General features: G+C 61.5%; 55 protein-coding genes and 3 tRNA genes (2 of these 58 running past the window's edge). 8 read left to right on the forward strand and 50 right to left on the reverse strand.

Features of this window, described 5'->3' with window-relative positions; translation table 11 throughout:
• Positions 1-585 carry the 5' portion of a UMP kinase gene (gene pyrH / locus DMP07_RS05410; protein ID WP_123198133.1) on the reverse strand. 135 nt of this gene lie to the left of the window's left edge, so only the first 585 of its 720 coding nucleotides appear in the window; its start codon is at positions 583-585; its stop codon lies off the left edge, out of view.
• A gap of 153 nt (positions 586-738) precedes the next feature.
• Entirely contained in the window at positions 739-2,202 is a 1,464-nt protein-coding gene (locus DMP07_RS05415) for a S1C family serine protease (RefSeq protein WP_123198134.1), read from the reverse strand.
• 568 nt (positions 2,203-2,770) lie between these two features.
• Between DMP07_RS05415 and DMP07_RS05420 the strand changes: the two genes are divergently transcribed.
• Entirely contained in the window at positions 2,771-3,448 is a 678-nt protein-coding gene (locus DMP07_RS05420) for a GNAT family N-acetyltransferase (RefSeq protein ID WP_211324519.1), read from the forward strand.
• Positions 3,449-3,814: 366 nt separating this feature from the next.
• On the opposite strand, the gene dxr is transcribed toward DMP07_RS05420, so the two are convergent.
• The 19 genes from dxr to rplB form a co-directional block, all read right to left on the reverse strand.
• The gene (dxr, locus tag DMP07_RS05425) at positions 3,815-5,044 is read right to left on the reverse strand and encodes a 1-deoxy-D-xylulose-5-phosphate reductoisomerase (RefSeq protein WP_123198135.1); all 1,230 of its coding nucleotides are present in this window, start codon (positions 5,042-5,044) and stop codon (positions 3,815-3,817) included.
• 170 nt (positions 5,045-5,214) lie between these two features.
• Complete coding sequence (gene secY, locus DMP07_RS05430; protein ID WP_123198136.1) at positions 5,215-6,495, reverse strand: preprotein translocase subunit SecY; 1,281 nt, start codon at positions 6,493-6,495, stop codon at positions 5,215-5,217.
• Positions 6,489-6,938, reverse strand: coding sequence for a 50S ribosomal protein L15 (rplO, locus tag DMP07_RS05435; protein ID WP_123198137.1), 450 nt, complete (start codon positions 6,936-6,938; stop codon positions 6,489-6,491). The genes secY and rplO overlap by 7 nt, the downstream gene beginning before the upstream one ends.
• 227 nt (positions 6,939-7,165) lie before the next feature.
• Complete coding sequence (gene rpmD / locus DMP07_RS05440; RefSeq protein ID WP_123198138.1) at positions 7,166-7,357, reverse strand: 50S ribosomal protein L30; 192 nt, start codon at positions 7,355-7,357, stop codon at positions 7,166-7,168.
• Positions 7,358-7,360: 3 nt separating this feature from the next.
• A complete protein-coding gene (rpsE, locus tag DMP07_RS05445; protein ID WP_123198139.1) occupies positions 7,361-7,900 on the reverse strand; it encodes a 30S ribosomal protein S5 in 540 nt (179 codons plus the stop codon).
• Positions 7,901-7,915: 15 nt separating this feature from the next.
• Positions 7,916-8,284: a 50S ribosomal protein L18 gene (rplR, locus tag DMP07_RS05450; protein ID WP_123198140.1), complete on the reverse strand. Its 369-nt coding sequence runs from the start codon at positions 8,282-8,284 to the stop codon at positions 7,916-7,918.
• 26 nt (positions 8,285-8,310) lie between these two features.
• Positions 8,311-8,856 (reverse strand): 50S ribosomal protein L6, encoded by a 546-nt coding sequence (gene rplF, locus DMP07_RS05455; protein WP_123198141.1) that lies wholly within the window; start codon positions 8,854-8,856, stop codon positions 8,311-8,313.
• A gap of 19 nt (positions 8,857-8,875) precedes the next feature.
• A complete protein-coding gene (rpsH, locus tag DMP07_RS05460; protein ID WP_123198142.1) occupies positions 8,876-9,274 on the reverse strand; it encodes a 30S ribosomal protein S8 in 399 nt (132 codons plus the stop codon).
• 98 nt (positions 9,275-9,372) lie between these two features.
• Positions 9,373-9,558, reverse strand: coding sequence for a type Z 30S ribosomal protein S14 (locus DMP07_RS05465; RefSeq protein WP_123198143.1), 186 nt, complete (start codon positions 9,556-9,558; stop codon positions 9,373-9,375).
• Between the two features lie 53 nt (positions 9,559-9,611).
• Complete coding sequence (gene rplE / locus DMP07_RS05470; RefSeq protein WP_123198144.1) at positions 9,612-10,160, reverse strand: 50S ribosomal protein L5; 549 nt, start codon at positions 10,158-10,160, stop codon at positions 9,612-9,614.
• Positions 10,161-10,295: 135 nt separating this feature from the next.
• Positions 10,296-10,619: a 50S ribosomal protein L24 gene (rplX, locus tag DMP07_RS05475; RefSeq protein ID WP_425303984.1), complete on the reverse strand. Its 324-nt coding sequence runs from the start codon at positions 10,617-10,619 to the stop codon at positions 10,296-10,298.
• A 14-nt stretch (positions 10,620-10,633) separates the two neighbouring features.
• Positions 10,634-11,002, reverse strand: a complete 369-nt coding sequence (gene rplN / locus DMP07_RS05480) for a 50S ribosomal protein L14 (RefSeq protein WP_123198145.1) — start codon at positions 11,000-11,002, stop codon at positions 10,634-10,636.
• Positions 11,003-11,042: 40 nt separating this feature from the next.
• Positions 11,043-11,306, reverse strand: a complete 264-nt coding sequence (rpsQ, locus tag DMP07_RS05485; protein WP_123198146.1) for a 30S ribosomal protein S17 — start codon at positions 11,304-11,306, stop codon at positions 11,043-11,045.
• A gap of 16 nt (positions 11,307-11,322) precedes the next feature.
• Entirely contained in the window at positions 11,323-11,532 is a 210-nt protein-coding gene (rpmC, locus tag DMP07_RS05490) for a 50S ribosomal protein L29 (protein WP_009138463.1), read from the reverse strand.
• The gene (gene rplP, locus DMP07_RS05495; RefSeq protein ID WP_123198147.1) at positions 11,532-11,954 is read right to left on the reverse strand and encodes a 50S ribosomal protein L16; all 423 of its coding nucleotides are present in this window, start codon (positions 11,952-11,954) and stop codon (positions 11,532-11,534) included. The genes rpmC and rplP overlap by 1 nt, the downstream gene beginning before the upstream one ends.
• Entirely contained in the window at positions 11,954-12,676 is a 723-nt protein-coding gene (gene rpsC, locus DMP07_RS05500; RefSeq protein WP_123198148.1) for a 30S ribosomal protein S3, read from the reverse strand. Before rpsC ends, rplP begins: the two co-directional genes overlap by 1 nt.
• Before the next feature lie 2 nt (positions 12,677-12,678).
• Positions 12,679-13,020: a 50S ribosomal protein L22 gene (gene rplV / locus DMP07_RS05505; RefSeq protein WP_123198149.1), complete on the reverse strand. Its 342-nt coding sequence runs from the start codon at positions 13,018-13,020 to the stop codon at positions 12,679-12,681.
• A gap of 14 nt (positions 13,021-13,034) precedes the next feature.
• Positions 13,035-13,304 (reverse strand): 30S ribosomal protein S19, encoded by a 270-nt coding sequence (gene rpsS / locus DMP07_RS05510; RefSeq protein ID WP_009138459.1) that lies wholly within the window; start codon positions 13,302-13,304, stop codon positions 13,035-13,037.
• 24 nt (positions 13,305-13,328) lie between these two features.
• Complete coding sequence (gene rplB / locus DMP07_RS05515) at positions 13,329-14,159, reverse strand: 50S ribosomal protein L2 (protein ID WP_123198150.1); 831 nt, start codon at positions 14,157-14,159, stop codon at positions 13,329-13,331.
• A 347-nt stretch (positions 14,160-14,506) separates the two neighbouring features.
• Between rplB and DMP07_RS05520 the strand changes: the two genes are divergently transcribed.
• On the forward strand, positions 14,507-15,217 hold the full coding sequence (locus DMP07_RS05520) for an aspartate/glutamate racemase family protein (RefSeq protein ID WP_123198151.1): 711 nt from the start codon (positions 14,507-14,509) through the stop codon (positions 15,215-15,217).
• A 60-nt stretch (positions 15,218-15,277) separates the two neighbouring features.
• Here DMP07_RS05520 and DMP07_RS05525 read toward each other — a convergent pair whose 3' ends face one another.
• From DMP07_RS05525 to DMP07_RS05535, 3 genes are all read right to left on the reverse strand, one after another.
• Positions 15,278-17,839, reverse strand: a complete 2,562-nt coding sequence (locus DMP07_RS05525; protein WP_123198152.1) for a DNA topoisomerase I — start codon at positions 17,837-17,839, stop codon at positions 15,278-15,280.
• Positions 17,840-18,117: 278 nt separating this feature from the next.
• Positions 18,118-19,299 carry an MFS transporter gene (locus DMP07_RS05530; protein ID WP_123198267.1) on the reverse strand — a complete coding sequence of 394 codons (1,182 nt, stop codon included), beginning with the start codon at positions 19,297-19,299 and terminating at the stop codon, positions 18,118-18,120.
• A gap of 208 nt (positions 19,300-19,507) precedes the next feature.
• Complete coding sequence (locus tag DMP07_RS05535) at positions 19,508-20,047, reverse strand: TetR/AcrR family transcriptional regulator (RefSeq protein WP_123198153.1); 540 nt, start codon at positions 20,045-20,047, stop codon at positions 19,508-19,510.
• Positions 20,048-20,201: 154 nt separating this feature from the next.
• On the opposite strand from DMP07_RS05535, the gene DMP07_RS05540 reads away from it, so the two are divergent.
• On the forward strand, positions 20,202-21,053 hold the full coding sequence (locus DMP07_RS05540) for a DegV family protein (RefSeq protein ID WP_161957037.1): 852 nt from the start codon (positions 20,202-20,204) through the stop codon (positions 21,051-21,053).
• A 164-nt stretch (positions 21,054-21,217) separates the two neighbouring features.
• On the opposite strand, the gene DMP07_RS05545 is transcribed toward DMP07_RS05540, so the two are convergent.
• The 10 genes from DMP07_RS05545 to DMP07_RS05590 form a co-directional block, all read right to left on the reverse strand.
• Entirely contained in the window at positions 21,218-21,514 is a 297-nt protein-coding gene (locus DMP07_RS05545; protein ID WP_123198155.1) for a CDP-alcohol phosphatidyltransferase, read from the reverse strand.
• A gap of 198 nt (positions 21,515-21,712) precedes the next feature.
• Complete coding sequence (locus tag DMP07_RS05550; RefSeq protein ID WP_123198156.1) at positions 21,713-24,178, reverse strand: homocysteine S-methyltransferase family protein; 2,466 nt, start codon at positions 24,176-24,178, stop codon at positions 21,713-21,715.
• Positions 24,166-24,843, reverse strand: coding sequence for a vitamin B12 dependent methionine synthase (locus DMP07_RS05555; RefSeq protein ID WP_123198157.1), 678 nt, complete (start codon positions 24,841-24,843; stop codon positions 24,166-24,168). The genes DMP07_RS05550 and DMP07_RS05555 overlap by 13 nt, the downstream gene beginning before the upstream one ends.
• Positions 24,843-25,706 carry a methylenetetrahydrofolate reductase gene (locus DMP07_RS05560; RefSeq protein ID WP_123198158.1) on the reverse strand — a complete coding sequence of 288 codons (864 nt, stop codon included), beginning with the start codon at positions 25,704-25,706 and terminating at the stop codon, positions 24,843-24,845. The genes DMP07_RS05555 and DMP07_RS05560 overlap by 1 nt, the downstream gene beginning before the upstream one ends.
• Positions 25,707-26,175: 469 nt before the next feature.
• The gene (locus DMP07_RS05565; protein ID WP_123198159.1) at positions 26,176-29,559 is read right to left on the reverse strand and encodes a DEAD/DEAH box helicase family protein; all 3,384 of its coding nucleotides are present in this window, start codon (positions 29,557-29,559) and stop codon (positions 26,176-26,178) included.
• A gap of 13 nt (positions 29,560-29,572) precedes the next feature.
• A complete protein-coding gene (locus DMP07_RS05570; RefSeq protein ID WP_280176192.1) occupies positions 29,573-30,727 on the reverse strand; it encodes a restriction endonuclease subunit S in 1,155 nt (384 codons plus the stop codon).
• Positions 30,728-30,763: 36 nt separating this feature from the next.
• Entirely contained in the window at positions 30,764-31,735 is a 972-nt protein-coding gene (gene xerA, locus DMP07_RS05575) for a site-specific tyrosine recombinase/integron integrase (RefSeq protein WP_123198161.1), read from the reverse strand.
• 58 nt (positions 31,736-31,793) lie between these two features.
• On the reverse strand, positions 31,794-32,957 hold the full coding sequence (locus DMP07_RS05580; RefSeq protein ID WP_123198162.1) for a restriction endonuclease subunit S: 1,164 nt from the start codon (positions 32,955-32,957) through the stop codon (positions 31,794-31,796).
• Positions 32,957-34,477, reverse strand: a complete 1,521-nt coding sequence (locus DMP07_RS05585; RefSeq protein ID WP_123198163.1) for a class I SAM-dependent DNA methyltransferase — start codon at positions 34,475-34,477, stop codon at positions 32,957-32,959. The genes DMP07_RS05580 and DMP07_RS05585 overlap by 1 nt, the downstream gene beginning before the upstream one ends.
• A 143-nt stretch (positions 34,478-34,620) precedes the next feature.
• Complete coding sequence (locus DMP07_RS05590; RefSeq protein WP_244594882.1) at positions 34,621-36,000, reverse strand: peptidase U32 family protein; 1,380 nt, start codon at positions 35,998-36,000, stop codon at positions 34,621-34,623.
• A gap of 202 nt (positions 36,001-36,202) precedes the next feature.
• On the opposite strand from DMP07_RS05590, the gene DMP07_RS05595 reads away from it, so the two are divergent.
• Positions 36,203-36,703 carry a YbhB/YbcL family Raf kinase inhibitor-like protein gene (locus DMP07_RS05595; protein WP_123198164.1) on the forward strand — a complete coding sequence of 167 codons (501 nt, stop codon included), beginning with the start codon at positions 36,203-36,205 and terminating at the stop codon, positions 36,701-36,703.
• A gap of 191 nt (positions 36,704-36,894) precedes the next feature.
• Here DMP07_RS05595 and DMP07_RS05600 read toward each other — a convergent pair whose 3' ends face one another.
• The 3 genes from DMP07_RS05600 to DMP07_RS05610 all read right to left on the reverse strand — a co-directional run bounded on the left by DMP07_RS05600 (position 36,895) and on the right by DMP07_RS05610 (position 41,250).
• Positions 36,895-38,610: a proline--tRNA ligase gene (locus tag DMP07_RS05600; protein WP_123198165.1), complete on the reverse strand. Its 1,716-nt coding sequence runs from the start codon at positions 38,608-38,610 to the stop codon at positions 36,895-36,897.
• Between the two features lie 6 nt (positions 38,611-38,616).
• Positions 38,617-39,690 carry a flavodoxin-dependent (E)-4-hydroxy-3-methylbut-2-enyl-diphosphate synthase gene (gene ispG, locus DMP07_RS05605; protein ID WP_123198166.1) on the reverse strand — a complete coding sequence of 358 codons (1,074 nt, stop codon included), beginning with the start codon at positions 39,688-39,690 and terminating at the stop codon, positions 38,617-38,619.
• 282 nt (positions 39,691-39,972) lie between these two features.
• On the reverse strand, positions 39,973-41,250 hold the full coding sequence (locus tag DMP07_RS05610) for a glycosyltransferase family 4 protein (protein ID WP_123198167.1): 1,278 nt from the start codon (positions 41,248-41,250) through the stop codon (positions 39,973-39,975).
• Between the two features lie 217 nt (positions 41,251-41,467).
• Here DMP07_RS05610 and selA point away from each other — a divergent pair, with 217 nt between their 5' ends.
• The 3 genes from selA (at position 41,468) to DMP07_RS08725 (ending at position 45,090) form a co-directional block, all read left to right on the forward strand.
• A complete protein-coding gene (gene selA, locus DMP07_RS05615; protein WP_123198168.1) occupies positions 41,468-42,922 on the forward strand; it encodes an L-seryl-tRNA(Sec) selenium transferase in 1,455 nt (484 codons plus the stop codon).
• Positions 42,919-44,871 carry a selenocysteine-specific translation elongation factor gene (selB, locus tag DMP07_RS05620; RefSeq protein ID WP_244594883.1) on the forward strand — a complete coding sequence of 651 codons (1,953 nt, stop codon included), beginning with the start codon at positions 42,919-42,921 and terminating at the stop codon, positions 44,869-44,871. Before selA ends, selB begins: the two co-directional genes overlap by 4 nt.
• A gap of 122 nt (positions 44,872-44,993) precedes the next feature.
• Positions 44,994-45,090 (forward strand) — tRNA-Sec (locus DMP07_RS08725).
• Between the two features lie 329 nt (positions 45,091-45,419).
• On the opposite strand, the gene DMP07_RS05625 is transcribed toward DMP07_RS08725, so the two are convergent.
• The 7 genes from DMP07_RS05625 to DMP07_RS05655 all read right to left on the reverse strand — a co-directional run bounded on the left by DMP07_RS05625 (position 45,420) and on the right by DMP07_RS05655 (position 52,205).
• A complete protein-coding gene (locus tag DMP07_RS05625; RefSeq protein ID WP_123198169.1) occupies positions 45,420-45,749 on the reverse strand; it encodes a DUF1292 domain-containing protein in 330 nt (109 codons plus the stop codon).
• A 2-nt stretch (positions 45,750-45,751) separates the two neighbouring features.
• A complete protein-coding gene (gene secD, locus DMP07_RS05630; protein WP_123198170.1) occupies positions 45,752-48,304 on the reverse strand; it encodes a protein translocase subunit SecD in 2,553 nt (850 codons plus the stop codon).
• A 320-nt stretch (positions 48,305-48,624) separates the two neighbouring features.
• Positions 48,625-48,701, reverse strand: a tRNA-Glu gene (locus tag DMP07_RS05635).
• 22 nt (positions 48,702-48,723) lie between these two features.
• Positions 48,724-48,797, reverse strand: a tRNA-Gln gene (locus tag DMP07_RS05640).
• Positions 48,798-48,895: 98 nt separating this feature from the next.
• Positions 48,896-50,044 carry a tRNA guanosine(34) transglycosylase Tgt gene (gene tgt / locus DMP07_RS05645; protein ID WP_123198171.1) on the reverse strand — a complete coding sequence of 383 codons (1,149 nt, stop codon included), beginning with the start codon at positions 50,042-50,044 and terminating at the stop codon, positions 48,896-48,898.
• Between the two features lie 198 nt (positions 50,045-50,242).
• Entirely contained in the window at positions 50,243-51,328 is a 1,086-nt protein-coding gene (gene queA / locus DMP07_RS05650; RefSeq protein ID WP_123198172.1) for a tRNA preQ1(34) S-adenosylmethionine ribosyltransferase-isomerase QueA, read from the reverse strand.
• Positions 51,329-51,470: 142 nt separating this feature from the next.
• The gene (locus tag DMP07_RS05655) at positions 51,471-52,205 is read right to left on the reverse strand and encodes an epoxyqueuosine reductase QueH (protein ID WP_123198173.1); all 735 of its coding nucleotides are present in this window, start codon (positions 52,203-52,205) and stop codon (positions 51,471-51,473) included.
• Between the two features lie 247 nt (positions 52,206-52,452).
• Between DMP07_RS05655 and DMP07_RS05660 the strand changes: the two genes are divergently transcribed.
• The gene (locus tag DMP07_RS05660) at positions 52,453-53,187 is read left to right on the forward strand and encodes an HAD family hydrolase (RefSeq protein WP_161957038.1); all 735 of its coding nucleotides are present in this window, start codon (positions 52,453-52,455) and stop codon (positions 53,185-53,187) included.
• Between the two features lie 157 nt (positions 53,188-53,344).
• Here DMP07_RS05660 and DMP07_RS05665 read toward each other — a convergent pair whose 3' ends face one another.
• From DMP07_RS05665 to DMP07_RS05690, 6 genes are all read right to left on the reverse strand, one after another.
• Entirely contained in the window at positions 53,345-53,548 is a 204-nt protein-coding gene (locus DMP07_RS05665; protein WP_009138431.1) for a cold-shock protein, read from the reverse strand.
• A 222-nt stretch (positions 53,549-53,770) separates the two neighbouring features.
• A complete protein-coding gene (locus tag DMP07_RS05670; protein ID WP_123198174.1) occupies positions 53,771-54,193 on the reverse strand; it encodes a hypothetical protein in 423 nt (140 codons plus the stop codon).
• Positions 54,193-55,248: a Holliday junction branch migration DNA helicase RuvB gene (gene ruvB / locus DMP07_RS05675; protein ID WP_123198175.1), complete on the reverse strand. Its 1,056-nt coding sequence runs from the start codon at positions 55,246-55,248 to the stop codon at positions 54,193-54,195. The genes DMP07_RS05670 and ruvB overlap by 1 nt, the downstream gene beginning before the upstream one ends.
• A gap of 137 nt (positions 55,249-55,385) precedes the next feature.
• A complete protein-coding gene (ruvA, locus tag DMP07_RS05680; RefSeq protein WP_123198176.1) occupies positions 55,386-55,979 on the reverse strand; it encodes a Holliday junction branch migration protein RuvA in 594 nt (197 codons plus the stop codon).
• 13 nt (positions 55,980-55,992) lie between these two features.
• The gene (gene ruvC, locus DMP07_RS05685) at positions 55,993-56,487 is read right to left on the reverse strand and encodes a crossover junction endodeoxyribonuclease RuvC (RefSeq protein ID WP_123198177.1); all 495 of its coding nucleotides are present in this window, start codon (positions 56,485-56,487) and stop codon (positions 55,993-55,995) included.
• Between the two features lie 196 nt (positions 56,488-56,683).
• On the reverse strand, positions 56,684-57,438 hold the 3' portion of the coding sequence (locus DMP07_RS05690; RefSeq protein WP_244594884.1) for a lysylphosphatidylglycerol synthase transmembrane domain-containing protein. The gene runs 424 nt beyond the window's last position; the window shows 755 of its 1,179 coding nt (coding positions 425-1,179); its start codon lies off the right edge, out of view; it ends in the stop codon at positions 56,684-56,686.

The raw sequence follows: 57,438 nt of genomic DNA on the forward strand, positions 1-57,438 counted from the left end.
CTCTTTGGTGAGCACGTCGAGGTAGCTGATCTTGTCGAACTTCTTGGCATCGGGATTGGTCTTGGGATCGCTGTCGTAGATGCCGTCGACCTTGGTGGCCTTCATCATGCAGTCGGCGTCGATTTCGCACGCGCGCAGGGCGGCCGTGGTGTCGGTGGTGAAGTACGGATTGCCCGTGCCCGCGGCGAAGATGACGACGCGGCCCTTCTCCATGTGACGGATGGCGCGCAGGCGGATGTAGGTCTCGGCGACCTGGTGCATCTCGATCGCAGACTGGACGCGCGAAGAAACGCCGTGGCGCTCGAGGCCGTCCTGCAGCGCCAGCGCGTTCATCACGGTGGCGAGCATGCCGATGTAGTCTGCCTGGGCGCGATCCATGCCGTCGGCGCTGCCGGCGACGCCGCGGAAGATGTTGCCGCCGCCCACGGTGATGGCCACCTGGACGCCGTCTTCGACGATCGCCTTGATCTGCTCGGCCAGATCGTCGATCACCTTCGGGTCGATGCCATAGCCGGCATCGCCCATCAGGGCCTCGCCGGAAAGCTTCAGCAGCACGCGGTTGTATTTGTAACCTTCTGCAGGCATGAAATCCCCTTTCGAAAGAATCATGGTATCCGCGCTATTGTACGATAACAAAAAGGGCCGCACCCACCAAAGGCGCGACCCTTTTTCCACGTTCATCGAAATTGCCGAACGCCGCGCGGCGCGCGCCGTCGGATGCCCGCGACGGGCGGGCGGCTAGTAGCCGTAGCCGAACATGCCGCCGCCGTTGCCGTAGCCATGGCCGTCGTAGCCGTAGCCGTTGCCGTAGCCGTACTGGCCGCCCTGCGAGGAAGCCGCCAGGGCATTCTCGTCGGAGCCGAGCGTCACCGAAAGCGTCTGCTCCTCGCCGCCGCGGTTCACGACCACATCCACCGTATCGCCCGGGTTCTTCTGGCGCACCATCAGCTGCAGGTCGGAAGGCGACGTGACGCTCTGGCCGTCGAAGCCGGTGATGATGTCGCCGCGCTGCAGGCCCGCGTCGGCCGCGCCCGTGCCCTCGTAGACGTTGGCCACGTAGACGCCCGTGTCGGTCGGAAGGCCGTAGTAGCGCGCCATCTGCGCATCGATCTGCGCCATAGACACGCCGAGCTGCGCATGCGTGGGGGCCTTGCCCTCGATGATCTGCTGCGCCAGGTTCATGGCGTAATCCACGGGAATCGCGAAGCCCACGCCCGAGCTGGAGCCGGAGGCCGACTGGATCATGGAGTTGATGCCGATCAGCTTGCCGTCGGCATCGACCAGCGCGCCGCCCGAGTTTCCGGGATTGATCGTGGCGTCGGTCTGAATCATGTTGGGATAGATCACCGTTTCGCCGGTGGCTTCGTCCTGCATGGTGGTAGAACGCTGCAGGGCGCTCACGATGCCTTCGGACACGGAGTTCTCAAGGCCGAACGGGCTGCCAAGGCTCATGACCCACTCGCCCACCTGCAGGTCGGACGAAGAACCGATTTCGATCGGGGTCAGATCGGGGGCGTCCACCTTGATCACCGCGATATCGCTCGAAGCGTCGCTGCCCACGAACTGCGCGTCGTATTCCTGACCGTTGATCGTGGCCTTGATGGCATCGGCGCCTTCCACCACGTGATTGTTCGTGATGATGTAGCCGTCCTTGGAAATAACCACGCCGGAACCGAGCGATGCCTGCGTGAGAGCGCCGTCGGCGCCCGCGCCCGGCACCTCGAAGCCGAAGCCCGACTGCGAAGAGGCGCCGGTCTTCTGGTAGATGTCGATGCTCACCACGGAAGGCAGGGCCTTGGCCGCCACCGCTTCGGCCAAAGTGGCCTCGGTATCGGATGCGGTCACGTCGGTGTTCGTGGACGCGCCGAGCGTGGTGGAGCCGCCCTGGTCGCTCAAGGCGCTGAAGCCCACGAAGCCGCCCAGGCCGAGCACCACGGCCAGCGCCGCGCCGGCGAAGCTCACGCCGAAGGTCTTCATGAGGCTTTTCTTGGCGGGGTCTTTCTCGGTCTTGACATGCTGCGCGCCGTTTTGGGCGGCATACGCCTGATAGACCTGCTGCTGATAAGCGGCCTGCTGCTGGGCGTAGGCGCTCGCCTGCGACTGCGCGGCATGGCGCGGATGCGGCTGGGCCTGGAAGGTGGGATCTACGGCCTGGGGCTGCTCGGCGCCGGGCTCGAACGTGTTCTTGGTCTCTTCGCTCATGTCTGTATCTCGCTTTCCCTATATGAAGGCATGTGCTCTTTTCGCTGTGAACTCTAAACGCCGTTCGCCGTCTTGAAAAGGGGGACGGGGCCCATCGTCATCGCCGCGTTGCCCTTTATACGTCCATGGACGTAGGCGCGACACATTGCGCACACATTCGGGGCCGCAAAGAAGAAGACACGGCATGCAAGACGGGCCGGAGCGCATCCGCGGCAACAGGGAGGCGGGCGGCTCGCATGCACGGGCGGCGCAGCGGCAGACGGCGGACAGAGGCGGGCAGGCCTGGGCGACATCAAACGACGGCAGGCGACGGATGAAGGCGAGCGGACCCGAGCGACGTCAAACGGCGGGCGGCATACGACGGCCGGCAAGGGCGGGCGGCAGAAAGCGGCGGTCCAGGCAGGCGCGCAGCCGCAGGAAATGCACGCGGCGCCGCTCGGAACGCGCGAATCGGCGCCGTTTGACAGCCCGGGAACGTCTGCACGATGTGCGCGGCGCAGGCGCAGGGCGCGTGCTAGCATCGAATGCGAGGACATAAGCGAAACGAAACATGAGAGGAATGGTAGCAATGAACCTCGCAGGACTGACCACCGTGAAACCGGAAGACCGCGAGCTCGCGCAGCGCGCCGCGAATCTGCTCGGCGACAGCTTCATGGAAGAGATGTGGTTCGTCACCTGGCTCGAAGCCCTCGACGAAATCGGCGCCGACGACGCGCGCAAGCGCGAACTGCTGCGCGCCGTGTTCCTGGACGATGTCGAGGCGTTCGCCCCGTACGGATCCGTCTATATGCTCGACGACATGACGGCAGCCGTGGGCGGCTACCTGTATAGCGAACTCGGCGGCGAGACCATCACCTCGGTGGAGGGCGCGCAGGCGGGCAAGCGTTTCCTCGAGATCGCCACGCCGCAGGAAGTCGAGCTGCTCGAGCGCAGGGAGCGGGCCATGGACGCCATCTCCTCGTTCGACTGGGCGCGCGAGCATGCGGGCGATGAGGACCACATCAACTTCTTCGCCTGGGCGGTCGACCCGGCGGCGCGCGGCAAGGGCTCGCTGCGCAGGGCGCTCACCCCGTTTTTCGCCTTCGCCGACGAACACGGCCTGAGCTGCTACCTGGAGTGCTATTCCGACAGGCTGCAGAGCATGTACGAGCACCTGGGCTTCGAAATGGTGGACGAGCTGCACTCCCCCGATTTCGACGTGTACGAGCGCCGCATGGTGCGCTACCCTCGCCCGCTCGCGGCATAACGCGGACTCAGCCGTAAGCAGCAAGCGACCGCGATCCACGTACGGCCCTCGCATCGCGCATGCGACGCCGCGCACGCCGCGCAACGCGGACCCGGCCGCCGAGGCCGCACATGCGCTCAGCACGGACTGCGCATCTCGCAACGAATGCCACACGAGCCCGCAAGACTCGAGGCGCGGATGCAAACGTCGCCGCGAAACGCCCTGCGGCCGCACGCGGAATAGAAACGGCTCGCCTGCATTATTTCCCACACATACGCGAATCGCCCCCGTTTTCCGAACCTCAACCATCGAGGACAGAAACGGGGGCGATTTCGTTCGAGCGCCGAAACAAAGGCGATCGCGCTCAGGCTTCGAAACGGGCGCGGACTACTTCGCCGCGATGAATTCGCGGGAGACGCCGCGGGCCCAGGCGTCCACCTCGTCGAGCTGGTCGAGGCTTTCGACGCGCTGGACGCCCTGCTTCTCATGCAGCTCCATAGCGTGCTCGACGCACGCATCGATATCGAGATAGCCGCAGGCGTCGTCGAGAAACGCCGCCACAGCCACTTCGTTCGCCGCGTTCATGACGCACGGAAGCGTGCCGCCCGTGCTGCCGGCATGGCGCGCCAAGGCCAGGCAGCGAAACGTTTCGGTATCGGCGGGATAGAACTCGAGCGAGCCCAAACGCGTGAAATCGAGCGGCTCGACCGGCGCTTCCCAGCGATCGGGATAGCTCAGCGCGAACTGGATGGGAATGCGCATGTCGGTGGTGCCCAGATGCGCCTTCACGCTACCGTCGGAGAATTCGACCATCGAATGGATCGCGCTTTGCGGCTGCACCACCACTTTGATCTTGTCGTAATCCATGGCGAACAGATGATGCGCCTCGATCACCTCGAGGCCTTTGTTCATGAGCGTCGAAGAGTCGATCGTGATCTTCGGGCCCATCTTCCACGTAGGATGCGCGAGGGCCTGCTTGGCCGTCATGCCTGCAAGATCGGCGCGCGTCATGCCGCGAAACGGGCCGCCCGACGCCGTGACCCACAGGGCCGACACCTCTTCGTGACGCTCGCCCAACAGGCACTGATAGATGGCGCCATGCTCGGAATCGATCGGCATGAGCGCGCCTGCAGGACCCACCTGCGGAGCGATGCCGCGCTCGACGCGGGCAGCATCAACCCGGGCAGCCAACGGCATGATCAGATCGCCCGCCACCACGAGGCTTTCCTTGTTGGCCAGCGCGAGCTGCTTGCCGCATGCGAGCGTCTCATACGATGCGCGCATGCCGGCGGCGCCGACGAGGGCGTTCACCACCACGTCCACTTCGTCCAGACGCACCAGGTCCAAAAGACCCTGCTGGCCGAAGCCGACCGACACGCCGCCGTGGGCCTGCGCGAGCATCGGGTTCTCCCTCAGGCTCTCGTCGCCGAACGCGATGTTGCTCACTTTGAACTCATGCGCCTGACCGACCACCTTGGCCACGCTCGTGTTGGCGGCAAGGGCCACGATTTCAAGCTCGTCGGAATGGCGGCGCACCACATCGAGCGTCTGCAGGCCGATAGACCCCGTGGAACCCAGAACCGCGATGCGCTTGCGCGCGCGACCTTCTGTCGACATAGAAACCCTCTTCTCTCGATCGAATGCATTTCCCGGCCATTGTACCGCCCGCGGTCGCAACCGCGCGGGATGCGGCCCAACGAGCGTCAAACTTGCGGATACGCCGGCGATACAAAAAATCCCCTCGCAGATGCGAGGGGATTTCTAAGCTTGCGAGGCAGCTACGCGGCTTACTTGAAGAAGCCCTCGTAGTTGTGCATCTTGAGCTGCGACTCGATCTTGGACATGGTGTCCAAGGCGACGCCGATCATAATGAGGATCGACGTGCCGCCGAATGCCTGGATCAGCTGATTACCCGTGAAGTAGAACAGAATCGAGGGCACGACGGCGATCAGAGCGATGAACAGACCGCCGGGCAACGTGATGCGATTGATCACGCGCTTGATGTAGTCGGTCGTCGCCGAACCCGGACGGACGCCCGGAATGAAGCCGCCCTGCTTGCGCAGGTTGTCGCTGGTCTCTTCGGGGTTGAACACCATGGAGGTGTAGAAGTACGCGAAGAAAACGACCAGGCCCAGCGTGAGCAGCCAGTTGATCCAACCGGTGCTCATCGCGTTCGCAGCAGCCGTCAGCCAACCGACGTTGAACAGAGCGGCAAGCTGCGCCGGGAAGTAAATCAGGCAGCTGGCGAAGATGATGGGGATAACGCCCGCCGCATTCACCTTCAAGGGAATGTAGGTGGACTGGCCGCCCATCATGCGACGACCCTGGACGCGCTTGGCATAATTGACCGGAATACGGCGCTGAGCACGCTCCACGAAGATGATCGCGGGGATGCACAGGAGCACGATCGCGACGATGATCACGGTGATCACGATACCCATGCCCATGTCGGCCTGCAGGTTGACGCTGCTGAAGATGGCCGACGGAACGCGGGAGATGATCGAGGTGAAGATGATCAGCGACATGCCGTTGCCGATACCGCGCTGAGTGATCAGCTCGCCCATCCACATGATGAAGGCAGTGCCTGCCACCAGGGTGAACACGACGATGATATCGGTCACGATCTCGGGCACTTCGCTCGAGAACACCACGCCGTACTGGCTGCTCTTGAACAAGAAGAGGTAGCCGATAGCATTAATCAGGCCCAGACCGAGCGTCAGGAAACGGGTGACCTGGGTGATCTTCTTGCGGCCGGTCTCGCCCTCCTTCGACCAGCGGCCCACGGCGGGAATAACGCCCTGCATAAGCTGCATGATGATGGACGCGGTGATGTAAGGCATGATACCCAACGAGAACACCGAGAAGTGCGACAGAGCACCGCCGGTGAACAGGTCGAGCATGGTCATGCTCACGCCGCTCGACGCGAATGCATTCGCGAATTCGTTGAAGGGGATGCCGGGCACCGGCACGTACGCGCCGAAGCGGTACAGTGCCAGGATGCCCAAGGTGAACAGAATCTTATTCCTAAGTTCCGGCACCTTGAACGCATCGATGATGGTTCTTAGCAAGACTGCTCGACCTTTCCTCCGGCTGCCTCGATCTTGGCAACAGCGCTCGCGGAAACCTTGTCGACCTTGACGGTCAGAGCCTTGGTCAGCTCGCCATTGCCGAGGACCTTGACCAGAGCGTCGACGCTCTTGATGATGCCCTTCTGAACCAGAGCCTCGTGATCGACGACATCGCCGGCCTCGAACTTGAGCTCGAGACGGTCGACGTTGACGGGCACGTACTCGACGCGGTTGAAGTTACGGAAGCCGGGGAGCTTCGGCAGGCGCATAGCCAGAGGAGTCTGGCCGCCCTCGAAGCCGGGGCGCTTGCCGCCGCCGGAGCGGGACTTCTGGCCGTTCATACCACGGCCGGAGGTCTTACCATGACCGGACGCGGGACCGCGACCGACGCGCTTGCGGTTTTTGGTAGAGCCCTCTGCGGGGCGCAGGTCTTTGAGTTCCATGTTCATTCCTTTCGCTTTTTTCGGACGGGAGCTATCCCGTTCTCAGCCGACAGCTCGCTCGCCGGCCAACTATGATTACCTGCTTGTGCGGGCATGCGAGCCCCTAGAAACACAAGCCTTTCAAGAATACACCGAAACCCCTAGGAAAGCCAGATAAATATCCGACTTGACCGGGGGTTTCTTATAAAGGCGACAAAAAGGCCGCCCTTGCGAGCGGCCTTTCGTTGTTAGTCTTCGACGACCTCGACGAGGTGCTTGATCTTGAAGATCATGCCACGGATGGTCGGGTTGTCGGCATGGTCGACCGTGCGGCCGATCTTGCCCAGGCCCAAAGCCTTCAGGGTAGCGCCCTGGTCGGCCTTGCGTCCGATAGCGGAACGGGTCTGGGTGATGTGGAGGGTCTTCTGAGCCTCGGCCATGATTTATGCCTCCTTCTTCTCAGACCAACCGTAGATGTGAGCGACGCTCACGTTACGGCGGGCGGCAACCTCATTGACGTTGGAGAGCTCTTTGAGGCCCTCGGCAGCTGCCTTGACGATGTTCATAGCATTGTCGGAACCGAGAGACTTGCCGAACACGTTCTTGACGCCAGCGAGCTCCATGAGAGCACGAACCGGGCCGCCGGCGATAACACCGGTACCAGGGGTAGCAGGCTTGAGAAGCACGCGGCCTGCACCGAACTCGCCCATGATCTCGTGGGGAATGGTGCCAGCCTCGGTCAGCGGGATGCTGAACATGTTCTTCTTGGCATCCTCGATGCCCTTCTTGATGGCGACAGGCACTTCCTGGCTCTTGCCCATGCCCACGCCGACGCGGCCATTGCCGTCACCGACGACGACCAGCGCGGTCAGAGCGAAACGACGGCCGCCCTTGACAACCTTGGAAACGCGGTTGATGTAAACCACGCGCTCCTGAAGCTCAGGAACGGCAGACTGGTTCTTTTCTTCTTTACGAGGAGTCATTTACCCTACCCTTTCCTAGAACTTCAGGCCGGCTTCGCGAGCAGCATCGGCCAGAGCCTTGACGCGGCCGTGGTACAGGTTACCACCGCGGTCGAAGACGATTTCGGTGATGCCGGCTTCGACGGCCTTCTTGCCCGCGATCTCGCCGAGGGCGGCAGCGCCTTCGACGTTGGCACCGGACTTGCCGGTGGCCTTGAAGTCGGGGCCCAGGGTGCTCACGCCGAGCAGGGTCTTGCCGGCGACGTCGTCGACGAACTGGACATACACGTTGGAGTTAGAGCGGGTGACGCAAAGCCTCGGACGAGCGGCGGTGCCGGAGATCTTACCGCGCACGCGACGATGGCGACGAGCCAGCGCAGCTTGTTTCTTCTGAAGTTTCTTCATCTTAAAATCCCTTCACACCTGAGTCGCTATTTGTCGCCCTTGGCGGCCTTGCCCAGCTTGCGGCGGACCTGCTCGCCGGCGTAGCGGATGCCCTTGCCCTTGTAAGGCTCGGGTTTACGCCACTTGCGCACGATAGCCGCGGTCTCGCCGACCAGCTGCTTGTCTGCGCCCTTGACGGTGATGTGCGTCTGATCGGGAACCTCGAAGGTGATGCCTTCGGGAGCCTCAACCATGACAGGGTGAGAGTAACCGAGCTGCAGCTCCAGGTCGGTGCCCTTGAGAGCGGCACGGTAGCCGACGCCCACCAGCTCGAGCTTCTTCTCGAAGCCGGCGGAAACGCCCTCAACCATGTTGGCGATAAGGGTGCGGGTCAGGCCGTGGAAGCTGCGGGCTTCACGGGAATCGTCGGGACGGGTGACGATGATCTCGTCGCCCTCATGAGCGACGCCCATGATGGGGTTGAAATCGTAAGAGAGTTCGCCCTTACCGCCCTTGACGGTGATGTTGTTGTCGTTGATAGCGACTTCGACTCCGGCAGGAACCGGAATAGGCTGCTTACCGATACGAGACATATCTAGCTCCTTCCTTTCCTTACCAGATGTACGCGATCACTTCGCCGCCGACGCCGGCCTTGCGGGCGTCGCGGTCGGTCATAACACCCTTAGAGGTGGACACGACAGCCGTGCCCAGGCCGCCCAAAACGCGGGGCAGCTCATCCTTGCCGGCGTAGATACGCAGACCAGGCTTGGAAATACGCTTAATACCGCGAATGACCTTTTCCTTCTTGTCACCGTACTTGAGGGTGATCTCGAGGATGTCGCGCGGGGTGGCCGGGGTGATTTCATAACCCTGGACATAGCCCTCTTCGGTCATGATGCGGGCAATCTCGACGAGCTTCTTCGAGGACGGCATAGAAACCGTAGCCTTGCCAGCAGAGTTTGCGTTACGCACACGCGTAAGCATATCTGCGATGGGATCGTTCATGCTCATGTTTTCTCCTTTGGTTCGTGATGAGCGGGGTCGGAGGTACGTAATGGCGCCCGTAGCGCGTACGCCTTACCGACCGGCACACGCCGATGTGCGAAGTCTTACCAGGAAGCCTTGGTCACACCGGGCAGTTCGCCTTTGTGAGCGAGTTCACGCAGGCACACGCGGCAGAGACCGAACTTGCGATACACAGAGTGCGGACGGCCACAGCGGGTGCAGCGGGAATACTTACGAGTCGAGAACTTCGGCTCGCGCGCAGCCTTGGCGATCATCGATTTTTTTGCCATGCTTTTCCTTCTTTCCTATTTCTTCACTCAACAGATGTCGAGTAGAAACCCAGTTAGTTCTTCTTGAACGGGAAGCCCAGGGCATCCAGAAGGGCCTTGGCGTCCGTGTTGTTTTCGGCGGTGGTGACGAAGGTGATGTCCATACCGCGGGTACGGTCGACCTTGTCGTACTCGATCTCGGGGAAGATCAGCTGCTCGGTAATACCGAGGGTATAGTTGCCGCGGCCGTCAAAAGAGGTCGCGGGGATGCCGCGGAAGTCACGCACGCGAGGAAGAGCCATGGACAGCAGACGGTCCAGGAACTCCCACATGCGGTTACCGCGCAGGGTGACCTTGCAGCCGATGGCCATGCCCTGGCGAATGTGGAAGCCTGCGATGGACTTCTTGGCATGGGTGACGCAGGGCTGCTGGCCCGTGATGATGCGCAGGTCGGCCATAGCGGCATCGAGCTGCTTGGAGTCGGACGCAGCGGCGCCGACGCCCATGTTCACGACGATCTTCTCAAGGCGGGGAACCTTGTTGATGTTGTCGATGTTGAGCTCGCGCTCGAGCTGCGCGACGATTTCGTTGGTGTACTTTTCCTTCAGACGAGGAGTAGCCATCTTGAAATTTCTCCTTTTCGATGATTTAAACGCAGGATTTCCGACCCTACGTCCCTATCCCCACGCTAAACACGCAGGGAGGGTCATTGTACCAAGCAAGCGGGGATTATAAAACCCCCGCTCACAAAAATTTATTTATTTAGCTTCGACGATGTCAGCGCCGCACTTCTTGCAGACGCGGACTTTCTTGCCGTCGACGCGCTTGTTGGCAACGCGGGTCGGCTTGCCGCAGGTGGGGCAAACGAGCATCACGTTGGAGACGTGGATGGGAGCCTCCTTGGTGATGATGCCGCCCTGAGGGTTCTGCTGCGTGGGGCGCATGGCCTTCTTGACCATGTTCACACCCTCGACGAGAACGCGCTCCTCCTGGGGGATGCCGCGCAGGACCACGCCCTGCTTGCCCTTGTCTTTGCCGGTGATGACTTCGACCTTGTCGCCTTTGCGGATGTTCATTTTCATGCTTCTGACCTCCTTTACAGCGTTTCAGGTGCCAGAGACACGATCTTCATGTACTTCTTATCGCGCAGTTCGCGAGCCACGGGTCCGAAGATACGGGTGCCCTTGGGAGCGCCGTCGTTGTTGATCAGCACGGCGGCGTTCTGGTCGAAGCGGATATAAGAACCGTCGTTGCGACGGACTTCCTTCTTCACACGCACGACAACGCAGCGCACGACATCGCCCTTTTTGACGTTGCCGTTAGGAGCCGCCTCCTTGACGCTGCAGATGATGACGTCGCCAAGGCCCGCGTAACGGCGCTTAGAGCCGCCGAGAACCTTGATGCACTGCACCTTGCGTGCGCCGGAGTTGTCGGCAACGTTCAGCATGGTTTGCATCTGAATCATTGTGCAATCCTTCCGATACTAGCTTACGCAGAAGCGTAGACTATTTGGCCTTCTCGATGATCTCGACGAGGCGCCAGCGCTTCGTCTTGGACAGCGGACGCGTCTCCATGATGGAAACGGTATCGCCGACGCCGCACTCGTTGTTCTCGTCATGAGCGTGGAACTTCTTGGTGCTCGTCATCATCTTGCCGTACACGGGGTGCGGCTTGCGTTCTTTGATCTGAACCACAATGGTCTTGTTGCCGGGGGCGCTGACGACGATACCCTGGCGGACCTTGCGGGAGTTACGGATTTCTTCAGTCATCTGTTTCCCCGAATCCTTACTTCAGTGCGCCGGCAGCGGCGATCTCGCGAGCGCGCATCTCGGTCTGCAGACGCGCGATGTCCTTTTTGACCTGCTTCACACGAGCGGTGTTGTCCAACTGGCTGGTAGCCATCTGGAAACGCAGGTTGAACAGCTCGGCGCGAGCCTCTTTCAGCTTGACGTTCAGGTCGTCGGAAGAGAGTTCACGAATCTCTACGGGCTTCATTATTCAGCCACCTCCGTTTCCTTGGAAACGATCTTGCACTTGATGGGCAGCTTGTTGATGGCGAGACGGAGAGCCTCTTTAGCAGTGGCCTCGTCGACGCCGTCGATCTCGAACATAATGCGGCCCGGCTTAACGACGGCCACCCAAGCCTCAGGGTTACCCTTACCGGAACCCATTCGGGTCTCAGCGGGCTTCTGGGTGATCGGCTTGTCGGGGAAGATCGTGATCCAAACCTTACCGCCACGCTTCATGTAACGAGTCATAGCGATACGGGCGGCCTCGATCTGACGGTTGGTAATCCAGTGGGCCTCGAGAGCCTGGATGCCATAGCTGCCGTGGTTGAGGGTGGTATGGCCCTTGGCCTTGCCCTTCATGGAACCACGCTGCACCTTGCGGTGACGGATGCGCTTAGGAGCGAGCATTATTTAGCACCCCTTTCGTTGCGATCGTTGCGGTCGTTGCGACGGCCGCGAGACGGACGGGAGCTGCCCTCGAGAGCAGGCTGGGGAACCTTACCGCCGGGAAGCTTTTCACCGTGGTAGACCCAAACCTTGATACCGATGGAACCCATGGTGGTAGCAGCGGTGGCGAAGCCGTAGTCGATCTTCGCACGCAGGGTGTGCAGAGGCACGCGACCCTCGCGGTACCACTCGCGGCGGCTCATCTCGGCACCGCCGAGACGACCGGAGCACTGGATACGGATACCCAGGGCGCCGGACTTGCGGGCGGACTGGACGGCCTTGCGCATGGCGCGACGGAACGCGACGCGACCCTCGAGCTGCTCGGCCACGGACTGAGCGATCAGGTTGGCATCGAGCTCGGGGCGCTTGACCTCGACGACCTCGATGTTGACCGGAGCACCGACGATCTTAGCGAGCTGCTTGCGCAGGCTCTCGATCTCAGCGCCCTTCTTGCCGATGACGACGCCCGGACGAGCGGTGGTGATGATGATCTTCACCTTGTCGCCGGCACGCTCGATCTCGATCTTGGAGACAGCGGCCTTGGCCAGGTACTTGTCCAGGAAACGACGGATAGCGAGGTCGTTTTCCAGATTCTTGGCGTAATCCTTGTCGGAATACCAGCGGCTACGCCAGTCTTCGGTGATGCCGAGACGGAAGCCGGTGGGCATGATTTTCTGACCCATGCTTATGCCTCCTCTCGCGGCGCAACGATGACGGTGATGTGGCTGGTGCGCTTGCGGATGCGCGAAGCGGAGCCCTTAGCACGCGGACGAATGCGCTTGAGAGTGGGACCCTCGTCGACATAGGCAGCCTTGACGACGAGATTGGCGGAACGCATGTTGTGGTTGTTCTCCGCGTTCGCGACGGCGGAGTTCAGGACCTTCTCCACGACCTCGGCGATAGCGCGCTCAGAGAAGCGGAGGATTTCGCGGGCGGCGACGACGTCTTTGCCGCGAACCTGGTCGATGACGAGACGTGCTTTGCGGGGGGTCACACGCACGTACTTAGCGGTTGCTTTTGCTTCCATGTGTGTTTACCTCCTTACTTCTTGCCCTTGTTGGCATGGCCCTTGAACGTACGGGTGGGAGCGAACTCACCCAGTTTGTGGCCGACCATGGACTCGGTGACATAAACGGGCACGTGCTTGCGGCCATCATGAACGGCGATGGTGTGGCCCACCATTTCCGGGAAGATGGTCGAAGAGCGAGACCACGTCTTGATGACGTTCTTTTCGCCGGCAGCGTTCATCGCATTGATGCGACCGAGAAGACGCGGCTCAACGAAAGGACCTTTCTTCAAACTTCTGCTCACAGTTTCTCCTTAACGTTTAGTCGCTTACTTCTTGCGGCGACGAATGATCAGGCGGCTCGAAGCCTTCTTCGGGTTGCGGGTGCGATGGCCCTTGGTGGGAACGCCCCACGGGCTGACAGGATGACGACCCGAAGACTTGTTCTTGCCCTCGCCACCACCGTGCGGGTGGTCGACGGGGTTCATGACGGTACCGCGGACGGTAGGACGAACGCCCTTCCAGCGGTTACGGCCGGCCTTACCGATCTTGATGTTGGCATGCTCGGCATTGCCCACCTCGCCGATGGTGGCACGGCAGGTCAGGAGCACGCGGCGCATCTCAGAGGAGGGCATACGCAGGATGGCGTACTTGCCCTCTTTACCCATGAGCTGGATAGAGGTGCCGGCGGAACGGGCGATTGCAGCGCCCTTGCCGGGCTGAAGCTCGACGGCATGAATCAGCGTACCGACGGGAATCTCGGACAGCGGCATGGCGTTACCGGGCTTGATGTCGGCACCGGCGCCGGAAAGAACCATATCGCCGACCTGCAGGCCCTTGGGGTGCAGGATGTAGCGCTTCTCGCCGTCTACGTAGTGCAGAAGGGCGATGCGGGCGGAACGGTTGGGGTCGTACTCGATCGTAGCAACCTTGGCGGGCACGCCGTCCTTGTTGCGCTTGAAGTCGATGATACGATAACGACGCTTGGTGCCACCGCCCTGATGACGAGTGGTGATGCGACCGTTGTTGTTGCGACCGGCCTTCTTAGGCAGCGGTGCAAGCAGCGACTTTTCCGGCGTGCTGCAGGTGATTTCGGCGAAGTCCGAAACCGTCTGGAAGCGGCGGCCGGGGCTAGTCGGCTTGTATTGCTTGATTCCCATCAAACAACCTTTCTTCCTTGGAGCCCTGCTCGCGTGCCACTCCTTGCACGTACCAGGCGCTCCCCTTGCATTGGTGGGAAACGATTGCCGAATGAGCCGCAAAAGGGAGTGCGCAGCCTCGACTCCGTTTCCACGCGCCCGGGTGTATCCATTCACCTTCAGACGCAATTGCTGAATTATAAGGGCTTACACGATCTATCGCAAGATTCTTTTTTCGCAATGTGGAGATACGTTGAAGCGATGCCGTTCCTCCCCCGACCGAGCACCGTACGAAGGACGACGGGGCGCGCGAACCCGCACGCTACAATGCCGTGTATCTGGAAAAACCGAGCCTGAAAGGGGCCGCCATGTTCGATATCGGCTTGATACGCGTCCTTACCTCGTCTGACGAAACGTTGCTGAATGCGCACGGCGCCCTGCTCGAGAAGGCCTACCCCGGCCTGCGCGTGGAAAGCCGCTGCATTCCCGACCAACCCGAGGGAATCCACTCCCCCGCCATGGAGGCGCATGCCGTGCCGAAGATCGTCGAACTGGCGCGCACGGCCTTCGCGCATAAAGACATGATCATGGTGAGCTGCGCCGAAGACCCCGGCGTGCCGCAGGTCCGCGCCGCCTTGCCCGGCATGCCCGTGATCGGCGCAGGGGAAGCGGCGGCGGCCCTCGCCCTTAAGCACAGCGAACGGATCGGCATTGTGGGAATCACCGACAAGGCGCCGAAAGCCTATATACGTATGTTCGGCGCGCCCCTCTACGACGCGCAAGGCGAACGCAACGCCGACGCTAGCGATGCGGGCCCTTGCACGCTGGTAGCGAACCTGCGCCCCCATGGCGTGCATTCCACCCTTGACCTCATGGACGACGAGGGGCACGCGGCATGCCTCGCAAGCGCGCGGGCTCTGCGCGACAAGGGCGCGGGCGTGATCGCCTTGGGATGCACGGGCATGGCGACCATCGGCATCGCCTCGGCCATGGAGCGGGCAAGCGGCCTTCCGGTGGTCGACCCCGTGCTGGCCATGGGCGCGTTCGCCTGCTTCGAGGCGGCGAAAAGGCGCCTGTGATCCGTGCCCGACCGGCGCGAAAACGCAGAGAAGGGACGCCGCGGCGTCCCTTCTTCGTATCTATTCTTCGGTCGCGGCCTTTTTCGCCGGGGCCTTTTTCGCAGGCGCCTTCTTGGCCGGCGCCTTCTTCGCGGCGGTCTTGCTCTTCGACGCAGCCGCTTTCTTCTTCTCTGCAGCCTTGGCCTCTTTCTCGGCCGCTTCCTTCTCTTTGCCGGGGCAGCTGAAGTTCGGGCAGAGCTTCCAGGGGCCGCGGGCGGTCTTGACGATCACCATGGGCGCGCCGCAATGCTCGCACACCTCGTCGGTGGCCGTGAGCTCGCCGTACTGGGGCAGCGGATAGCTGGTCTCGCATTCGTCGTAGTTCTCGCAGCGGATGAAGCGCTTGAGGGTGCGCGGATTCTTGGTGGCGATCAGCTTCTTCTGCAGGCCCTTCTCGGCGCAGGCGGGGCAGGCGCCCACCACCACGTCGGGCTCTTGGTTGGTCGGACAGTTCGGATCGATGCACAGCACGCGCGGCTTCGAACGAAACGCCGTCACCTTGATCTGCGGCATGCCGCAGGTGGGGCATTTCTCCTCGAGCGCCTCCACCTTGCCCTTCGGCAGCGGATAGGTGACGTCGCAGTCGGGCCAGCCGGCGCAGCCGATGAACATGGAACGGGTCTTGGACGAGGCGCGCAGCTGCAGGTCTTTGCCGCACTTCGGGCACGGACCGACGTAGGCGTCGGCGGCCACGGCGTCGGCCAGGGCATCCTTGATTTCCTCCTGGTGCGGAAGCAGCTCGTCGAGCACGTCGTGCAAAATATCGCGCGACAGGTCCACGACGTCTTTGCGCGATTTCTCGCCCGCCGCGATCTTGTTCATGTCCTCTTCGAGCGTGGCCGTCATATCGGGGCTCGTGATCTGCGGGGCGAACTTGCCCAACGCGTCGCACACGGCGATGCCCAGCTGGCTGGGCTCGATCGGGTCGTTCTGCACGTACTTCACCGTGTAGAGGCGCTCGATGATCGCATGGCGCGTTGCCTTGGTGCCAAGGCCCAGCTTCTCCATTTCCTGGATCAACTTGCCCTGCGAATAGCGCGCAGGCGGCTCGGTCTGCTTCTTCGTGCAGGTGGCGCCGCCGAAATCGACCGTCTGGCCTTCTTCGAGCGCGGGAAGCTGCTCGTCTTTCTTCAGGCCGTACGGATAGATCGCGCGAAAGCCCAGCTTCACCAGCACGTCGCCCTTCACGGCAAACGGCTCCTCGTTGACCGCGATGGTCACCTTGGTGCCCTCGACCACCGCCGCCTCGGACAACGTGGCCAAGAAGCGCCTGGCGATGAGGTTGTAGAGCTTCCACTCGGGGGCACCAAGCTTATCGGGATCGGCCGCCGCCGTGGGATGGATCGGCGGGTGGTCGGTGGTCTCTTTTTTGCCGCGCGTGGCGACGAGCTTGCCCTTGGCCAGCAGCTCCTGGCAATACGGGCGATACACCGCCACGTCGGACAGCTTCTTGACCGTGCCCTCCAAATCGAGCGATTCGGGATAGACCGTGTTGTCGACGCGGGGGTAGCTGATGTAGCCGTCCATATAGAGGCTTTCCGCGATACGCATGGTGCGCGCCGGCGACAGGCCCTCGGCGGCCGCGGCGGCCATGAGGCTCGTGGTATTGAACGGAACGGGGGCGGCCACCGTGCGCTTCTTCTTCTCGATCGCGGTCACAGCGCCGTGCGCCGCGCCGTCAACGTGAGCCATGACGGCCTGCGCCTCGGCCTCAACCTTGAAGCGGGCCGTGGCATGCGGAGCCTCGAAGCTGTCAGCGCCATGGGAGAACGCGCCCTTGATGACCCAGTAATCCTCGGGAACGAACGCCATGCGCTCGCGTTCGCGCGCCACGATCAATGCCAACGTGGGCGTCTGCACGCGGCCGGACGAGCGCACGTTGCCGTAGCCCGCGAACTTCACGATAGTGAGGTAGCGCGTGAGCACCGCGCCCCAGATCAGATCGATATCCTGACGGCTCTCGCCCGCCTGGGCCAGGTCGTTATCAAGCTCGACCAGATTGGTGAAGGCGTGGTTGATTTCGTCTTTCGTAATGGCCGAATAGCGTGCACGGTACACCGGCGCGGTATCGTTGACCTCTTTCATGCAGCCCAGCGCGTCGGAGCCGATCAGCTCGCCTTCACGGTCGAAGTCGGTGGCGATGATGATTTCATCGGCTTTCTTCGCCAGGTTCTTCAGGCTGCGAATGATGTCTTTCTCCTTCGGGCGCTTCTCGATCGGAGCGTATGCCAGATACGGCAGCGCGTCCATCTTCCACGCGCCCATCTCGACGCCGTCGGCCTTGAAGGGCTTGCGCTTCGTCTTGAACGGCGGCTTCGGAAGGAAGTCGGGGATATCGGCCGCGACGACTTCGCCGTCGGCGGTCACGCCTTGCCATCCTGCGGACTTGCTGTAGACGATCGAAGGCATGAAATCGGGCTCGAGGATATGGCCGCGCAGGCCGATGGTCACCCATTCTTCGCCGTCGATCTGGAAGCGATAGACGGGCGTGTTGTAGACCTTATCGGCCGTAGGCTTGCCGATGCCGAGCAGGTCGGCGATCTTCTGGGCGGCGATATTCTTCTCTGTGACGACCAGCTTCACGGTGTTTCCTCCGATACGGGTCAATATTTCCGACTGTGGAATGCGCAGTCCGAGCGACTGAAAAACGATTTAACGGGCCGATAGCATACACGATTTCACGGCTAAGCTGAAAAACCCTTTGCCAACCTTTCGTCAGAAGATCCCTCGAACGGCATATGCACGACGATACCGGCAGCCCCCGGCCGGAACGCGGCGCAAACCCTTCCGCACGCATCCCATCTATATATTAGAAAGCCGAGCAAGCCGAATCGGAATCGGGCCCTTTCGCGCAGCAGCTCCTACCGCGAGCTTGCATTCTTCTTGCGCATGGCCGGAACCAGCAGCATCACGCACGCCACGACTCCGCCGACTGCGACGAGCGTCCCCGCCACACCGACGAAGGCCACCGATATCGCCGACCCCACGGCTCCGCCGATCGCCGATCCGCCGCCGATGCCCAAATTGAAAATGCCCGAGAAGATCGACATAGCCACAGCGGCCGACCCCGCAGGCGCATACCTGAGTATTTCGGCCTGAAGCGACACATTGAACGCCGTGCCGCAGGCGCCCCAAAGCACGCAGATCCCAACGACGCCCGCAGCGCCCTCGGCCGCAGGCAGCATGAACGCAAGCGAGGCGGCGATACCCGAGAGCACCGCGACAAGGAACGCGTGTCGGCGGCGTTCGCCTTCGTAGAGGCGCGCGAACAAGAGGCTGCCCGCGATGCCCGTCACGCCGAAGAGAGAAAGCGCAGCCGTGATGAAGCCGTCCGAAAATCCCCCGACCTGCTGCAAGAACGGCTCGATATAGCTGTAGCCGGTGTAATAGCCCGTGGCAACGAGCGCCGTGACCAGGTAGATCGCAAGCAGCACGCGGTTTTTCAACAGGTCCGGCAGCTCGCGCAGCGAAAAACGTTCGCCCGCCCCCATCTTCGGGAACACGACGAACAGATACGTCAGCACGAGAAACGATACGACCGCGATGCAGACGAAGGTCATGCGCCACCCGAGCGCCAGGCCGACGACGCGACCCAGCGGCAGCCCGCAGATCATGGCGACCGACGACCCCGCGACGATGGTCGAAAGCGCGCGGGAACGGTACTCGGGACGAACGGCTTGCACGGCAGCAGGCGAGGCGACCGACCAGAACACGGCATGCGCGCACGCTACGCCGACACGCGCGGCCATAAGGCTCCAATATCCGGGAGCTAACGCGGAAAATACCTGGCACACGCCGAAAAACGCCGCCAAGAACAGCAAGATCTTCCTGAAATCGAACCGAGATGCGAACACCATGAGCGGCAGAGAGAGCAAACAGACCGCCCACGCATACACCGAGATCAGCAACCCCGCGCGAGCTTCCGTGACGCCGAAATCGGCCGCGATGTCGACGAGCAGCGCGATCGGCATGAACTCGGAGGTATTGAACACGAACGCCGCAACGGCGATGCCTATCAGGGGAAGCCATTCCTTCGCCGTCATAAACCGCTTCGCACCATCCTTCTTTACGATGTAAACATATATGAGAAACGCGCGCGGAACCAGGCGCATCCCCTTTTGCGGACGGCGATTATAAACCGGGCCTACGCTCGACGGAGCGCAGGCCCCGATAAGACCCGGATGCATCGCATAAAACCCGCCTTCAAGGCGGCGATGCGCCGGCGATATCGATCATGCGCGCACGCGGCTTCTAACGGCTTTCTCCGAACGCACTTGCCGCCATCGCGCAGAACATGCGGGCCATGTCTTCGGGCGATTCCTCCATTCCCCCTTCAAGCCACGCTACATATACGCTGAACAGCGCGCCGGAGAAAAAAGAAGCCCGGTAACGCGCCGAGGGATCCGTATCGTTTTTGCGCGCCTCGTCTTCTATATAGTTCTGAAACAGCCCTTCGTAAATGCCCGTGCACCCCGTACGATGAAACGACAGAAGCGGTTCGCGATACGAAAGAAAGTAGCGAAACGTCTTCACGACGCCATCGTAGCTGCAGCATCCCCCCTCGATGCCTTGCATGTTTTTCTTGAAGTCGTCGATGATCATGCGCCCGGCGTCGAGCAGCACGTCTTCTTTCGAATCGAAGTTGCGGTAATACGACGCGCGGGCCACGCCCGCCTCCTCCACGATATCGGTAACCGAAACGTCAGAGAGCTTTTTCTCGCCGAGCAGCCGCACTGTTGCGCGGATGATCCGCAACCTGGTATTCCTATTCGCCTCAATACGCTTATCCATATTTCTCTCCTATTCGCCGATTCATTCGTTGACTTTTTGTAATACGCCCCGTATTGCCGTCCGCGCGCCTTCTTTTTAAGATAGGAATGATATGAGCCATTTTGTATCATGGCACTTCGCTTCTACGGCAACCGGACAAAGGATAAAAACCATCATGATGATCGTCACCGATACCGCGTCGGACCTCCTTGAGGACGAGGCCGCCGAACTCGGCGTCAAACTCGCTCCGCTCGACATCGCATTCGGAGACATCCATTGCACACGCAACATCCCCGAGAAGTTCGACGAGTTCTACCGCCTTCTCGAGACCTCGGAAGAGTTCCCGAAAACGAGCCAGCCCTCCCCCGACACCTACCTGGGCTTCATCCGCGAAGCGCAGGAAAACGACGAGGAGGTCCTGATTCTTTGCATGACTTCCGACATTTCGGGAACGTACGAATCGGCCCGCATGACCGCAAACCTTTCAGGCTATGACCGCATCGCGGTAATCGACACGAGGCAAGCCATCGTGAGCCAAGGCATCGTAGTGCGCTATGCCGTCAAACTGCGCGACGAGGGAAAGACCCTTGCCGAAATGGTGCCGCTCATCGAGGAATTCAGCAGCCGCGTGCATGTGTGCGGAATCATGGGCACGCTGACATATCTGCGCAAGGGCGGCAGGATTCCCGCATCGCTTGCCGTGATCGGCAATCTGCTGAAAATCAAGCCGACCATCGCAGTCGAAAACGGAGAGCTGGTCAGCCCCGCGAAGGCCAAGGGAACCGCCGCTGCGAAGAAGATCATCTGGAAACAGTTCGCCGAGGCCGATATCGACCCCGAATGGCCAGTCTACTTCCCTTACACAAGCGACCGCGAGCTCGCTGAAAAACTGCGCGAAGAAACCGTCGAGCGCTTCGGGCTCGATATCGAGAACACCTGTTTCCAGCAGGTAGGCGGCACGATCGGCGCCCACCTGGGACCGGGGGCTTTTGGATTCGCTTACGTGGAGAAAAAGCACGAGGACTAACGCGACGGACAACGTGAAATGAAACGAAAAGCGGCCCGACGAATATTAGTCGGGCCGCTTCGCATTCACCCGCAACGGCATCGCCCTGCTAGCGCAGAAAGAGCACAGCGGGCAATCCGCTTTCGAAAGCAATCGAGCCGCCCTTACGAGCGGCTCGATTTTCGTTACTCCTGAATGCTCTTGTAGAACTTCGCGTCGGCGAACACGTCTTCGATCGTCTTGCCGTCAAGCCATGCCAGACCGAAGAACTCATTGAGCGTAGCGACCAGATCGGAACAATCGAGGAAATGGCCTTTGTCGTTGAGCTCGGCGCAATCCTGCGCGCGCCAGTATTCATCGGTGTGGGTGAGATAGTACGTCTTCTCGCCGAGCTCCATGAACACACGCGTATTCGCGCGAAGGTAATTCGCGAACTCGTCGAACGAGGCCAGTTCGAGCGCCTCCTCGGCTTGGACTCCCATGATGCTCTCCTTCCGACTCGATGGAACGGCGCCGCGGTGCGCCGTCGGCTTCATACCAAGCATCTTACTATAACGTTACGCGAGGTCGGCCAGCGATTCTAAGACCCCCGCCCCACGCACCCGCGCGAAGCCGGAGCCGCACGGGAGCATGAAAGAACGAAGATGGGAAACGCAGGAGAACGGCACGGACCGCACTCCCTACCCCAGTACCTCCGCGCAGATACGCGCGCCTTCCGCGGCGTCTTTGGCGTAATAGTCGGCACCGACCATCTGAGCGTATTCGGGCGTAAGCACCGCGCCGCCCACGAACACCTTCGTATCGGGCGCCTGCTCGCGCAGAAGCGCGATGGTGTCTTCCATGCCGCGCACCGTGGTGGTCATAAGCGCCGAAAGCCCCACCAGCTTGATGCCGTGTTCTTTCACGCAATCGATCACGGCCTGGGGCTCGACGTCGCGACCCAGGTCGTACACCGTGTAACCGTAGTTCTCAAGCAGCATGCGCACGATGTTCTTCCCGATGTCGTGGATGTCGCCTTTCACCGTGGCCACGGCCACCGAGCCTTTATCGGCCACGGCCTCGCCCGTGCTGCGGCTCCTGATCACGTCGAAGCCCGCCTTGGCCGCTTCGGCCGATGCCATCAGCTGCGGCAAGAAGAAGGTGCCGGCCTCGAAACGCTTGCCCACCTCGTCCAGCGCGGGAATCAGATGCCCGTCGATTACGGCCATGGCGCTCTCGCCCGCATCGAGCATGCGCTCCACTTCGGCGCCCGCGGCGGCACGGCGGCCGGTGATCACGAAATGACGCAGGCCGTCCTCGCACGCAGTCGGCGCTCCCCCTTCGCCCGCAGGCGCGCCGGACGCGGCCTTCGCCGTGGCCGAGGCGATCTTTTTATCGGCGTAGCCTTCGATGTAGCGCATGGCGCCGACATCTTGGCCGCACAACACGCGCCACGAATCCACCACTTCGCGATAGCGCTCGGACAGCGGGTTGAGGATGGGCATGTCCAGGCCCGCGGCGAACGCCGACGCCAGAAACGTGGCGTTGACCACCTCGCGCAGCGGCAGGCCGAAGCTCACGTTAGACACGCCGAGCACCGTGCGCACGCCCAGGCGCTCTTTCACCAGCGTAATCGCACGCAGGATCTCGACCACTTCGCTCTGATTGGTGGACGCGGCCATGACCAGGCAGTCGATCAGCACGTCCTGGCGCGGAATGCCCGCCTCCTCGGCCGCCTGCACGATGCGCTCGGCGATCGCGAAGCGCTCTTCAGCCGTGGGCGGAATGCCGCCTTCGTCGAGGGTCAGGCCGACCACCGCGCAGCCGTAATGCTTCGCAATCGGCAACACGGTCTGCAGGCTTTCCTGCTTGCCGTTCACGGAGTTGATGATTGGCTTGCCCGCATACGCGCGCACGGCCGCCTCGACGGCCACGGGGTCGGACGAATCGATCTGCAGCGGCAGCCCCGAAACGCCCTGGATCTTTCCCACCAGATCGACCAGCACGGCGGCCTCGTCTATTTCGGGCAGGCCGGCGTTCACGTCCAGGATATCGGCGCCCGCCTCGGTCTGGGCGATCGCCTCGTTGATGATGTAATCGGAATCGCCCGAGCGCAGGGCCTCCTTGAGGCGCTTCTTGCCCGTGGGGTTGATGCGCTCGCCGATCGTGGCCACATGGCGGCCTTCGAGCACCACGGCCTCCTGGGCGCTCGTCACGCTGCACAGCGGCCGGGCGAACGACCTGACAGGACGCTTATCGCGCACGATATCCGCCACGTTGGCGATATAGGCGGGGTTCGTGCCGCAGCAGCCGCCCACGATGCGCACGCCCGCCTCCACCATGCCCGCGACGCTTTCCGCATACGCATCGGCCGATACGGAAAACACCGTGCGGCCGCCTTCGACGTGCGGAAGGCCGGCGTTGGCCTGCACCATCACGGGACACGTGGCCACCTCGAGCATCTCGTCCACCAGCGGACGCAGGTCGTCGGGGCCCAACGAACAGTTCACGCCAAGCGCCTGCACGCCCAGCGACGACAGCGTGAGCGCCGCGATGCGCGGGCTCGTTCCCAAAAACGTGCGGCCGTCTTCGCCGAAAGTCATGGTGGCGAACACGGGCAGGCGGCTGTTTTCCTTCGCCGCCAGCACCGCCGCCTTCGTTTCCAGAAGGTCGGCCATGGTTTCGATCAAAATGATGTCGGCACCCGCCTCGACGGCCGCGCGCACCTGTTCGGCGAACAGGTCGTAGGCCTCGTCGAAGCTCATCGTGCCGAGCGGGGCGAGCAAAGCGCCCGTCGGGCCTATGTCGGCCGCCACGTAGCGCGCGCCCGCCGCGCGCACGCACGAAACGGCAGCGGCGAACACCTCGCGCACCGAAGCGGCGTCGCCGAGCTTACGAGCGTTGGCGCCGAACGTGTTCGTAGTGACGGCCTGGCTCCCCGCCTCGACGTACGCGCGGTGGATGGCGGTCACTTCGTCGGGGCTGGTCAGGCACAAAAGCTCGGGCAGCTCGCCCGCCTCGAGGCCCGCGGCCTGCAGCATGGTGCCCATTGCCCCGTCGAACACCAGGTATTCCTCGCCCGCGATCACACGGGCCAGATAGTCGTCGGCGATGTGCAGCGAATCGCGCGCATCGGCGCAAACGGCATGGGAGGTTATCGGTAGCATGGCGTACCAGCCTTTCGCAAAGAACAATGGGAGGCGCAGGCGCATCCGGCGCAGCTGCGCTTGGTGTGCTCGCGCAGCTCGTCGAACAATCCGACGAACGCCGTCACGCTTTTCACGGGAATAAGCAGGTTGGAATCGGTAGCCGTCATCCCGAGCTTTTTGTCCGCCTCGAGCGTGCGCACGATGGCGGGCTGGACATCCAGCGGCAAATCGCCATAGCCGGGGCTGAAGCGCCAGTTCGTATGCAGCCCGCGCTGCGCCGCTTCGGCCACGATGGCCGCTTCGCACGCATCGGCCGCGCACTCGACGAGCGACGATCCCGCTGCGCCGAACACCGCCGCATCGAGCGCGCTTTTCGCCTTCATACGCAGCGTTGCGCGCTCGTTGGCAAGGCCCAGCGTGACCGCCATGACCGCGCACGAACGAGCCTCGCGCAGATGCTCATAGATAGCCGAGCCTTCAAGCACGAGCGAGCTTCCCACCAAACGTATCGCGCCCGACGACGCATCCACGGGAAATATCCTGTAGACGAATGCGGGCGCCGAATCGCGCTCGCACGCCGCGATCAGCTCATCGATGCGCTCGTCGAGCAGATCGTCGGTCTTTTGGCCCGCGTAGCCCAGATAGCGCAGCGCCTCGGCCTTATCGACACGATACGTCGGCACTAGACCACCGCCCCGCTCGCGCGCAGGGCCTCCATGGCCGCCGCGGCAATCGCCGGCTGGTTCATGGTGTAGATATGCAGGCCGTCAACCCCTTCGGCCGCCAGGCCTTCGAGCTGCTCGCACGCGTATTCGATGCCCGCCGCACGAAGCGATGCGGGGTCGTTTTCATAGCGCGCCAAAAGCTTGATGATCGGCGACGGCAGGCTGGCGCCGCACATGAACACCATGCGCGAAATCTGCGCTTTGGAAAGAAACGGCATGATGCCGAAGGTGATCGGAACCGTGACGCCCGCATTGAGCGCGGCGTCGAGGAAGCGCAGCGCGCAGGCGTTGTCGAAGAACAGCTGCGTCACGAAGAACTGGGCGCCCGCGTCTTGCTTCTGCCTGAGATGGCGGATGCTCTCGTCGAAATCGAGACATTCGATATGGCCCTCGGGATACGCGGCCGCACCCACGCAGAACCCCGCTTCGCGCGCCACGGGAATGAGGTCTTTGGCGAAGTGGAAATCGGCGGTCGAAACGCCTTCCACGGAATCGCCGCGCAGGGCGAGCACGTTTTCGATGCCGGCGGCACGCATGGCCGCAAGCACCTGGTGAACATCGTTTTTCGTTGCGCCCATGCAGGTCAGGTGCGCCATCATGGCGAGGTCGAAATCGTCTTTGGCCATGCGGGCGACGTCGATCGTGCGCTCGCTGTTGCCGCTGCCGCCTGCTGAATACGTCACCGACACGAACGCCGGGTCGAGCATGGAAAGCTCGGCCGCAAGCGCGTGGGCCGCCTCGACAGGCAGCTCGCCTTTCGGGGGGAAGATTTCGAACGACACGGGAAGGCCGTCGCGTTCGAACACCTGCGAAATCTGCATGGTAGGTCCTTTCTCGTCGATCAGCCATTGTAGCGATTCAGGGCGAGAAAACGGCGGCGCTTTAGTCTGCGATAGTAGATGAAACAGATTCGAAATATTTGCGGCGAAACGCGGCGACAGGCTGGTCGAGGCGGTCGAACCGAGGTGGAGAAACACGGCGAAAGGCGACGTGTCCCGCATGGTCGGCTCGCAAGGCCAAGCCGCTTTCGTTGCGCAGCGAATGAAACGAAACGGCCTTTCGTTTCACAACGTTTGAAACGAAAACAGCTTTCGTTTCACAACGTTTGAAACGAAAACAGCTTTCGTTTCAAACCGAATAGAACGCAAAAGCTTTTCGTTCCGGAACGAATGGAACGAAAGCACCCCGAATTCGCAGCCATACGAAAAATCCCCCGACGCGCATCGCGGCATCGGGGGATTCGGACCAACAGACAATGGCCAGTAGGCGTAGCGCGCAACCAAGGCATCGCTACGCGGCAGGCGACACCGCGTTGTCCTTGATCGACTTGATGACGGTCACCAACGCCATCTGCTGCTCCGTATTGAATATCTGCATGAAAGAACGCGGCCTATCGAACGGAGGCTGATTGAGCGCCTTCGGCTCCATGTATCCGTTTTCAACCACATAATCAACCACGCGTTTAATGAACGAGATTTGCTGCTCGTTCAAACTCTGGTCGTTAAGGAAGCCAGCGAACGCCTCCATGGCCGCATCCCTATCGAGGTGTGCGATCTTGCGGACAAGAAGACCGAATGGGGTATCCCCGTATGCCTTGGTATAATCCCCCGCATTACCGAGCTCGTGCGTAAAAATATGCTCCAGCTGCACAAACTCGTACTCAGTCATAGGCTTATTGGTACGCAGCTTGTGGATAACGAGATTGTCACCGTAGTCTTTAAGATAACGCTCCACTTTGAGTTTGTAATCCTCGTAGTCTTCGCCCATATCCGCAACTACGCCGTAAACAACCTGGGTAACCGGGTCGTCAAGGTGCGTGATAACATCGCGACGGCGCGGGCCGTCAATGATAAATTTAATAAGCGAACGGAGCTTTTTGCGAATGCTTTCGAGCGTAAGCAGATCGACGCCGTCGAGCATCTGCCCATCTGCGACCTGTTCGATAAGAGGCATCTGTTCCTTAACCTGGGGAACCGTTACCAACGACGCCAGGTTTCTCGCCATGGAAACAAGACGTCTCTTGTACTGCTCCACCTTTCGAGTTCCGCATAGTGCAACCATGTATCCATACATAATGTTGTCGAAGCGCAGGGCGTCGCTATCGGTCTCATCGCTAACAATGAGCATAGAAATGGGCTTTTTGAGTTCGGCAAGCGCCCCGTCGGTCAACATGGCATAAGATTCGATGCGACGATAAACCTCGACTTCTCGACGATGCTGACGCACGGTGAACAACTCATCGCTGAGCGCAACAACCTGGCCATGCATGGCCTCGACAAGCTCTTTGCGCCACGCCTGATAATCGTCTCCCGCAAAAGCGCTTTGCTGCAAAATCATAGCAAGCTCCGCCTGGCGACTAAATACCTGTTCGGCGACGGTAATCGCCAACTTGCCCTCGGCAACCTGAGGGTTCTCGCGGAAGAACTCGAAATTACGACACCAATCGAAAATGAAGAAGCGCTCCTTGTCCTCATGGGGGCCATCGAGCGGATCCATCACGTTGAGGCCCGCACAAAGACGCGTGCCTCGACCAATCATCTGCCAGAACTTAATTTTCGATCGCACCTTCTTGAAAAACACGAGGTTCACGATTTCGGGTACGTCAACTCCCGTGTCCATCATGTCGACCGACACGGCAATAACGGGACGCGACTTGAGTTCGAAGTCCTCGATAACAGTGTGCGAGTAGTCATCCGAATAAACAACGGCCTGAATGTAATCGCCGGGGAGCCCTGGATAGAGCTTCCCGAAACGTTCGACAATGTAGCGAGCATGCTTCTGATTCTGGGCAAAAATAACGCTCTTGCCCAGCTCCTGACCGCCTTTAGTGTGAATGCCTTTTTCCATAAGGGTGACCAAAACGTTATCAACCGTCGCTTCGTTGAAAATCCAGCGATTGATATCGTCGGCATCTATTTTATCGGGCACATCTTGGCCGACGTCTTCGAAATCGTCTTCAATCTGGTCACGTTCCTCGGGCGACAGCTCGTCGTACGAAATGCCGTTATCGATAAAGTCGGTATGGGTCTCGATACCGAAATACGGCACGAGCACATGATCGACATTCGTTGCCGTCTCGTATTCGTAAACATAAGTCGGCACGCCGCGCTCGACATCAAAGAAATCATAGGTGTTACGATCGACTTCATTGGCCGGCGTCGCCGTGAGTCCGACGACAAGAGAGTCAAAATATTCGAAAATCGCACGATATTTTTTGAAAATGGAGCGATGGGCCTCGTCAACAATGATGAGGTCGAAATGAGCCGGCGTGAACATACGGTCGCCATCTTCGTTTCTTTCCTTATCGATCGCATTCATGATGGTCGGATAAGTGGAAAAGACAATGCGAGCATTACGCTCGTCCTTGTTCGAGCACAGATTGCACAGCGACGCATTGGGCAGATAGCTTTGATAGCCATGCTTCGCCTGACGCACAAGTGCCACGCGATCGGCCAAGAAAAGCACGTTTTTAACGTGACCCGAACGCATGAGCACATCGACCAAAGCGGCCGAAACACGCGTCTTGCCCGTGCCTGTCGCCATGACGAGAAGGCTTTTTCGATGCCCCTCCTCGATATTGGCGCAAACACGCTGGATAGCTTCGACTTGGTAATAGCGCTTCCCGCCACCGGCTATCGCCTCATTCACCGCAAAGGTAGATGGCTTCATCGCCGAAGTGCGACGATTGAGAATCTTCTGCAAATCGTCCTGAGAGAAAATACCGCTCACCTGGCGCGGGGCACCAGACTCGTCATCAACGAAAAGGGTGGAAAAACCGTTGGTAAGAAAGATGGGCGGCTTGTATCCGAATTCCTTTTCGAGGCATGCAGCATAAAGACGCGCCTGTTTGAGCCCCTTTTGCTCGGAATAGGTGGTTTTCTTGGCCTCGACGATGGCAAGAGGGCGCCCGTCTTTGCCCATAAGAAGGTAATCGACGTAGCCCATACCCGTATCATTGCCTGGCTCAACAGGCATGCCATAGACTTTGCGTTCTTGAAGCGCATTCTCGTCAAGCTTCCAGCCGGCAAGCGCAAGATCCCAATCGATATAGTGCTTGCGCGTCTCGAATTCCGATATATCCTCGGGATTGAAGTTGCGCTGCCGCTTGTTCTCTTCCTTGGCTTGACTGGCTTGCGCGCTTAGTTTTCTAATCTCCGCCTCAAGGCGTTTAATCTCTTCTTCTTTTTCATTAAGAAGCGACTCGCGATGTTTAATGGCCCTTATCTGGGCAAGCGTGAGCTGTATTCCCTTCTGTGGAATTTTTCGCTCATCGAAGACACGCTCAACGTAATCGGGGCCGTAGCAGTAATCGATCCAATCGGTGAATTCGAAAAGGCTGTGCAACACAAGAATGGCATCGGACGGAGTAATAACACGTTCGGTATGCACGGAAATGTTGCCCAGCTTGTTGATTCCGATAAGCTTGCGCCATACACGTTCGTCGACAGTATCCATAAACGAGCGCTCATAGAGCAACGACGAAAGATTGTCGCGATAGGGCATATGTATCGAATTGTCGATTGCGTAAACCCATTTAACCGCTAGCTCGAGCGCCTTTCGGCAGCCAACAGCACACATGGCGGGCGACGTGGCGTAAACTTTCTCAGCCTCAATACAAGCATCAGCAAAAAGGCTGTAATAACCGTCTGCGCGCTTAAGGAAATCGAAGTTCATACTTTCGCCCACCTTACCTGGTGATGAGTTTCTCGATTGCAGTCATTGCACCATTATACTTCCCCATCAGGAGCTGGGCGACAAACCTCGATTTGTCGACCTGTGCGACGAAGTCGGCGAATTCTTGCTGAAGGGCAAGCGGAGGCAATGGAATGTCAAAGTCCGCAACGTTCCCCTGATTGATGCTGCACTGGTTTGCTATCCGGGCGCGTGATTTGATTTGCTGCCTGATATCGTCAGAGTTCAGGAACGCGGTGATATAGGAAAGGTCGAGCTTGTCTTCGTCAACATGGAAACGCATCAAGTTGGATTCGAACACGGTTGGCTCAGCTAGTCCATGTATCCAAGCAATCTTGCCGACCCGCTCGATGCTCCCATTCACCCTATTTATCACAATATCGTTCTCGCGTAGGCCGTAGACCTCGATTTCGGATTCGGAGCATTCCAGACGCTTGAGACTTCCGTAGTCATCAATATGGCCCGTCTGGAAAGCATCCACACGAACAATAGGGACGCCACCTTTGTCAACGTAAAACTTTTGGGGCTTGTAAAGCCCGTTTTGCGAATCAACGGACAAAAGGGCTCCCAACTTCTGAATTTCATATTTATAGCCCAAACGCGAGTTCCCGAACATTTCGACAAACCGGGATTTGACGAGAGCGTCGAGGAGCGAGAGTTGCATTTTCATCTGTTCAACTTGACCTTCGATGCGCTCGAGAACCCGCGCCTGCTCGTCCATTACTCCAGGCAGAGGGAGTCTGAGTTCGATATTCTTGATCCTATTCAGCTTAATTGAGGGGAACGACGGATTATCCACAAACTTGTTCGGACGATTAAAACGAAAATAGTGCTTCAAGTAGACGGCATGGCTCCCATTCGGAATCACACATGCAAGATGGGACACCACATAGCAAGGCTCGGGCAAAATATACACGTTCCCCGTCATGCATGACATACCGCTTTTCGCAAACACAACCGTCCCCGCTGGAAACAAGGTTAGTCGGAGCTTTTCAGCGGTAAATGCATCAATTTTTTCAAGATCAGCGAGGCTCCCTCCCGCAAGGAGATCCGATAGACTTCCAGCCCGAACAAACGACACGCCATCTTTCGAAAATGCATCTTTTTTTGGGGCCACATTGCCTGTCTTAACCTCTGCAATTTCACACAGTTTAACCTGCTTACATCTCCCCTCAAATCGGGGTTTCTAGCTTATGTATTTGCTGTGCGAACGTTTTACGTTCTGCTGGTCAACCATCGCATAGCAAAGAGTGGTATCGATTTTGCTGTGGCCGAGAAGAACCTGCACCTGCTCGATCGGCATACCTTTATCGATCGCCCTGGTTGCCATAGTGCGGCGGAATTTATGAGGATGAAGCCTCAGGCCAGCTGCCTTTCTTCCAATGTCTCTCAGCCTCGACTCCACCCCGCTGATATTGAGCGATTTAAACGGGGCCTTGAGCGAAACAAACAATGACGGATTCTGATCGGAGCGATGCCGCAAGTAGCTCTGCAAATGAATCTTCGCCTTAGCGTCAAAATACACCTTGCGCTGCTTGTTGCCTTTGCCGTGAACGACACATTCGCGCTTTTCGAAATCGATATCTTCGCGGTTAAGCCGCACAAGTTCACCGACGCGCATGCCCGTTGACGCAAGAAGATCGATAACGGCTTTATCTCTCAAATTGCGGCACGAATCCCTGATGAACTCCATCTCCTCATCCGTAATGATGGGTTTCACCGCCATGACCGACCGAATCTTCTTAATTCGCCGGACAGGACTTTTGTAAATAATCTCCTCTTCCTCGAGCCAGGAGAAAAAACTCGATATGATGCGGCGAATGTTGTCAAGCGTGACATTGCTCACCGTTCCCGATTCGCCACGCGACGCAAGATAATCCCTGACCTCTGCAGTTCCTACAGCATAAAGAGGAGATGCGAGCGAGCCAACAAAATGCCCGAGCGTCACCGAGTAATACTGGATGGTTCGCGGCGAGCATCCTTCAACCGTTTTTGCATTAAGGAAATCCCTGAGAAGCGTTGCGTTGTTCGGCGATTTCGAGCCTTGCTCGCCCATAACCCTCGCGAGACACTCGTGAAGCTTCTTCATCTGGGTGCCATCGAGCACCGCGGACATCTCCCGCTCTATCTCTCGAATGGTGTCGTTGTCGTAAAGCATGGGAACCTCCTGTCGTATACGGTTACAGAAGGTTCCCATAAATCGATTTGATATGGCCTTAGGAGAAATACTCCTGGGCAAGGCTGTCATAAAGCATTTGCAACTTCTCAATTTGCTGCTGGACGACAAACCTCGATTTGTCGACCTCGGCGACGAAGTCCGCGAACTCTTGCTGGAGGAAAAGGGGCGGAAGGGGGATTTCGAGTGACTTTATCTTCCCAGTACTCAACGTGAAAAGACCAGATGTACTGACCGCGCAAGCCGAGATTTGTTCACGCCCATCAACGGAATTAAAATAGGCCAGTGCGAAAACTGGTATCACATTGTTATCGAAGCGGACGCGGATGAGATGATTTTGATGTACGCATGAGGCTATGGACCCATCCCATACCGCACATCTGCCAATCTGGTCACTGCTTCCATTGCCTTCCACGAAAAGAAGGTCACCTTTCAGAAGCGCAGTTTTCTCAAGCTCAGCTTCAGTTAGCCCAATTTCGAGCACTTCTTCCAAACACAGCATTCCTCGAAGCACATTCGCCACGCGTAGATAGGGACACCTCAGGGGCATCTGATCCCGCCTTCTATTTTTCGTCAAGCCACCCTGAATGCTAGCAAGCTCTGAAAGTGGAGCAACCTCCCATTCACCGCCCCCGAACATCTCGACAAACCGGGATTTGACGAGGGCGTCGAGGCGAGAAAGGAAGCTCCGACAAGTTTCGATCCGCTCTTCGAGGGAAACAAGAGCTCGAATCCTAAGCCGCTGTTCTTCCAAGGACGGAACGCGCAAAAGAATATTGCTCAACCCGTCATATTTCAGATTGTTTCTCACGGTTCCAATCGATTGGAACGCAATTTGGCTAAGCCCCGGCCCGCTTTTGAGAAATCGAAGAAGATACGCGGGATCCAACCGTTCCTGGTCAACAGAGAAAACAACGTAAAGGGGGCTTACAACCACCTCGTCTTCCCTGTCCTGCAAAGCAACCGACCCCACATTGATGCGTGATGGGTTGTACGCTATTTGGTTTCTCCCGACTAACTTGTAAGTTTTGAGTTCTTTGCTAAACACTTCCTTTGAGAAGTACTCGGTTGAAGGAATGAACCCCTGCGAATTAGTGACACTATAGACCGCACCGCACTGTCCCGTCTTGTTTTTTCGAGAAACGAGGCTCGTCAGCTCTCCCAGCTTCACCCATTCCCCGTCAAATCGGGGTTTGGCCGCCATTACAGCTCACCTCCCAGCATCTTCTTGAGATCGGCAAGGCCAGCCGTCATCTGGGCATTGAGTTCCTCGAGTTCGGCAAGGATTTCTTCGGTAGGAGGATATTCGATGCGCTCATACTCGGTCTTGGTGTACTTGTTGAAGCTGAAATCGTAACCGTTATCGACGATTTCTTGCTTAGGCACCAAGAAGCTCTTCTCGGTACGTTCTCGCTCACCTTCGGCAGCAAGGTTGTTCCAACGCTCAAGGATGTCAGGAATGTCATTATGCTTGTCATCGGCATCGCGCTTGTCGTCAAGCGTGAAACCGTCATGTTCCATGTTGCAAAGCCAAACGTTATCCGTGCCGCCCGCATCGGTCTTGGTGAAAACAAGCACGGCCGTACTCACGCCCGAATACGGTTTGAAAACGCCGCTTGGCATATAAATGACGGCCTCAAGCTTCTGATTTTCCACCAGCTCGCGGCGGAGCTGCCCATACGCTTTGGAATTCGACCTGAACAGAACACCGTTGGGAACAATGCATGCGCAGCGACCGCCAATCTTAAGCATGCGCAAGAAAAGCGCCACGAAAAGAAGCTCAGTCTGTTTCGTATCGACAATGGCACGCAGGCCCTTGTCGATATCCTCCACATCGACCGACCCCGTGAACGGAGGGTTGGCCAAGATAACGTCGAATTTGCTCGAAATACCGTTCTTCTGAGAAATACTGTCAAGGTAACGAACATCGGGAGCATCAACTTCGTGAAGCATAAGGTTCATCGTGCTGATGCGAAGCATGGTCTGGTCCATTTCGAAGCCGCTGAACTGCGGATCGACGCCGTTCTTTCCCATGAAGGCATCCCAATGATCCGTCGTCATGGCCTCCTCGTAGTTTTCCCGAATATGCTCGGCTACCGAAATAAGGAAACCAGCAGTGCCGCACGCAGGATCGCAAATGAGTTCACCTGGCTTGGGGTCGACAAGATCAACCATCATTTTGCGAATATGCTCAGGAGTACGGAACTGCCCGTTGGTGCCCGCCGTAGAAAGCTTCGAGAGCATGTACTCGTAAAGATCACCAAGATCGCCAATATGTTCATCGAAGTCACGAAGCAGCTCATCGACACCAGTAACCGTCTTCTCCAAAAGCGACGGCTTACCTGCGGGAAAGCCAAAAGTAGCGTTCTCCATAGCGCGAGAATAGGCAGACTCGTCTCCTAGAGTCTTAATGAAGGGGAATGCAAAGCGATCGACGACATGATACATATCCTCGGCGCGCTTATCCTTGAAACTGCTCCAGCGCATCTCTTTGCCACGGATGGTTTCGCCGCGATCATTTTCATATTCATCAGGGAAAATATGCCGTTGCGGCTCACCCAGCATGACCTCCATGCGCTCCGTCTTGAGCTCTTTCTCATCGAGCTGTCGCATGAACATGAGATACGTGATGTTGGTGATAACATCGAGCGGGTTTGTGATGCCGCCTTCCCACATCTTCTGCCAAATAGCATCGACTTTATTCTTCGTTGCTCCCGTAATCACAACGAGTCCTTTCTCGTTAAGTAAATCCCTTTCAAACGAAAAAGCCAGCCTAACGCCATAAGGCAGTCCGAATGAAAAGGTCCTTGTCACCATAGCGCGCGCCGATTCGCGCCATAAGACGGCGCGCTCCGAAAGGCGGTTATTTACAGCACGCGGCCTACGTCTTGACCGTCGCGGCGGATGCGCATGATGTCGCGCTCGTGCAGCTCGAACGGCACGGCGAACGAATAACGCTCCATGGTGCGGTTGGCCACTTCCACGGCCACCAACGTACCGCCTTCGCAGGACGGGTCGGGGCCGATGATGCGGCCCAGGCCGTCGCGTTCGACATCTTTCAGATCGGCATCGGGGCCCGCGTGCCACACCAAGCGCTTCACCGGGCAGGTGCGCACCGCCGCGTCGGGGCTGATTACCTCAAGCTCTTCCCCTTCGAAGAAGCGGTTGCGGCACAGCACCTCCACGCGTTCGGGATTGCCCTGCACATCGCACGCGGCATCCGCACGAAACGCCGCAGCCTCGCCCAGCCCGTCAGGCGCGCAGCCAAGCACGCGCGCCACCATCTGGTGCGAACGGGCGTATTCCACCGTGCCCTGGTTCTGGCCCGGGTCGCCGTAATAAAAGCCGGTGCAATACGGGCGATGGCTCGTGGTTTCAAGCTCGTCCTGCCAGGCCTCGGCGCTACCGCCGTCCAGCACGTGGCGATACGCGTTGACCACCGACGCCACGTAATAGGCGCCCTTCGCGCGGCCCTCGATCTTGATGCTGTTCACGCCGGCGTCGGCAAGATCTTGCAGGTGCGAAAGCATGTTCATGTCGTTGGAGCTCATGATGAAGCTGCCGCGTTCGTCCTGCTCGATCGGGAAATACTGGCCCGGGCGCTTCTCTTCGACCAGCGCGTACTTCCAGCGGCACGGCTGCGCGCAGTGGCCCACGTTGGCGCCGCGGCCCGCCATATAATCGCTGATCAGGCAACGGCCGGAATAGGCCATGCACATGGCGCCGTGCACGAAGGCCTCCAGCTCTATTTCCTCAGGAAGGCGGCGGCGCATTTCCGCGATCGCCTTCAGGCTCATTTCGCGCGCCAGCACGATGCGCGACACGCCCAGGCTCGCATACACGCGCGCCGAGGCCGCATTCATGCACGAAGCCTGCGTGGACAGGTGGATCGCCACATCGGGCGCCGCCTCGCGCGCCACGACGAGCGCGCCCATATCGCCCACGATCACGGCATCCACGCCCGCGCGCTGCAGCACCGCGAAATAGCGATGCAGATCGTCAGTGTCCTCGTCGGTCATCATGGTGTTCACGGTGACGTGCACGTCAACGCCGTGCGCATGGGCGTATTCGACCACCTGGGGCAGCTCGTCTTCGGAGAAGTTGTCGGCGCGGCGGCGCATGCCGTAGCGCGTCGAAGCCAGATACACCGCATCGGCGCCGAAGTGGATCGCGTATTCGAGCTGTTCCCAACCGCCCGCAGGCGCGAGCAGCTCCATCGACGCAAGGGGCAAAGACGTGGCAGACATGGCATTCCTATCGAGAAAACGCGCGGATGCGCGGGGCGTTCGGTATTTCGGCCGTTCAGTATAGCGAAGGGCGCGATGGCGCGACGCGCTTCCAGGAAAAGAGCGCACGGCGAGGCGCCACCCGCGGCTTGCGCATTCCAACAACGGCGGATACTTCCCGCGATCCCATGAGACAATAGGCCATCGACGAAAGGAGACGCGCATGAACATCGTCATGCATCTTGAAAACGGGTTTCTGCCCGACGCGTACGGCAAACACGCCGACCCCGCCGATTGCCACGGATGGAGCTGCCGCCGCTCCTTCCCCTTCGAGGTGACGGACATCCCGGCTGAAGCGAAGGCGCTCGCATTCGTTTTCATGGATTGGGACAGCACGCCCGTGTGCGGATTTCCCTGGATCCATTGGACGGCCTATGCGAACGGCCCGTTCGACGGCGCATTCGCGTTGGCCGACGATGCAAGCCGCCAGGGTGCCGAGGGCCTTATGCAGGGCTACAACAGCGCCGCGCAATCCGAACCCGAACGCGGCACGGGCTACGTGGGCCCCTGCCCGCCCGATGCGGACCACACCTACACCCTGCGCGTCGTGGCGCTGGGCGAACCGCTCGACCTGGAAGCGCCTTTCTGGGCGAACCAGCTTGTTTCCGCAGGTCGCGGCCATATAGTCGCCGAAGCGAGCATCGATATGATCGGCCGCTGCTAAAACCGAAGCCTCAAAGCGAAAGGCGTGAGCGCCGCGCCGCCCGCTTCGCCTTCAACGCGTCTTTCATGCGGGTGCAAAGCATTTCTATACGCTGTAGATATAAGCCTTAACGCAAAGCGCCCCCGCCTCGCGCCCGCACCTTCGAAGTGCAGACGCGCCCGGCGGGGGCGCTTTTCATGCAAGGAAAAAGCCTAGGCGATGATCTCGTCGACGGCAGCCTCCACGGCGTCCAGCGCCACGGAAACCTTCTCGCCCGTCGCGCGGTTCTTCACCTCGACGGTGCCTTCGGCCAGGCCGCGCTTGCCCACGACCACCTGGACCGGCCAGCCGATCAGGTCATTGTCGGCGAACTTGACGCCCGCGCGCTCGTTGCGATCGTCCAGCACCACTTCGTAGCCGGCGGCGGAAAGCTCGCCCGCCAACTTCTCGGCGGCCTCGGTGACCTCGTCGGGCTTGGCGGACAGCGGAATGACGCACACGTGCGCCGGCGCGATGCCCGCAGGCCACACGATGCCGAAATCGTCATGGCTCTGCTCGACGGCGGCGGCCATGGTGCGGGACACGCCCACGCCGTAGCAACCCATCATGAAGGGCTTCTCGGAACCATCTTCGTCCATGAACGTGGCGTTCATGGCCTTGGAGTACTTGTCGCCCAGCTTGAAGATCTGGCCGACCTCGATGCCGCGGGCGGCCTTCAGCGGCAGGCCGCAGTGCGGGCAGGCGTCGCCTTCGTGCACGGTGCACAGGTCTTCCCAGGCATCCACCTGGAAGTCTTCGCCGTGTTTGGCGCCCACGTAGTGGAAGCCGTCCTCGTTGGCTCCAACGACCCAGCGCTCGATGCCGCGCAGGCTTTCGTCGGCGGCCACCTTGACGCCCTCGGGCAGGCCCACGGGGCCCATGGAGCCCTTGGGCAGGCCGATCTTGGCCATGTCGTCATCGGTCAGCGGCGTGAAGCCGGGAACCAGGCGGTCGGCCTTGCATTCGTTGACCTCGTAGTCGCCGGGAACGAACAGCACCCAGACGGAGCCGTCCTCGCCCTTGCCGGAGAACGCCTTGGCGGTGGCGCTTTCTTCGCAGTTCAGGAAGGCGGCCAGCTCGGCGATCGTATGGACGCCCGGGGTTTCCACCTTGGTCAGCGCATCGGCGGCATACTGGGTGGGCTGCGGATGGCACTCGCCCACCTCGATGTCGGCCGCATAGCCGCAATCGCAGTACACGAGCTCGGCTTCGCCCGTCTCGGCCAGGGCCATGAACTCCTCGGTGGCGTTGCCGCCGATTTGGCCCGGGTCGGCCTGGACGATGCGGTACTTCAGGCCCATGCGGTCGCACATATTGATATAGGCGTCGCGCATGAGGTCGTAGGTCTCGTCGAGGCTTTCCTGGTCGGCGTTGAAGCTGTAGGCGTCCTTCATCATGAACTCGCGGCCGCGCAGCAGCGCGAAGCGCGGACGACGCTCGTCGCGGAACTTCACCTGGATCTGGTAGAGATTCTTCGGCAGGTCTTTATAGCTGCGCAGCTCGTTGCTCACCAGATCGGTGATGACCTCTTCGTGGGTGGGTCCGAGGCAGAACTCGTTGTCGTGGCGGTCGATGACGCGCAGCATCTCGGCGCCGTAGGCGTTCCAACGGCCCGAACGCTGCCACAGCTCGGCAGGCTGGACGAAGGGCATCAGCACTTCCTGGCCGCCGTGCGTGTCCATCTCTTCGCGCACGATGTTCTCGATCTTATGGATGACGCGAAGGCCCAGCGGCAAGAACGTGTACAGGCCCGCCGCCTCCTTGCGAATCATGCCCGCGCGGGCGAGCAGCTTGGCCGACACGATATCGGCGTCGGAAGGATCTTCCTTCAGCGTGGGAGCGTAGATATCGCTCATGCGAAGAACCGCACGATTGATGTGTTTGTTCATGATTGCCTAACCCTCTAACTCGAGTTTTTCGATTTCCTCACTCAAGGCCTCAACGATACAGGCCTCATCGACCTTGCGCAAGACTTTTCCCTTGGCGAAAATCACGCCGGAACCGGCGCCGCAGGCCACGCCCAGATTGGCGTCGGCGGCTTCGCCGGGACCGTTGACCACGCAGCCCATGACGGCCACCTTGATCGGCGCGGTGCTTGCGGCGAGGCGCTCGTCGACGCGCTTGGCCAGGTCGATCAGGTCCACCTGGCAGCGTCCGCACGTGGGACAGCTGATGATTTCGGGGCCGCGGCGGCGCAGGTCGAGCGCCGAAAGCAGCATCCAGCACGCGCGCACCTCGGCCGTCGGCTCGTCGGTGAGCGAAATGCGCATGGTGTCGCCGATGCCTTCTTCCAGAAGGATTCCCAGGCCGCTGGCGGATTTCACCACGCCCTGCAGCAACGTGCCCGCCTCGGTGACGCCGATATGCAAAGGCACCTGCGGAATCTCGCGCGCCAGGATGCGGTAGGTGGCCACCGTGGTCATGACGTCGTGCGCCTTCGCGGAAGCCACCACGTCATGGAAGCCGCGTTCTTCGAAATGCGCCACGTATTCGACCACCGATGCCGCGAGTTTTTCAGGCAGCGTGAGGTCGGTGCGCGCTTTGAGCGCCTCGTCGAGCGAGCCCGCGTTCACGCCGATGCGGATGGGGATGCCCGCCTCGCGCGCGGCCTCGATCACGGCGTCGGTCTTTTCCCAGCCGCCGATGTTGCCGGGATTGATGCGCAGCTTGGCCGCGCCGCGGCGGGCGGCTTCGATGGCGATCTGCGCGTCGAAGTGGATGTCGGCCACCACGGGCAGCGGGCTTTGCGCGCACACGGCCTCGAAAGCGTCGAGGCACGAACGGCGCGGAATGGCCATGCGCACCACTTCGCAGCCCGCCTCGGCGAGCGCGGCGATCTGCGCGAGGTTGGCCTGCACGTCGTCGGCCGGCGCGTTGAGCATCGACTGGACCACGCACGGCGCGCCGCCGCCCATGGGCACGTCGCCCACCATCACGCGGCGCGTGAGCTTATTCGGTTCGATCGTCATAGGGAACCCCCTTTATTCGTCGGTCGGTCCAGTGTAAACCCAACGAGACACGCCGCAGGCACGCGGGGAAAGTTCCTATGAAACACGCGGAAACGGCGGGCGCGCAAGCCGTTCGCAAAGGCGCGCCGCACGCGGACCGGGGCGGATCGGCCTGGGCCACGACGCTGCGCGGACGCGTTCAACGCATAAGCGAGCCATTCCGCCGGTGCTCCGCACATGGGCCGGACCGAACCGCGGCGCCATGCCTCCGCGATCAATAGGCGCCAACCGATCGCGTCGACGCTACCCGATGCAATCGCGCACGGCCGAAACGATGCGCTCGGTCAGGCCTTCCCATGAAATATGGGCCATATCCACCTGCGCGCGCGGCATCATGCAGGCCTGCGCCACGGCGCGGGCGAGGCGCGCTTCGAAGGCGGGCAGGTCGTCGGCAAGCGGCTCGTCCACCGTCGTCATGCGCGGGGGTTCCACGTAGAGCACCGATGCGCCCGGCACATGGCCCCCGTACCACGAGCGCACGCCGGGAAGGTCGGTGGTCACCGCCTTGCACCCGCACGCGAGCGCTTCGGCGATCACGAGCGGCAGGCCTTCGTAAAACGACGGAAGCACGAACACGTCCGAGGCGCGATAGGCCGCCACCAGCTCGTCCTGGCCGATCCTGCCGGGAAGTTCCACAGGGAAACGGCATGCGCGGGCGCGCTCGACGATGCGCTCGTATTCGGCCTCGTCGCTGTGGCCGCCCACCAGGTTCAGGCGAAACGGCGCCATGCCCCCGTCGAGGGCGCCTTCGGAGAACGCGGGCGCGAAGAAGCGGCGGGCCTCATCGCTTCGCGCCGCCGCATCGAGCGCCTCGAGCAGCGAAGGAACGCCCTTCTTGCCGCAGATCTTGCCCGCGTACATGATTTCGAACGGCTTCGTGCGCAGCGCGCCTTCGGCATCGCGCACGGCGCCTTCCTCGTTGAACACGGCGGCGTTGAAGCCCGTGCCCACCACGTGCACGCGCGCCTCGTCGACGCCGTACAGCTCGACGATCTGCGCCTTCTGGTCTTCATGCAGGGCGAGCACCGCGTCCAGGCGGCGCGCCGCGGCGATGATGCGCTCGCGCTCGAGGCCGTGCATCTTCATCTGGCGGATGTCGGTGGAATGGCACACCGCGCACACCGGCACGTCGGGCAGCGTTTCGCGCGCCAGCGCCGTGACCAGGTACAAGTGATGGCAGAGCACCGCATCGGGGCGAAACGCCTCGGCGGCGCGCGCGATCGCGCCTTCGAACGCGCGCACGAACGCCGCCGTCATGGCGGGCGTCATGTCGCGATAGCGCGTGGAAGGATACGGCATGACGTCGGACATGCCCGCGATATGAAACGGCAGCTCGTCGGTATCGAAGCGCACCGGAAAGCACGGCACCGACGCGCCGATGAACGGCTCGTCATGCGCTCCGACGCCCGCGACCACCGCCGCCTCGTGGCCCGAGGCCGTCTGGCAGCGCACCGTTTCGGCAAGGTAGACGCCGCTTCCCGTGCTGTCGGGCCTTTGCGCCGTGATGTTGAGGATTCTCATATATGCATCCGCCTTCGTTCGTCCCCCTTCCGCGCACTCGCGCGGCTATAGGCTCCGCAAGCGCGAACCGCGCGGCGGGCCCGGGCGGCACGGGGGTATAATGCCGCGAATATGACACTGGCCGACAAGCATATCACCCGCCCGTCGCCCTGACGGCGCAAGGCGAGGCAAAGGCGGAAACGGCCGTGATTTCGGCTGAGGCAAGAAAGGCAGGGCCATGCCGGACCGATCGAACCGCGAGCTTCTTCGCTCGCTTCCTTCTATAGAAGAGCTGCTCAACGACCCCAGGCTCAAAGCGCTCGAGGGCCGCATCGCGCGCCGCTCGCTCGTGCAGGCGGCGCGCGATGCCGTGGACGGCGTGCGCAAGGCCGTGCTCGAGGGCGCATGCGCGCGCATCGACCGCGACGACATCGCGACCGACGCGCTACTGCGCGCGACCGCATCGCAGCGTCCTTCGCTCAGGCGCGTGATCAACGCGTCGGGCGTGGTCATCCACACCAACCTGGGACGAAGCGTCATGGCGCGCAGCGCCGTGGAAGCCGCGGCCGACGCCGCCGGGCGCTATTCGACCCTCGAATACGACACCGCCGCCATGGCGCGCGGCAGCAGGCACGCGCACTGCGAGAAGCTGATCTGCGCGCTCACCGGCGCCGAAGCGGCCATCGCGGTGAACAACAACGCCGCGGCCGTGATGATGGTGCTTTCCGAATTCGCCGCGGGGCACCGCGCCGTGGTCTCGCGCGGCGAACTGGTCGAAATCGGCGGGTCGTTCCGCGTTCCCGACATCATGGCCGCCTCGGGCGCCGCCATGGTAGAGATCGGAACCACCAACAAGACGCACGCGCGCGATTACGCGCGCGCGATCGACGACGACACGGCCATGCTGCTGAAGGTGCATCCGTCGAACTACCGCCTGATCGGCTTCACCGAAAACGTCGCGATCGACGAACTGCGCGACATCGCCGACGAAACGCTGGCCGACCGCGCGACGCGCGACGTGCACGACGAGCTGCTGGTCTACGAGGATCAGGGGTCGGGCGCCTTTGCCACGCTGCCCTTCTTCGGCGGCTACGGCGAACCCACAGTGGCCGAATCGCTCAAACAGGGCGCCGACCTGGTGTCGTTTTCGGGCGACAAGCTTTTGGGCGGGCCCCAGGCGGGCATCATCGTGGGGTCGAAGCGCCACATCGACCGCCTGAAGGCCAACCCCCTCGCCCGCGTACTGCGCCTTGACAAGATGACGATCGCGGCGCTCGAAGCCACGCTTCGCCTGTATCTGGACGAGGAGCGCGCCCGCCGCGAAGTGCCCACCCTTCGCATGCTCTCGGAAACCGTCGACGACCTGCGTCCGCGCGCCGAGCGTTTGGCCGCGAGCCTGCGCGAGGCGCTGGACCCGCGCGACGCCGCGATCGAAGTGGCCGACGAGATATCGCGCGCAGGAGGCGGCGCGCTGCCCATGTGCGACATTCCCACCTGCGTCGTGCGCGTGACGTTTCTGCGCGGCGACGTGCTGGAATGCGAACGCCGCCTGATCTGCGAACGCGACGTGCCCGTCATAGGACGCATCAAGAAAGACGCCCTGCTTCTGGACGCCCGCACGATCCTCGACGAAGGCGAAGAGGCCGAAATCGTGCGCGCGCTCACGGAATACTTCGAAAGGCCGAACGCATGACGAAACGAAACGAACCTTCCCGCGCGACATCCGCGCCGCGCCTGATGCTGGGCACGGCAGGCCATATCGACCACGGCAAATCGAGCCTCATCCAGGCGCTGACCGGCACCGACCCCGACAGGCTTGCCGAAGAGAAGAAACGCGGCATCACGATCCAGCTCGGATTCGCCAGGCTCGAGCTTCCCGACGGACGCAGCATGGGCGTGGTAGACGTTCCCGGCCACGAGCGCTTCGTGCGCCAGATGATCGCGGGCGCCACCGGCATCGACGTCGCGCTTCTGTGCATCGCCGCCGACGACGGCATCATGCCGCAGACCGTCGAACACCTCGCCGTGCTCGAGCTTCTGGGCGTGCCTTCCTGCGTCGTGGCCCTCACGAAGATCGACCTGGTCGACGACGAATGGGTCGAGTTCATGAAAGACGAAGTGGCGCGCGCCCTGAAGGCGACGCCCTACGGCGGCGCGCCCATCGTGGGCGTCTCGAGCCGCGACGGCCGCGGACTGCCCGAGCTGCTCGACGCGATCGCGGGCGCCGCGCAGCATCCGGTGCGTTCGCGCGAGACCGATGCGGCGCGCATGCCGATCGATCGCGTTTTCACGATCAAGGGGTCGGGCACCGTGGTCACGGGAACGCTGTGGAGCGGCACGGTGCGCGTCGACGACGAGTTGGAAATTCTGCCGCACGGCGTGAAATCGCGCGTGCGTTCCATCCAGATGCACGGCGAAAACGTCGACGAGGCGGGCGCGGGCAACCGCGTGGCGATCAACCTGAACGCCGTGAAAGCCTCCGATTTGCATGCGGGCGATTTCCTGGCAAGCCCCGGCGCCGTCGTGCTCACCGACCGCTTCGACGCGCAGTTCTCGTACGTGGGGGCGCAAGGCGGCGCCGACAAGCCGTTCGCCACGGGAACGCGCGTGCATATCGCGCACGGCACGCGCGAGGTCACGGGGCGCGTGCTGCTGATGAACGGCCGCGCCGAACTGGGCGCCGGCCAAAGCTGCTACGCGCAGATACGCCTCGACGCCCCGCTGCCCGCGGCAAGCGGCGACCGCTTCGTGGCGCGCTCCTATTCGCCCGTCCGCGTGATCGGCGGCGGAAGCGTGCTGGCAAGCAGGCCGCGGCGCCGCACCACCTTGTCGCAGGACGAAACCGCGCTGCTCGACGCGCTGCGAAACGACAACGTGCAAGGCGTCTGCGAAACGGCGCTCGCCATGCAGCGCCACCCCGCCTCGATCGAGCGGATCGCCGCCGACGCAGGCGTCGAGGCGTCGCTCGTGCGCGAGGGGCTGCTGGGCATGGAGAACGCGAACAAGATGCTCTCGCTGAGCGAAACGCCCGGCGCATGCCTTGCCACGCGCGCCGTGCTGGCGCGCGACGTATCCGCGATCGAAAACGAGCTGCTGCGCTTCCACGCCGAAAACCCGCTGCAGACGGGCATGCCCAAGGCGATGCTCGCCGCGCGCCGTTTCCCGCACATGGAGCCCGATTGCTTCGATGCGCTGCTGAAAGAGGCGGCGCGCACGGGACGCATCGTGCTTGCAGAGGGCGCGGTCAGCCACCCGAGCGCGGCGGGCGGCGCCAAGGCTGCGCAGGAGCAGGCCGAACGCGCGGTGCTTGCGGCCCTTGAGAAGGCGGGGCGCACGCCTCCGCCGATCGACGACCTGCTCGCAGGCCTCGACGAGAACGCGTCCCTGTGCAAGAAGGCGCTCGGCGCGCTCGAACGCGGCGGCGATGCGGTGCGCATCGATTCGTCGCTGTGCTTCGCGCGTTCGGTCTACGACGAGCTTGAAGCCGCGGCGCGTTCGCTGCTCGAATCGGCGGGCGGCGCCACCGCATCCGAGCTGAAAGATGCCATGGGCCTCACGCGCAAATACGCCATGCCGCTGCTGGAATACATGGACGACCGAGGCGTCACCGTGCGCGACGGAGACGTTCGCCGTCTGCGTTAAGTCGGCGGGCACGGCCGAAAGCCCGCCGCCAGCCGTTCGAAACGCCCGCGCTATGCGCATTTTCCATGGCGGGCCCCAAGCGCTGCTATACTGTTGAATTCGCTGCTCGGCAGCAACCATACGGAGATGAATGGGTCCTGGTGGGTCCCGCGGCCTTCAAAGCCGTTGTGAGGCGTGCAGAGCGTCTCGGGTGTGTTCGATTCGCACGCATCTCCGCCATAGAACGCCAGAACGCCCGCGTGTCCGCACGCGGGCGTTTTCTTATGCACGAAGGTCCTGGGCATAAGGCTTGGCGGAGCTCGACGGAGGCTTGGCGGACACGTATGCCCTCGACCGCCGGCCCGACCCTTTTCATTCTCTGGCGCGGACCCCCGGGGCCGCCGCGCCCCTCCCCCGGACGGTTTCGTCGTTGCGGCGCGGCGCCCGTAACCCGGCTCGATCCCGAGGGCCCTCCATCCCGAAGCCCGCCCGAAATGCACGAAGACCCCGCCAGAGCAGGGTCTTCGTCATGCGGCGCGAAGCCGATGCAATCAATATGAGGCGAAGGCCTACACGAAACGGTAGATATCCTTCGTGGCTTCGACGAACGCGTCGTAGACTTCCTGGGCGATGGCCTCGTCCATCAGAAGCTCGAACGCGGACGGCTGGCCCTCTTCGTCAAGCTCGGTGACCTCGAGGATCAGCACCTCGCCCGACGAGCCCGCGGGAGCGTTCTCGTCGACGGGGAAAAAGAATCCGTAACGGTGGTCGTTGTGCAGAATCAGGCCCAAGAACTCGAGCTGCTCGATTTCGCCCTTCTCGTCCTGGAATTCGAAGACGACGCCCTCCTGGACGGGGGGTGCGAAATTCGGAGCGCTTCCCTCGCGGATTTCAGCCATGGCTACTTTCCCTTCTTCTTATGGTTGGTTTCGCCGGTTTCGGCGGCCTGCGTCGCACCCTCGGCGACGACGGCCTGGCCATGCTCGGAAGCCGCAGCCTCGGCCTTGGCGGCCATGGGCAGCTTGTTCAAGAAGAAGCGCTGCACGCCCGTGCCGTACTTCTTCTGCAGCTTGGCGAACCTATCTTCGCGCGTCTTCCAGATCGCGTAAAGCGGCGTGGCGATAGCGATAGAAGAATAGCAGCCGGTCACCAGACCGATGGTCATCGCGAGCGCGAAGTCCTTCAGCGTCTCGCCGCCGAATAGCAACATGGCCACGACGGGGATAAGCGACGTGATCGAGGTGTTGAGCGAACGGATGAGCACCTCGTTGACCGAATGGTTCGCCATGCTCATGAACGTGCACTTCACCGAATCGGACTTCATGTTCTCGTTGATGCGGTGGAACACGACCACCGTGTCGTAGAGCGAATAGCCCAAGATGGTCAGCAGCGCGGCGATGGTGTTCGGGGTCACCTCGTGGCCCAGAATCGCGTACACGCCGAAGACGATCACCAAGTCGTGCAGCAGCGCGACGACGGCGGTGACGCCCATCTTGTAATCGCGGAAACGGATCGAGATGTAGCCGATGATCAGCACCAGCGACACCACGAACGCGAGGATGGAGCTCTGGATGACCGAAGCGCCCCAGTCGGGACCGATCGTGGTCACCTCGAAGCCGCTCGTGGACCAGCCGAAGGTGTCGGCGACGTCGTTGGCCACGGCCGTGGCGTCTTCGGCCGACGTGGAGGTCGTGCGCACGAGGAAGCCTTCCTCGCCGTCGGTGACGGTGGTCTGAACCACGGCGTCGGGCTCGCCCGCCTCACCGAAGGCATCGCGAACCTGTTCGATCGACACGTCGCCCGTATCGTGGAACGCGATGGACGTGCCGCCGATGAACTCGATGCCGAAGTTGATGCCGCGCACACCCACGATGATGGCGATGGCCGCCACCACGATGCATGCCGCGGTGAGGAAGTACTTGCGCAGGCCCAGGATGTCGAAGTCGCGCTTGATGAAGCGGCCGCGCAGCTTCTCGCCCTCGGCGAGCTGCTTTTCGCCGTCGAAATACGGCGCGGCGTTCTGCGAGTCGGACACGCCCCAGAAGCCAGGGTGCTTCGCAATGGCGCGCGGGGCGAGCAGGCGGATCAGCGGAGCCTTGAACAGCAGCATCATGGCGATGTCGCACAGGATGCCCAGCGCCAGCGTCAGGCCGAAGCCCTTGACCGACGCGCTGGCCAGAAGGAACAGCGTCAGCGCGGAGACCAGGGTGACCAGGTCGGCGTCGATCGACGTCATGATGCCGTGGCGCACGCCCGTCTTCGACGCGGCGCGGACGCTGCGGCCCATGCGGATTTCCTCGCGGAAACGCTCGAGGGTCAAAATGGACGAGTCGGCCGCCATGCCGATGGTGAGCACGATGCCGGCGATGCCCGCAAGCGACAGGCTGAACAGCCCGAAGTGCGAAAGCGTGGCCAGAATGCCCAGGTACAGCGCAGCGAACACAGCCATGGCAGCAGCCGTGATGAAGCCGAGGCCATGGTAGAACAGCAGCAGATACAGCATGACGAGAGCAAGGCCGATGCCCGCGACGAGCACGCCGGAAGCCAACGCGTCCTGACCGAGGGTAGGACCGACCGTCTGGCTCTGCGCGAACTCGAAGCTCACCGGCAGCGAGCCGGACTCGAGCACGGTCTGCATGCTCTTGGCCTCGTCGAGCGTGTAGCCGCCCGTGATCGAGACGTCGCCGTTGGGAATTTCGCCCTGCACGGCGGGAGCGGACTGCACCACGCCGTCGAGAATGATCACGATCTGGCCCTTGGTGGGAGCGAGCTCCTTAGTGGCCTGGGCGAAGGCGGATGCGCCCTCGGAGTCGAGCTTCAGATTGACCGCGTAGTCGGTCGAGGCCTCGCTGGCCTGGCCCACCGTGACGCGCTCGATGTCGTCGCCCGTGACGATCGGCGTGTAGGTGCCCTCATCGACATGCAGCGTCAGCTTCTGCTCGCTGGTGGGGAACCTGTTGCCCATGGCGTCGGTGACGCTTTCCTGTTCCATGTACTGGCCGGTCTCGATCTTGGTGCGCACCGCTTCGTCGGTGAACGAATCGAGGCGGGCGAACTCGAGCTTGCCGGTCTTGCCGATGGTAGCAAGCGCCTCTTCGGTGTCGGACAGGCCGGGAATCTGCACCAGCACCTGATCGGTGCTCTGCAAAGCGACGGTAGCCTCGGACGCGCCGAGCGAGTTCACGCGGCTTTCGATGATGGCGCGCGATTTCTCCATGTCCTCGGCGGACACGGCGGCGCCATCTTCGCCCTTCGCGGTAAGGACCACCGACAAACCGCCCTGGATGTCGAGACCCTGGTTGATCTTCTCTTGCGGGGGCGTGAACATGAACACCGAGCCCACGACGAGCAACGTGGTGACGATAAGCAGCCACACGTTGCGTCGATTCACATGCTGCGATGTTTTCCTCCGCTTCTTCGATGAGCTCGAAGAGCCCGGGTTGGAAGGCTTCATAATCTCCCTCTACTGTCGCCTTGCGCGACGGTGCCCCATGCATCGCCGCAATGTACGTATAACCTCGCTATTGTGCCACAAAAGACCCGATGGATTCCATCGTTTCGCACGAGGCCGAATGTTAGCCAAGGGCTACCGCGCCGCAAGGCAAGCAGGACATGCCGGTTTGCGCTCGGTTTTCGGGTTCCCCGAGCAGGCAACGCGAATTCCCGATACCTCCGGACGGACGAGGCGAACCCACGCAACTACCGCCCTATAGCCCTCGCCGTGCCTGCAGAACGCAAAAAAGAAGCCCTCGAACGAGGGCTTCTGAAGATTCGTGGTAGCCTGGAGGGGATTCGAACCCCCGATCTTCGCCTTGAGAGGGCGATGTCCTAAACCGCTAGACGACCAGGCCATATGCTTTGCGCTGAACGAAATGGCTGGGGTGGAAGGAGTCGAACCCTCACATACGGCACCAGAAACCGCTGTCCTGCCATTAGACGACACCCCAGTGCGTATCGCATTTCAAGCGCAGGACAGAATAATACCGACCTCCCCCTGTTTCGTCAACATCTTTTTTGAAAAAAATTTCGACGAAGCCGGATCGACCTAGTAGTCGTCGGCCGCGGGCGAGTTCATCCAATCCTGATAGAACGCCTCGTACTCGCCGGCGAGCACCGCCTCGCGCGCTTTGGCCATGAGGTCGATCAGGAAATGCAGATTGTGCATGGACAGCAGGATGCCGCCGAGCATCTCTTTCTGCATCACCAGATGGCGCAGGTATGCGCGCGTGTATTGCGTGCACACCGGGCAGCTGCACTGCGGGTCGAGCGGCGTGAAGTCCTCTTTATATTTCGCGTTGCGCAGATTCATGCGGCCCTGGTGCGAAAACGCCGTGCCCATGCGTCCCGTGCGGGTGGGCAGCACGCAGTCGAACATGTCCACGCCTTCGCGCACCGCGCGCACAAGCGTCGTGGGATTGCCCACGCCCATCAGGTAGCGCGGCTTATCCTGCGGCAGCGCCTCGCACACCGCGCCGAGCGTCTCGAACATCACGTCGTGGGGCTCGCCCACCGAATAGCCGCCGATGCCGAAGCCCTGGAAGCCCTTGTGACCAGCCGCACGGCTCGCCGCGTCGATTTCCATCAGGCGACGGGCGCTTTCGAGGCGCAGGTCGCGATGCATGCCGCCCTGCACGATGGCGAACAGGGCCTGGTCCTCGCGCGTGTGCGCGGCGCAGCAACGCTCGGCCCATTCCCACGAAAGCTTCGTGGACGCGGCCACGGCCTCTTTTTCAGCCGGATACCCGATGCACTGGTCGAGCTGCATGACGATGTCGGCGCCGATGCGCTGCTGGATGTCCATATTGCTCTCGGGCGTCCAGCGATGCTTGCTGCCGTCGTAATCGCGCGCATGGAAGCTCACGCCGTCGGGGTCGGTCTTCATCATGTGGTCCAGGCTGAACAGCTGGAATCCGCCCGAGTCGGTCAGCATGGGGCCGTCGTAGTTCATGAACTTCTGCACGCCGCCCGCGCGCTCGATGATATCGACGCCGGGACGCATGTACAGATGATAGGTGTTGGCCAGCACGACCTGGCTTTTCATGTCATGCAGCTGGTCGACGGTCACGCCCTTCACCGTGGCGTGCGTGCCGACCGGCATGAACATGGGCGTATGCACCGTGCCGTGCGCGGTGTCGAAGCTGATCGCACGCGCATTGCCGTCGCGCGCATCGACCGTCACGTCGAAAAGTGCCATGGGAAAACTTCCTTTCATGGAACGAATGCACTGAAAACAGATAGCGAGCGCCGCATCGAGAACCGCGCAAGGCGAGTCGCGAAGCGCGCCGCATCGGAAGAAGCAAACAAGACGCAACGCTTGCTTCCGGAACCGTCCGCGACGGAAGCGAAGACAGACGGTCCGGCCTCGCCGAGAAAGCCCTCAGAGCGGCGGAATCTAATGAATGAGCATCGCGTCGCCGAAGCTCAACATGCGGTAGTCGTTTTCGATCGCATGCTTATAGGCCGCCATGATGTTCTCGCGCGTGGAAAACGCGCTCACGAGCATCATGAGCGTGGAGCGCGGCACATGGAAGTTCGTAATCAGCGCATCCACCACGCCGAACTCGTAGCCGGGAAGGATGTAGAGGCTCGTGGCCTCGCGGTCGCGGGCGCGCATGCGGCCCAGTTCGCGGTCGTAGGCGCTCTCAAGCGAACGCACGCTCGTGGTGCCCACGGCGATCACGCGGTTGCCGCGCGCATGGGCGGCGTCGCACGCGTCGATCACGTCCTGGCTCACGGTGTAGAACTCGGTATGGATGGTGTGCTTCTCGGGGTCGTCCTCATCGACCACGCGGAAGGTGTCCAGGCCCACCTCCAGCTCGACGGTACGCCATTCGACGCCCTTCTCGCGCAGGCGCTCGATCAGCTCGGGCGTGAAATGCAGGCCTGCCGTGGGAGCCGCAGCGCTTTTCTCCTCGCGCGAGAACACGGTCTGATACATCTCCTCGTCGCCCGCATAGCCCTTGATGTAGGGCGGAAGCGGCGTGTGGCCCACCGCATGCAAGGCAGCATCGAGCGAATCGAGCGGCGTGGTCAGACGCACCAGGCGCTCTCCCCTGCCCTCGTCGGCGCCCCAGCCGATGACCTCGGCCGACAGCGCCACATTGCCTTCGGCGTCAGTGAAATCGACCACCGCGCCGCTACCGGGCTTCAGGCGCTTGCCGGGACGCACGAGCACTTCCCAGATCGCGGAGGAATCGGTCTTGGGCTCCACGTCGAAGCGCTCGCGCAGCAAGAACACCTCGGCCGCGCCGCCCGTGCCGCGCTTGGCGCCCAGGAGACGGGCGGGAAGCACGCGCGTGTCGTTGGCGACCAGCACGTCGCCCGGCTGCAGGTAGTCGTAGATGTCGCGGAAAATGCGATCCTCGATGGCTCCCGTCGCGCGGTCCATCGCGAGCATCTTGCAGGCGTCGCGCACGGGCGCGGGCTCCTGGGCGATGCAGCGTTCGGGAAGTTCGTAATCGAAATCGTCGGTTCTCATGGTTTGCTTTCGCCATTCGTCGGCGGCGTCGATACCCGCACGCGTCCCATTCGAACGGGACGCCTGGCCCGCTCCCCCGTTGCCGGGCGGCGAACCCGTTCGCCCTGCGGCCATCGCGGGCGAGCGGCGGTTCGACGGGCGGCTATTCGGCCGCCTGCCTCTTGGCTTCCTCCTTCATCTTCTTCAACAGCGCGCGCTGGCGCTGGCGTTTCTCGTTATAGGCCTGCTTCTCGGCCCTGTTTCGGGCGCGCTCGGCCTCTTCCGCAGCGCGGCGCGGCGCCTCGGCGGCCTCCTTAGCGGCCTTAGCGGCCGCGCGTTCGGCCTTGCGCTGCTCGCGCTCTTCAGCCGCCTCCACCTTGGAAAACGCGCATCCGCAGTAGTTCTGGCGATACATTCCCAACGCCTTGCTCCTTCTGGTGGCCTCGGGATACTGTTCGCGGAAATCCTGGAACACAGGCTCGAGCGCGTACGGCGCGCACGCGACGGCGAGCTCTTCGCCGATTTCGTCGATATATTGGTAAGGGCTCACGGAAAGCGTGGTGGCAAGCCCTTCGAAGCCGTGCTCGGCGGCATAGCGGGCGGCCTCTTCGAGGCGCAGGCGATAGCAGGCACGGCAGCGGTCGGGGCGCGCATCGGGGTCGGTTCCGTACACGCCCGCGGCATTCGCCCACGCCTGGGGTTCGTACGGCCCCTCCACCACGGCGATGCCCTGGCTTTCGGCGAATTCGAGCATCGTCTGAAGACGGCGGTCGTATTCCGCCGCAGGATGGATGTTGGAATTCATATAGGCGATCGTGATGTCGTGGCCCGCCTCGAGCAGCAGGCGCAACGGCTCGAGCGAGCACGGCCCGCAGCATGCATGCAACAGCAGCTTCACGTGCGTTTCTCCTCTCTCGGCGGCCTTCGACAGACCGAAGGCGAAGCGGCGCGCAAGAACGGCGGCTTACGCCGCAGGCGGCCCGCCGAGCTCGAAGACAAGGCGGCCGAGACCCTTTCGGCATGCTCTGTCAAATCGAAGCCGGGAAGCGATCACCGGCCCCGACGCATACCGAACGTCCATAAAACTGCACTATACTACCATGCTGTTTTACCGAGTCCGCATCCTTCAGAAAAGGACGATACGCATGCACACCACGCGCCCCTACTCCGCCGTCTTCTTCGACCTCGACGGCACGCTGCTTCCGATCGACACCCACGCCTTCATGGAGGCCTACACGGTTTCACTCGGAGAATTCGCCCACGACCAGGGACTCGATGCACGCGCCGTGATGGGCGCCCTGCTTGCAGGCGTCAAAGCCATGGCGTCCAACGACGGATCGCAGACCAACCACGACCTGTTCTGGAGCACCTTCGAGACAGTCACGGGCCTTGATGCGGAAAAAACCGAGACCCTATTCGACGCCTATTACGAAGGCCCCTTTAACAAGGTGGCCGAGCTGGCCCAGCCCGACCCTGCGGCGGCGCGGGCAATCGCTGCACTGAAGGCGAAGGGATACGACTTGGCCGTGACCACTATGCCCATGTTTCCCCTGAAGGCCGTCCACGCAAGGATCGGCTGGGCGGGGCTCGACCCGAACGACTTCATGTTCGTGACCGACTACGCCAGCGCCACGTCGGCCAAGCCGCACGTGTCTTATTACGAAGAAGCCATGCGCCGCGCCGGCGTTGAGGCGGCCGACGTGCTCATGGTAGGCAACAACACGCTCGAAGACGGCGCGGCGTTCGAGGCCGGCGCGGATATCTATTTCGTCACCGACCACCTGATCGAAGGCGAAGGCGGGCTCGACGTCGCCGAGCACAAACACGGCACGCTCGAGGAATTCGCCCGTTTCTGCGAAGAGCTTCCAAACCGCGCGTAGCAACCGACCGCACGTCCCTTCGTCATCCACGAGACGCCGAAGGGACGCAAAAGCGGCCCCCTGAAATGCAAAAAGGAGGCAATGCCTCCTTTTTGCGATCAACACGCCCCATGCGAGGCGATCGGCTTCGATTCGTGCGGCTCTGTCGCGTCAGGCGTTACAGCTTGACGACGTTGCTTGCCTGCTTCTTGCCGTTCTGACCCTCGGTGACCTCGAAGGACACGCGCGCGCCCTCGTCGAGGGTCTTATAGCCGTCCATCTTGATCTCCGAGAAATGCACGAACAGATCTTCACCGTCCTCCTGGGAGATGAATCCGTAACCTTTCTCGGCATTGAACCACTTGACAGTTCCTTCAGCCATTTTCGGCCTCTTTCCCTTCTCTCGAAAAGAGAAGTTAACGCCCCGGCATTCGACCGGGTTAACCCATCCCACCCTATGATGGGACCATACAGACGTCGTCCAGGACGACGGTTCACAGCCTATCACCTTTTGGGGCGGGAAATACCGAGCAAGGACAAGCCGCAGGGTTTTTCCCGTATCGCCGCAAGAAATACAGAACCGGGGAAAACGTAAAGCGAAATCCTAGTATTCACCCTCGCCGAAACCGTCTTCTGCGAGCAATTCATCGAAGTCTTCTTCGCAGGGAATATCGTCGGGGCCGGGCGCTGAAACGCCGCAGGCGGCCGCGAAGGCGCATGCCTGGTCATAGCGAAGCCGTGCCGTGTCGTGACAGCCGGCCTCGCGCAGATAATGGGCCTCGAGCGCCATGGTGTAGACCACGTAGGCCGCGATGCGCGGGTCGGCGATCGAAATCTGCGCCACCGAAGCGAAGCTTTCGGGCGCAAGCCCCAAAAGCACCTCGGCATCCATATCGAGCGCGCGGGAAAGGGCGTCCTCGAGCGAGTCGGCCGCTTCTTTCGGGTTGCGCTTCTCTCGGTCCATACTGCGCTTGATGCCGTCGACGAACTGCATGATCAGACGCATCAGATAATCTTGCTGCAACATCAGCTGCGTTTCACCCCCACATGGTCGAATGCACGATCGGTTGCCTGGCGGCCTTTTGGCGTACGCATGATCAGGCCTTGCTGGATCAGATAAGGCTCGTACACGTCTTCCACCGTGTCGGGATCTTCCGCCAAGGCCGACGCGAGCGTAGACAGGCCCACCGGCCTTCCGCCGAACGACACGCACAAAAGCTCGAGAATCTTGTTATCCAGGGCGTCGAGCCCCAAAGAATCGACCTCGAAAAAGCTCAGCGCGCGGGCGGCGGTATCTTCGTCGATATCGCCCGTGCCGCGCACCTGGGCCCAGTCGCGCACGCGCTTGAGCAAGCGGTTGGCCAGACGCGGCGTTCCGCGGCTGCGGCGCGCGATTTCAAGCGCGCCTTCTTCGTCCACATGCACGTCCAAGATGCCCGCCGATCGTTTCACGATCGAAGAAAGCTCTTCGGGCGTGTAGTAGTCGAGCCTGAACACGATGCCGAAGCGGTCGCGCAAAGGACCCGTCAAAAGCCCGGTGCGCGTGGTGGCGCCGACCAGCGTGAATTTAGGCAGGTCGAGCCTGATGCTGCGCGCCGCAGGGCCTTTGCCCACCACGATGTCGAGCACGTAATCTTCCAGGGCAGGATACAAGACCTCTTCGACCTGGCGGTTCAGACGGTGGATTTCGTCGATGAACAGCACGTCGCCGTCTTCGAGATTGGTCAGGATCGCCGCAAGATCGCCCGGACGCGCGATGGCAGGGCCGCTCGTGGTGCGGATATTCGCGCCCAGCTCGTTGGCCACCACGGCCGCCAGCGTTGTTTTGCCCAGGCCCGGAGGGCCGCTGAACAGCACATGGTCCATACACTCGCAACGCTGGCGCGCGGCCTCGATCAGAATGGACAGGCTGTCTTTCACGCGCGTCTGACCCAGATAATCTTCCAGGCGCTTCGGGCGCAGGGAGCGGTCGAGCGCCAGGTCGTCCTCGATCAGCTCGGTGGCCACCATGCGTTCGCCCGACGCACGCGAGCTTGCGCCCGCATCGAACACCATGCCTTCTATTTCGATATCGTTGCCCATAAATTCCTTCACGCCTTACCTCTGCCGCCCGCGCGGCCTTGCCCTGTCGGCGCGCGATGGCGCCTGCGCTTCCTCGACGCGGCGACGCGCCTTGCGCATATCGCGAAACCGATGCCCGCTTCGCCGCGGAGACGCTCCTACGCAGAGCCCAAACGCTTGAGAGCATACTGCAAAAGGGCGCCTTCCGTATCGGCGGAATCGGGCACGCCCTTCAAGGCCAGGTCGGCCTCGGCCGCCGAAAAGCCCATGGCCAGCAGCGCGTCGCGCGCGCCCTGCAATCGCTGGGACGCCTGCGCGAGCTGCTCGTCGAACAGCGTATCGCCCTGCATTTCGGCAAGCGAGCCCTTCAATTCAAGAATGAGGCGCTGCGCCGTTTTCTTGCCCACGCCGGGAATGCTGGACACGGCCTTGACGTCTTGCGCCTGGATGGCCGACACCAGCTCTTCGGGCTTGAACGTGGAAAGCGCCGCCAAGGCCACCTTGGGGCCGACGCCCGACACGCCGATCAGGCGCAAAAACAGCGCATGCGCCTCCTGCGAAAGAAACCCGTAGAGCGCCATGGCGTCTTCGCGCACGGCGAGGTGGGTATACACCATGACCTCTCTCCCGCGCTCGGGCAGGCGCGCCAAATCGCGCGCGGGCATGCCGACCGAAAAGCCCATGCCGCTGACTTCGATGAACGCCGCCTCGGGCGTATGGCCCGCCACGCGGCCTTTCAGAAACGCGATCATGATCGGATCCTTTCTAACGCGCGTCTCCGTGCGTCACATAGCAGATGGCCGCTGCCAAAGCGTCGGCCGCGTGATCGGGACGGGGCAGGTCTTCAAGACCCAGAATCTGGCGCACCATGTACTGCACCTGGGCTTTGTCAGCCGTGCCTTCGCCCACCACGGCCAGCTTGATCTGGCGCGGCGTGAACTCTCCCACGGCAAGCCCGTTGCACGCGCATGCCACCAGCGCCGCCCCGCGCGCCTGGCCCGTATCGAACGCTGCCGTGACGTTCTGCCCGAACCAAACGGTCTCGATGCCGACGCACGACGGCTCGAAGCGCCGCGCGACCGCGTCGATCTGCTCGTGTATCTTGGCAAGGCGGCAGGAAAGGTCCATGCGCGCGGGCGTGGAAACGCAACCGTACGCGCGACACGTCAGGCGCGAACCGACCTGCTCGATCACGCCCCAACCCGTATTGGCCAAGCCTGGATCGATGCCCAGAATGGTCCGTGAAGCCGTACGCGCCATGCCCGCCCCTCCGCCTACCGAAAGCGCGCCGCGAGACGCGCTTGAAAACTATCAAACGTCTGTTCGATATTACACCGGAAACGCCCGTCGCTGCATGACAATTCGCGCATTCGATCGAGGCACACAAGGCATGCGCCCCCATGAAAGTCGCCGCCATGCAAGAAGCCACCCTGCGCAAAGCAGGGCGGCTTCCATCTCATCGTCGCTCATCGGAGGCATCCGCGACGCATTCGGCAATCGCAGACGCAGGATCATCGGGCTCGGCCGGCGCGTCGGCCTGCGCCGCAGGGCCTTCGACCCGGGCACCGGCCTTCTCGCCTTCCTCATCGGGCAGCATATCGGGGCGCTCGCCCTTCTTGTCCTTCGACGACCCGTCGCCTTTGAAGGTCTTCGTACGCTGGATCAACACCGCGCCGATCAAGAACGGCATCCAGAACACCAGGCCGCGATACACGAGCACCGCCGCCATGCCCGCCGCCGAATTGATGTCGTAGGCGCTGAACAGCACCATGACGCCCGCCTCGACGAAGCCGACGCCCTGCGGGACGGGAGAAATCATGGCGAGCAGCGTGGCGATCACGTATCCGCAGATCAGCGCTTCGGGATTGGTGATATTGAACGCAAGGCCCACCAGACAGAACGCCGCAAGCTCGCACGTGCTGGCGGCGATCGAGCATCCGAAGGCCTTCGCCGCCGTTTTCGGATTGCCGGCGATCGTGCCCGCGGCATCGCCGAACGAAGAGACGGCGTGAACCGCCCACGGAGCGAGCGGCTTCCTGTTGAACTTGGACAGAATCCTATTCACCAGACGCTCGATCGGACGCAAGAGGCCGATCAGCATCTGGGGGCTTTTGCGGCCGATGAACATGATGCCGCCCATGAAGCCCACCATGACCACCACCACGAGACCCGTCAGAAACCACGCGGGGCTCAGATTGCCCGTGACCTGCA

Source organism: Slackia faecicanis (assembly GCF_003725295.1).
GTDB lineage: Bacteria > Actinomycetota > Coriobacteriia > Coriobacteriales > Eggerthellaceae > Slackia > Slackia faecicanis.

Coding starts and splice junctions, on each gene's coding strand:
- DMP07_RS05415 (WP_123198134.1), bottom strand. CDS start 2,202: ATGAGCGAAGAGACCAAGAACACGTTCGAGCCCGGCGCCGAGCAGCCC.
- DMP07_RS05420 (WP_211324519.1), top strand. CDS start 2,771: ATGAACCTCGCAGGACTGACCACCGTGAAACCGGAAGACCGCGAGCTC.
- dxr (WP_123198135.1), bottom strand. CDS start 5,044: ATGTCGACAGAAGGTCGCGCGCGCAAGCGCATCGCGGTTCTGGGTTCC.
- rplO (WP_123198137.1), bottom strand. CDS start 6,938: ATGGAACTCAAAGACCTGCGCCCCGCAGAGGGCTCTACCAAAAACCGC.
- rpmD (WP_123198138.1), bottom strand. CDS start 7,357: ATGGCCGAGGCTCAGAAGACCCTCCACATCACCCAGACCCGTTCCGCT.
- rpsE (WP_123198139.1), bottom strand. CDS start 7,900: ATGACTCCTCGTAAAGAAGAAAAGAACCAGTCTGCCGTTCCTGAGCTT.
- rplR (WP_123198140.1), bottom strand. CDS start 8,284: ATGAAGAAACTTCAGAAGAAACAAGCTGCGCTGGCTCGTCGCCATCGT.
- rplF (WP_123198141.1), bottom strand. CDS start 8,856: ATGTCTCGTATCGGTAAGCAGCCTATTCCGGTTCCTGCCGGAGTCGAA.
- rpsH (WP_123198142.1), bottom strand. CDS start 9,274: ATGAGCATGAACGATCCCATCGCAGATATGCTTACGCGTGTGCGTAAC.
- DMP07_RS05465 (WP_123198143.1), bottom strand. CDS start 9,558: ATGGCAAAAAAATCGATGATCGCCAAGGCTGCGCGCGAGCCGAAGTTC.
- rplE (WP_123198144.1), bottom strand. CDS start 10,160: ATGGCTACTCCTCGTCTGAAGGAAAAGTACACCAACGAAATCGTCGCG.
- rplX (WP_425303984.1), bottom strand. CDS start 10,619: ATGAAAATGAACATCCGCAAAGGCGACAAGGTCGAAGTCATCACCGGC.
- rplN (WP_123198145.1), bottom strand. CDS start 11,002: ATGATTCAGATGCAAACCATGCTGAACGTTGCCGACAACTCCGGCGCA.
- rpsQ (WP_123198146.1), bottom strand. CDS start 11,306: ATGACTGAAGAAATCCGTAACTCCCGCAAGGTCCGCCAGGGTATCGTC.
- rpmC (WP_009138463.1), bottom strand. CDS start 11,532: ATGAAGCCCGTAGAGATTCGTGAACTCTCTTCCGACGACCTGAACGTC.
- rplP (WP_123198147.1), bottom strand. CDS start 11,954: ATGCTCGCTCCTAAGCGCATCCGTCACCGCAAGGTGCAGCGTGGTTCC.
- rpsC (WP_123198148.1), bottom strand. CDS start 12,676: ATGGGTCAGAAAATCATGCCCACCGGCTTCCGTCTCGGCATCACCGAA.
- rplV (WP_123198149.1), bottom strand. CDS start 13,020: ATGGAAGCAAAAGCAACCGCTAAGTACGTGCGTGTGACCCCCCGCAAA.
- rplB (WP_123198150.1), bottom strand. CDS start 14,159: ATGGGAATCAAGCAATACAAGCCGACTAGCCCCGGCCGCCGCTTCCAG.
- DMP07_RS05520 (WP_123198151.1), top strand. CDS start 14,507: ATGTTCGATATCGGCTTGATACGCGTCCTTACCTCGTCTGACGAAACG.
- DMP07_RS05530 (WP_123198267.1), bottom strand. CDS start 19,299: ATGACGGCGAAGGAATGGCTTCCCCTGATAGGCATCGCCGTTGCGGCG.
- DMP07_RS05535 (WP_123198153.1), bottom strand. CDS start 20,047: ATGGATAAGCGTATTGAGGCGAATAGGAATACCAGGTTGCGGATCATC.
- DMP07_RS05540 (WP_161957037.1), top strand. CDS start 20,202: ATGATGATCGTCACCGATACCGCGTCGGACCTCCTTGAGGACGAGGCC.
- DMP07_RS05545 (WP_123198155.1), bottom strand. CDS start 21,514: ATGGGAGTCCAAGCCGAGGAGGCGCTCGAACTGGCCTCGTTCGACGAG.
- DMP07_RS05550 (WP_123198156.1), bottom strand. CDS start 24,178: ATGCTACCGATAACCTCCCATGCCGTTTGCGCCGATGCGCGCGATTCG.
- DMP07_RS05560 (WP_123198158.1), bottom strand. CDS start 25,706: ATGCAGATTTCGCAGGTGTTCGAACGCGACGGCCTTCCCGTGTCGTTC.
- DMP07_RS05565 (WP_123198159.1), bottom strand. CDS start 29,559: ATGAACTTCGATTTCCTTAAGCGCGCAGACGGTTATTACAGCCTTTTT.
- xerA (WP_123198161.1), bottom strand. CDS start 31,735: ATGCTTTACGACAACGACACCATTCGAGAGATAGAGCGGGAGATGTCC.
- DMP07_RS05580 (WP_123198162.1), bottom strand. CDS start 32,957: ATGGCGGCCAAACCCCGATTTGACGGGGAATGGGTGAAGCTGGGAGAG.
- DMP07_RS05590 (WP_244594882.1), bottom strand. CDS start 36,000: ATGTCTGCCACGTCTTTGCCCCTTGCGTCGATGGAGCTGCTCGCGCCT.
- DMP07_RS05595 (WP_123198164.1), top strand. CDS start 36,203: ATGAACATCGTCATGCATCTTGAAAACGGGTTTCTGCCCGACGCGTAC.
- DMP07_RS05600 (WP_123198165.1), bottom strand. CDS start 38,610: ATGAACAAACACATCAATCGTGCGGTTCTTCGCATGAGCGATATCTAC.
- ispG (WP_123198166.1), bottom strand. CDS start 39,690: ATGACGATCGAACCGAATAAGCTCACGCGCCGCGTGATGGTGGGCGAC.
- DMP07_RS05610 (WP_123198167.1), bottom strand. CDS start 41,250: ATGAGAATCCTCAACATCACGGCGCAAAGGCCCGACAGCACGGGAAGC.
- selA (WP_123198168.1), top strand. CDS start 41,468: ATGCCGGACCGATCGAACCGCGAGCTTCTTCGCTCGCTTCCTTCTATA.
- selB (WP_244594883.1), top strand. CDS start 42,919: ATGACGAAACGAAACGAACCTTCCCGCGCGACATCCGCGCCGCGCCTG.
- DMP07_RS05625 (WP_123198169.1), bottom strand. CDS start 45,749: ATGGCTGAAATCCGCGAGGGAAGCGCTCCGAATTTCGCACCCCCCGTC.
- secD (WP_123198170.1), bottom strand. CDS start 48,304: ATGAAGCCTTCCAACCCGGGCTCTTCGAGCTCATCGAAGAAGCGGAGG.
- tgt (WP_123198171.1), bottom strand. CDS start 50,044: ATGGCACTTTTCGACGTGACGGTCGATGCGCGCGACGGCAATGCGCGT.
- queA (WP_123198172.1), bottom strand. CDS start 51,328: ATGAGAACCGACGATTTCGATTACGAACTTCCCGAACGCTGCATCGCC.
- DMP07_RS05660 (WP_161957038.1), top strand. CDS start 52,453: ATGCACACCACGCGCCCCTACTCCGCCGTCTTCTTCGACCTCGACGGC.
- DMP07_RS05665 (WP_009138431.1), bottom strand. CDS start 53,548: ATGGCTGAAGGAACTGTCAAGTGGTTCAATGCCGAGAAAGGTTACGGA.
- DMP07_RS05670 (WP_123198174.1), bottom strand. CDS start 54,193: ATGTTGCAGCAAGATTATCTGATGCGTCTGATCATGCAGTTCGTCGAC.
- ruvB (WP_123198175.1), bottom strand. CDS start 55,248: ATGGGCAACGATATCGAAATAGAAGGCATGGTGTTCGATGCGGGCGCA.
- ruvA (WP_123198176.1), bottom strand. CDS start 55,979: ATGATCGCGTTTCTGAAAGGCCGCGTGGCGGGCCATACGCCCGAGGCG.
- ruvC (WP_123198177.1), bottom strand. CDS start 56,487: ATGGCGCGTACGGCTTCACGGACCATTCTGGGCATCGATCCAGGCTTG.